Origin of the sequence: Mesorhizobium sp. B2-4-13 (genome assembly GCF_006658535.1) — a bacterium.
Lineage (GTDB): Bacteria > Pseudomonadota > Alphaproteobacteria > Rhizobiales > Rhizobiaceae > Mesorhizobium > Mesorhizobium australicum.
Map to the genome: position 1 here is coordinate 115344 of NZ_VFVB01000013.1, position 55931 is coordinate 171274.

The 55931-nt window shown below is 63.2% G+C and carries 53 protein-coding genes (2 of these 53 cut by a window edge); 32 read left to right on the forward strand and 21 right to left on the reverse strand.

What is annotated here, in order from left to right:
* Positions 1 to 1345, reverse strand: partial view of a choline-sulfatase gene (gene betC, locus FJ936_RS27560; RefSeq protein ID WP_141907224.1) — the 5' portion only. The gene continues 185 nt to the left of window position 1, outside the view; 1345 of the gene's 1530 nt are visible here — the first part of the coding sequence; it begins with the start codon at positions 1343 to 1345; the stop codon falls past the left edge of the window.
* Positions 1342 to 1932, reverse strand: a complete 591-nt coding sequence (betI, locus tag FJ936_RS27565) for a transcriptional regulator BetI (protein WP_015318667.1) — start codon at positions 1930 to 1932, stop codon at positions 1342 to 1344. The genes betC and betI overlap by 4 nt, the downstream gene beginning before the upstream one ends.
* A gap of 194 nt (positions 1933 to 2126) precedes the next feature.
* Between betI and FJ936_RS27570 the strand changes: the two genes are divergently transcribed.
* A complete protein-coding gene (locus FJ936_RS27570) occupies positions 2127 to 3293 on the forward strand; it encodes an acetyl-CoA acetyltransferase (protein WP_141907225.1) in 1167 nt (388 codons plus the stop codon).
* Positions 3294 to 3320: 27 nt separating this feature from the next.
* On the forward strand, positions 3321 to 4325 hold the full coding sequence (locus FJ936_RS27575) for an asparaginase (RefSeq protein ID WP_141907226.1): 1005 nt from the start codon (positions 3321 to 3323) through the stop codon (positions 4323 to 4325).
* 9 nt (positions 4326 to 4334) lie between these two features.
* Here FJ936_RS27575 and FJ936_RS27580 read toward each other — a convergent pair whose 3' ends face one another.
* Positions 4335 to 5711, reverse strand: coding sequence for a TIGR03808 family TAT-translocated repetitive protein (locus tag FJ936_RS27580; protein WP_141907227.1), 1377 nt, complete (start codon positions 5709 to 5711; stop codon positions 4335 to 4337).
* Positions 5712 to 5828: 117 nt separating this feature from the next.
* Here FJ936_RS27580 and greA point away from each other — a divergent pair, with 117 nt between their 5' ends.
* Entirely contained in the window at positions 5829 to 6302 is a 474-nt protein-coding gene (gene greA, locus FJ936_RS27585; RefSeq protein ID WP_015318663.1) for a transcription elongation factor GreA, read from the forward strand.
* Here the strand turns inward: greA and FJ936_RS27590 are convergent.
* The 4 genes from FJ936_RS27590 to FJ936_RS27605 form a co-directional block, all read right to left on the reverse strand.
* Complete coding sequence (locus FJ936_RS27590) at positions 6299 to 6685, reverse strand: type II toxin-antitoxin system death-on-curing family toxin (RefSeq protein ID WP_140618597.1); 387 nt, start codon at positions 6683 to 6685, stop codon at positions 6299 to 6301. The two genes, greA and FJ936_RS27590, sit on opposite strands and share 4 nt — an antisense overlap.
* Entirely contained in the window at positions 6682 to 6912 is a 231-nt protein-coding gene (locus FJ936_RS27595) for an AbrB/MazE/SpoVT family DNA-binding domain-containing protein (RefSeq protein WP_015318661.1), read from the reverse strand. The genes FJ936_RS27590 and FJ936_RS27595 overlap by 4 nt, the downstream gene beginning before the upstream one ends.
* A gap of 74 nt (positions 6913 to 6986) precedes the next feature.
* Positions 6987 to 9107, reverse strand: coding sequence for a methylmalonyl-CoA mutase (gene scpA, locus FJ936_RS27600; protein ID WP_041163493.1), 2121 nt, complete (start codon positions 9105 to 9107; stop codon positions 6987 to 6989).
* Positions 9104 to 10546 carry a methylmalonyl-CoA mutase subunit beta gene (locus tag FJ936_RS27605; RefSeq protein ID WP_015318659.1) on the reverse strand — a complete coding sequence of 481 codons (1443 nt, stop codon included), beginning with the start codon at positions 10544 to 10546 and terminating at the stop codon, positions 9104 to 9106. The genes scpA and FJ936_RS27605 overlap by 4 nt, the downstream gene beginning before the upstream one ends.
* 341 nt (positions 10547 to 10887) lie before the next feature.
* Between FJ936_RS27605 and FJ936_RS27610 the strand changes: the two genes are divergently transcribed.
* Positions 10888 to 12435, forward strand: coding sequence for a helicase HerA-like C-terminal domain-containing protein (locus FJ936_RS27610; protein ID WP_140788196.1), 1548 nt, complete (start codon positions 10888 to 10890; stop codon positions 12433 to 12435).
* 70 nt (positions 12436 to 12505) lie between these two features.
* Here FJ936_RS27610 and FJ936_RS27615 read toward each other — a convergent pair whose 3' ends face one another.
* Both FJ936_RS27615 and FJ936_RS27620 read right to left on the reverse strand, forming a co-directional pair.
* Positions 12506 to 13333: a L,D-transpeptidase gene (locus FJ936_RS27615; protein WP_015318657.1), complete on the reverse strand. Its 828-nt coding sequence runs from the start codon at positions 13331 to 13333 to the stop codon at positions 12506 to 12508.
* A gap of 170 nt (positions 13334 to 13503) precedes the next feature.
* Positions 13504 to 14166: a haloacid dehalogenase type II gene (locus FJ936_RS27620; RefSeq protein ID WP_141907228.1), complete on the reverse strand. Its 663-nt coding sequence runs from the start codon at positions 14164 to 14166 to the stop codon at positions 13504 to 13506.
* A 155-nt stretch (positions 14167 to 14321) separates the two neighbouring features.
* Between FJ936_RS27620 and FJ936_RS27625 the strand changes: the two genes are divergently transcribed.
* The 4 genes from FJ936_RS27625 (at position 14322) to FJ936_RS27640 (ending at position 17529) form a co-directional block, all read left to right on the forward strand.
* A complete protein-coding gene (locus FJ936_RS27625; protein WP_015318655.1) occupies positions 14322 to 15200 on the forward strand; it encodes a branched-chain amino acid aminotransferase in 879 nt (292 codons plus the stop codon).
* Between the two features lie 171 nt (positions 15201 to 15371).
* On the forward strand, positions 15372 to 15974 hold the full coding sequence (locus tag FJ936_RS27630) for a superoxide dismutase (RefSeq protein WP_015318654.1): 603 nt from the start codon (positions 15372 to 15374) through the stop codon (positions 15972 to 15974).
* Positions 15975 to 16131: 157 nt separating this feature from the next.
* Positions 16132 to 16569 carry a cytochrome c gene (locus tag FJ936_RS27635; protein ID WP_141907229.1) on the forward strand — a complete coding sequence of 146 codons (438 nt, stop codon included), beginning with the start codon at positions 16132 to 16134 and terminating at the stop codon, positions 16567 to 16569.
* A gap of 9 nt (positions 16570 to 16578) precedes the next feature.
* Positions 16579 to 17529, forward strand: coding sequence for a cytochrome c (locus FJ936_RS27640; RefSeq protein WP_140788189.1), 951 nt, complete (start codon positions 16579 to 16581; stop codon positions 17527 to 17529).
* On the opposite strand, the gene FJ936_RS27645 is transcribed toward FJ936_RS27640, so the two are convergent.
* The 3 genes from FJ936_RS27645 to FJ936_RS27655 form a co-directional block, all read right to left on the reverse strand.
* On the reverse strand, positions 17526 to 17927 hold the full coding sequence (locus tag FJ936_RS27645) for an SET domain-containing protein-lysine N-methyltransferase (protein ID WP_023771554.1): 402 nt from the start codon (positions 17925 to 17927) through the stop codon (positions 17526 to 17528). The genes FJ936_RS27640 and FJ936_RS27645 overlap by 4 nt on opposite strands.
* A gap of 150 nt (positions 17928 to 18077) precedes the next feature.
* On the reverse strand, positions 18078 to 18704 hold the full coding sequence (locus FJ936_RS27650) for a LysE family translocator (RefSeq protein ID WP_140788187.1): 627 nt from the start codon (positions 18702 to 18704) through the stop codon (positions 18078 to 18080).
* A 19-nt stretch (positions 18705 to 18723) separates the two neighbouring features.
* On the reverse strand, positions 18724 to 20823 hold the full coding sequence (locus FJ936_RS27655; RefSeq protein ID WP_140788186.1) for a S9 family peptidase: 2100 nt from the start codon (positions 20821 to 20823) through the stop codon (positions 18724 to 18726).
* A 113-nt stretch (positions 20824 to 20936) separates the two neighbouring features.
* Here FJ936_RS27655 and FJ936_RS27660 point away from each other — a divergent pair, with 113 nt between their 5' ends.
* Positions 20937 to 21305 carry an SH3 domain-containing protein gene (locus FJ936_RS27660; RefSeq protein WP_140788305.1) on the forward strand — a complete coding sequence of 123 codons (369 nt, stop codon included), beginning with the start codon at positions 20937 to 20939 and terminating at the stop codon, positions 21303 to 21305.
* 450 nt (positions 21306 to 21755) lie between these two features.
* A complete protein-coding gene (locus FJ936_RS27665) occupies positions 21756 to 22184 on the forward strand; it encodes a MucR family transcriptional regulator (protein WP_015318648.1) in 429 nt (142 codons plus the stop codon).
* 87 nt (positions 22185 to 22271) lie between these two features.
* On the opposite strand, the gene FJ936_RS27670 is transcribed toward FJ936_RS27665, so the two are convergent.
* Both FJ936_RS27670 and FJ936_RS27675 read right to left on the reverse strand, forming a co-directional pair.
* A complete protein-coding gene (locus FJ936_RS27670) occupies positions 22272 to 22700 on the reverse strand; it encodes a SufE family protein (protein ID WP_015318647.1) in 429 nt (142 codons plus the stop codon).
* A gap of 100 nt (positions 22701 to 22800) precedes the next feature.
* Positions 22801 to 23148: a DUF5330 domain-containing protein gene (locus FJ936_RS27675; protein WP_140788185.1), complete on the reverse strand. Its 348-nt coding sequence runs from the start codon at positions 23146 to 23148 to the stop codon at positions 22801 to 22803.
* Positions 23149 to 23681: 533 nt separating this feature from the next.
* Here FJ936_RS27675 and FJ936_RS27680 point away from each other — a divergent pair.
* From FJ936_RS27680 to FJ936_RS27690, 3 genes are all read left to right on the forward strand, one after another.
* Positions 23682 to 25433: a HAMP domain-containing sensor histidine kinase gene (locus FJ936_RS27680; RefSeq protein ID WP_140726664.1), complete on the forward strand. Its 1752-nt coding sequence runs from the start codon at positions 23682 to 23684 to the stop codon at positions 25431 to 25433.
* Positions 25408 to 26190: a peptidoglycan-binding protein gene (locus tag FJ936_RS27685; RefSeq protein WP_141907230.1), complete on the forward strand. Its 783-nt coding sequence runs from the start codon at positions 25408 to 25410 to the stop codon at positions 26188 to 26190. The genes FJ936_RS27680 and FJ936_RS27685 overlap by 26 nt, the downstream gene beginning before the upstream one ends.
* 71 nt (positions 26191 to 26261) lie before the next feature.
* Entirely contained in the window at positions 26262 to 26609 is a 348-nt protein-coding gene (locus FJ936_RS27690; protein WP_140726669.1) for a DUF1491 family protein, read from the forward strand.
* Here the strand turns inward: FJ936_RS27690 and FJ936_RS27695 are convergent.
* The 6 genes from FJ936_RS27695 to FJ936_RS27725 all read right to left on the reverse strand — a co-directional run bounded on the left by FJ936_RS27695 (position 26587) and on the right by FJ936_RS27725 (position 34278).
* On the reverse strand, positions 26587 to 27612 hold the full coding sequence (locus tag FJ936_RS27695) for a hypothetical protein (RefSeq protein WP_140726672.1): 1026 nt from the start codon (positions 27610 to 27612) through the stop codon (positions 26587 to 26589). The two genes, FJ936_RS27690 and FJ936_RS27695, sit on opposite strands and share 23 nt — an antisense overlap.
* Positions 27613 to 28084: 472 nt before the next feature.
* On the reverse strand, positions 28085 to 28654 hold the full coding sequence (locus FJ936_RS27705) for a DUF1254 domain-containing protein (RefSeq protein ID WP_140788183.1): 570 nt from the start codon (positions 28652 to 28654) through the stop codon (positions 28085 to 28087).
* A complete protein-coding gene (locus tag FJ936_RS27710) occupies positions 28647 to 29231 on the reverse strand; it encodes a DUF1214 domain-containing protein (protein ID WP_015318639.1) in 585 nt (194 codons plus the stop codon). The genes FJ936_RS27705 and FJ936_RS27710 overlap by 8 nt, the downstream gene beginning before the upstream one ends.
* Before the next feature lie 109 nt (positions 29232 to 29340).
* A complete protein-coding gene (locus FJ936_RS27715) occupies positions 29341 to 31494 on the reverse strand; it encodes a penicillin-binding protein 1A (protein WP_015318638.1) in 2154 nt (717 codons plus the stop codon).
* A 223-nt stretch (positions 31495 to 31717) separates the two neighbouring features.
* Positions 31718 to 32650, reverse strand: a complete 933-nt coding sequence (locus FJ936_RS27720) for a dimethylarginine dimethylaminohydrolase family protein (protein ID WP_015318637.1) — start codon at positions 32648 to 32650, stop codon at positions 31718 to 31720.
* Positions 32651 to 32691: 41 nt separating this feature from the next.
* On the reverse strand, positions 32692 to 34278 hold the full coding sequence (locus FJ936_RS27725; RefSeq protein WP_181171100.1) for an amidohydrolase: 1587 nt from the start codon (positions 34276 to 34278) through the stop codon (positions 32692 to 32694).
* Positions 34279 to 34354: 76 nt separating this feature from the next.
* On the opposite strand from FJ936_RS27725, the gene FJ936_RS27730 reads away from it, so the two are divergent.
* From FJ936_RS27730 to FJ936_RS27750, 5 genes are all read left to right on the forward strand, one after another.
* The gene (locus FJ936_RS27730) at positions 34355 to 35251 is read left to right on the forward strand and encodes a LysR substrate-binding domain-containing protein (protein ID WP_140663161.1); all 897 of its coding nucleotides are present in this window, start codon (positions 34355 to 34357) and stop codon (positions 35249 to 35251) included.
* Positions 35252 to 35373: 122 nt separating this feature from the next.
* Positions 35374 to 36468 carry an ABC transporter ATP-binding protein gene (locus tag FJ936_RS27735; protein WP_140788181.1) on the forward strand — a complete coding sequence of 365 codons (1095 nt, stop codon included), beginning with the start codon at positions 35374 to 35376 and terminating at the stop codon, positions 36466 to 36468.
* A gap of 70 nt (positions 36469 to 36538) precedes the next feature.
* The gene (locus FJ936_RS27740; protein ID WP_140663157.1) at positions 36539 to 37651 is read left to right on the forward strand and encodes an ABC transporter substrate-binding protein; all 1113 of its coding nucleotides are present in this window, start codon (positions 36539 to 36541) and stop codon (positions 37649 to 37651) included.
* A gap of 22 nt (positions 37652 to 37673) precedes the next feature.
* Positions 37674 to 38507 (forward strand): ABC transporter permease, encoded by an 834-nt coding sequence (locus tag FJ936_RS27745; protein ID WP_015318632.1) that lies wholly within the window; start codon positions 37674 to 37676, stop codon positions 38505 to 38507.
* On the forward strand, positions 38507 to 39322 hold the full coding sequence (locus FJ936_RS27750; protein ID WP_140788180.1) for an ABC transporter permease: 816 nt from the start codon (positions 38507 to 38509) through the stop codon (positions 39320 to 39322). Before FJ936_RS27745 ends, FJ936_RS27750 begins: the two co-directional genes overlap by 1 nt.
* Here FJ936_RS27750 and FJ936_RS27755 read toward each other — a convergent pair.
* Positions 39319 to 40107, reverse strand: coding sequence for a fumarylacetoacetate hydrolase family protein (locus tag FJ936_RS27755; protein ID WP_140788179.1), 789 nt, complete (start codon positions 40105 to 40107; stop codon positions 39319 to 39321). The genes FJ936_RS27750 and FJ936_RS27755 overlap by 4 nt on opposite strands.
* A gap of 318 nt (positions 40108 to 40425) precedes the next feature.
* Here FJ936_RS27755 and FJ936_RS27760 point away from each other — a divergent pair, with 318 nt between their 5' ends.
* The 14 genes from FJ936_RS27760 to FJ936_RS27825 form a co-directional block, all read left to right on the forward strand.
* The gene (locus FJ936_RS27760) at positions 40426 to 40833 is read left to right on the forward strand and encodes a DUF3168 domain-containing protein (RefSeq protein ID WP_015318629.1); all 408 of its coding nucleotides are present in this window, start codon (positions 40426 to 40428) and stop codon (positions 40831 to 40833) included.
* Positions 40834 to 41003: 170 nt separating this feature from the next.
* Positions 41004 to 41303, forward strand: coding sequence for a hypothetical protein (locus tag FJ936_RS27765; protein WP_015318628.1), 300 nt, complete (start codon positions 41004 to 41006; stop codon positions 41301 to 41303).
* Between the two features lie 78 nt (positions 41304 to 41381).
* Entirely contained in the window at positions 41382 to 42047 is a 666-nt protein-coding gene (locus FJ936_RS27770) for a response regulator transcription factor (RefSeq protein ID WP_015318627.1), read from the forward strand.
* A 28-nt stretch (positions 42048 to 42075) separates the two neighbouring features.
* A complete protein-coding gene (locus FJ936_RS27775; RefSeq protein ID WP_140788178.1) occupies positions 42076 to 43464 on the forward strand; it encodes an ATP-binding protein in 1389 nt (462 codons plus the stop codon).
* A gap of 186 nt (positions 43465 to 43650) precedes the next feature.
* Positions 43651 to 44091: a hypothetical protein gene (locus tag FJ936_RS27780; RefSeq protein WP_041163489.1), complete on the forward strand. Its 441-nt coding sequence runs from the start codon at positions 43651 to 43653 to the stop codon at positions 44089 to 44091.
* Positions 44092 to 44212: 121 nt separating this feature from the next.
* Positions 44213 to 45349: a c-type cytochrome biogenesis protein CcmI gene (gene ccmI, locus FJ936_RS27785; protein WP_140788177.1), complete on the forward strand. Its 1137-nt coding sequence runs from the start codon at positions 44213 to 44215 to the stop codon at positions 45347 to 45349.
* 8 nt (positions 45350 to 45357) lie between these two features.
* Positions 45358 to 45801: a cytochrome c maturation protein CcmE gene (ccmE, locus tag FJ936_RS27790; protein ID WP_015318623.1), complete on the forward strand. Its 444-nt coding sequence runs from the start codon at positions 45358 to 45360 to the stop codon at positions 45799 to 45801.
* A 32-nt stretch (positions 45802 to 45833) separates the two neighbouring features.
* A complete protein-coding gene (locus tag FJ936_RS27795; RefSeq protein ID WP_140788176.1) occupies positions 45834 to 47819 on the forward strand; it encodes a heme lyase CcmF/NrfE family subunit in 1986 nt (661 codons plus the stop codon).
* A complete protein-coding gene (locus FJ936_RS27800) occupies positions 47816 to 48283 on the forward strand; it encodes a cytochrome c-type biogenesis protein (RefSeq protein ID WP_140618546.1) in 468 nt (155 codons plus the stop codon). Before FJ936_RS27795 ends, FJ936_RS27800 begins: the two co-directional genes overlap by 4 nt.
* Before the next feature lie 132 nt (positions 48284 to 48415).
* Positions 48416 to 49966: a Do family serine endopeptidase gene (locus tag FJ936_RS27805; RefSeq protein WP_141907231.1), complete on the forward strand. Its 1551-nt coding sequence runs from the start codon at positions 48416 to 48418 to the stop codon at positions 49964 to 49966.
* A 354-nt stretch (positions 49967 to 50320) separates the two neighbouring features.
* A complete protein-coding gene (locus tag FJ936_RS27810) occupies positions 50321 to 50995 on the forward strand; it encodes a response regulator transcription factor (protein WP_181171098.1) in 675 nt (224 codons plus the stop codon).
* A gap of 8 nt (positions 50996 to 51003) precedes the next feature.
* Positions 51004 to 52479, forward strand: coding sequence for an ATP-binding protein (locus tag FJ936_RS27815; RefSeq protein ID WP_140618542.1), 1476 nt, complete (start codon positions 51004 to 51006; stop codon positions 52477 to 52479).
* Positions 52479 to 55439: a bifunctional [glutamine synthetase] adenylyltransferase/[glutamine synthetase]-adenylyl-L-tyrosine phosphorylase gene (locus tag FJ936_RS27820; RefSeq protein ID WP_140788173.1), complete on the forward strand. Its 2961-nt coding sequence runs from the start codon at positions 52479 to 52481 to the stop codon at positions 55437 to 55439. Before FJ936_RS27815 ends, FJ936_RS27820 begins: the two co-directional genes overlap by 1 nt.
* A 50-nt stretch (positions 55440 to 55489) precedes the next feature.
* Positions 55490 to 55931 carry the 5' portion of a hypothetical protein gene (locus FJ936_RS27825; RefSeq protein ID WP_140788171.1) on the forward strand. Its footprint extends 23 nt past the window's final position, so the window shows 442 of its 465 coding nt (coding positions 1–442); its start codon is at positions 55490 to 55492; the stop codon falls past the right edge of the window.

Sequence of the window (55931 nt, forward strand, 5' to 3'; positions counted from 1 at the left end):
CCATGTCCCAACGCGCCCGGACCTTTTCCAGGAATGCCGCCCCAAGACCCGCATTGGCGGGGTCGGCGGCCAGATTGTCCCGCTCGAGCGGATCGGCTTCGAGATCGAACAATTGCGGCGGATCGAGTTCGCAATGGACGAATTTGTACCTGCCTTCGCGGATTGCCACCAAGGGCGCATAGGAGCCCTCCGCCGCGTACTCGATCAGCACCGGTGCCGTGCGCTGCCCGCCCTTGGTGAACGGCAGCAGCGACTGGCCGTCGGTCCACGGCGCGATCGCCCCGATGTCGATGCCGGCAAGGTCGCAAAGCGTTGGTGCTACGTCGAGATTGGAGACCGGCGCCTCGATCAGCCCGGCACGAATGCCCTTGCCGGCAATCATCAACGGCACTCGCGCCGAGCCTTCGAAGAAGCTCATCTTGAACCACAGGCCTCGCTCGCCGAGCATGTCGCCGTGATCCGAGCAGAACAGGATGATCGTGTCGTCGAGCATGCGCGTCCGCGTGAGAACGTCGAGGAGCTCGCCGACCTTGTCGTCGACATAGGAGATGTTGGCGAAATAGCCGCGCCGCGAACGACGCACCTCTTCAGGCGTGATCTCGAAAGAGGGATAGTCGCTGGCATGGTACAGCCGCCGAGAATGCGGATCCTGCTCGTCTTCGGCGATGTACCCGGTTTCCGGATCCAGCACCTGGCAATGCTCATAGAGATCCCAATACTGCTTGCGCGCGACATAGGGATCGTGCGGATGCGACAGCGAGACGGTGAGGCACCAGGGCCGATGGCTCGCATCGTCCTGTTCGCGCGAAAGCTGATAGAGCTTCTGAGACGCGAGGAACACGACCTCGTCGTCATACTCCATCTGGTTGGTTGTTTCCGCAACGCCGGCGCCGGTCACCGAACCCAGATTATGATACCACCACTCGATGCGCTCACCGGGTTTGCGGTAGTCCGGCGTCCAGCCGAAATCCGCCGGATAGATGTCGGTGGTCAGCCGTTCCTCGAAACCGTGCAGCTGATCAGGTCCGACGAAATGCATCTTGCCCGACAGGCAGGTGTAGTAGCCGGCCGCACGCAAATGATGGGCGAAGGTCGGGATCGACGAGGCGAACTCGGCGGCATTGTCATAGACCCCGGTGCGCGACGGCAACTGGCCGCTCATGAACGAGGCACGGCCCGGCGCGCAGAGTGGCGAGGCGGTGTAGTTGTTGGCAAAGCGCGCCGAACGCGCCGCCAGTGCCTTCAGATGCGGTGTGTGCAGAAATTCCGCCGGCCCATCCGGGAACAAGGTCCCGTTGAGCTGGTCGACCATGACGATCAGGAAATTGGGTCGCTTCGCTGTCACTGCTTGTGCCGTCCGCCAAGTTTGGTTTCGAGATAATCCTCGACCAGCGCGATCGCGGTCGCGGCGTCAGGCACGCCATCCTTCAGCGCGCGCCTGATGTAGAGCCCGTCGATCATCGCCGCCGTCGCTTCCGCGGCGCGGTCGGCCTCGGTCCTCGGCAGGATGCCGGTCAATCCACTCATCAGGTTGGAATGCAGCCGCCGGGCATAGATTCTAAGCAGCCGGCGCAGCGAAGACGATTGCTGCGCCTCGACATAGAACGCGAGCCATGCGGCAATGGTTTCGGCCTGGAACTGGACATCGGAGAAGTTGACGGCGACCACGGCCGAGACGCGCTCGCGCGCGGTGCCGGCGCACTGCAGGGCGCGGCGCATATCGATGGTCAGTTCGGCCAGGATGTGCCGCATCGTCGCGAACAGCAGCTCGTCCTTGGCGCCGAAATAGTGGTGGGCGAGCGCCGAAGACACACCGGCGCGTCCGGCGATCTCGGACATGGTCACGTCAAGCGAGCCACGCTCGCCGATCGCCGAGATCGTCGCGTCGATGAGCGCCCTGCGGCGCAATGGCTCCATTCCGACTTTTGGCATGCCGTTTCCGATTTTTGCGGGAGATTATTTTTTATTGACGCGTCAATCAATAAAAAATCGACCTCGACGCGACCTGTACCAAGCGATTGTTGCGTTGCGGCCCTTCACGGCCCGGGCGAGAATGTTTATATTTGAACAATAAAGGCGAAGTGCGTCACGAGCCGTGGGCGCTGGCGCCAAGGATGGAGACCGCCATGACCGCATGCATCGTTGGCTGGGCGCATTCGCGCTTCGGCAAGCTTGAGGGCGAGACGCTCGAAAACCTGATCGTCAAGGTCGCGACGGACGCGCTCGACCATGCCGGCATTGGCCCGGACGAGGTCGACGAGATCGTGCTCGGCCATTTCAATGCCGGTTTTTCGGCGCAGGATTTCACGGCAAGCCTGGTTCTCCAGGCGGACGACCGGCTGCGCTTCAAGCCGGCGACACGCGTCGAGAACGCTTGCGCCACCGGTTCGGCGGCGGTCAGGCAAGGTATCCGCGCCATTGATGCAAACGCCGCCCGCATCGTGCTGGTGGTTGGCGCCGAGCAGATGACGACGACGCCCGGGCTCGAAATCGGCAAGAATTTGCTGAAAGCTTCCTATCTGCCCGAGGACGGCGACACGCCAGCCGGCTTCGCCGGCGTCTTCGGCAAGATCGCGCAGGCCTATTTCCAGCGCTATGGCGACCAGTCGGATGCGCTCGCCATGATCGCTGCCAAGAACCACAAGAATGGCGTCGACAATCCCTATGCGCAGATGCGCAAGGATTTCGGCTATGACTTCTGCCGGCAGGAGAGCGAGAAAAACCCGTTCGTCGCAGGACCCTTGAAGCGCACCGACTGCTCGCTGGTCTCCGACGGCGCCGCTGCCCTTGTCCTTGCCGACACGGCAACGGCGCTGAAGATGCGCCGCGCGGTCGCCTTCCGCGCCAACGAGCATGTGCAGGATTTCCTGCCGATGTCGAAGCGCGACATCCTGACCTTCGAAGGCTGCGAACAGGCCTGGACCCGCGCGCTGAAGAACGCAGGCGTAACGCTCGACGATCTCTCCTTCGTCGAAACGCATGACTGCTTCACCATCGCCGAATTGATCGAGTATGAAGCGATGGGACTGGCCAAGCCGGGTGAGGGCGCCAAACTGGCGCTGGATGGCACAACGGCAAAAGACGGCCGTCTGCCGGTCAATCCCTCCGGCGGACTGAAGGCCAAGGGCCATCCGATTGGCGCCACCGGCGTATCCATGCATGTCTTGACCGCCATGCAGCTTGTCGGCGAAGCCGGCGGCATCCAGGTGCCGGGCGCGAAACTCGGCGGCATCTTCAACATGGGCGGTGCGGCGGTCGCCAACTACGTTTCCATTCTCGACCGGATCAGGTAAACCGCCTCGGCATTCGCGGGAGGTAGCATGGTAAATCCGGTTCTGATCGAAGTTTTGCGCGGTGCCATTGTCGAGAGCGCCCATCGCGGCGCCGTTGCCGTCTTCGATGCCGACGGCAAGCCGGTGCTGGAGATCGGCGATGCGTCGAAGCCGGTCTTTCCGCGTTCCGCCGTAAAGGCGATCCAGGCCCTGCCGCTTGTCGAAACGGGTGCCGCGGATGCCTATGGCTTCGGTGACCGCGAACTGGCGCTGGCCTGTGCCTCCCACTCCGGCGAGCCGGCGCATGTCGAACTGGCGCGGTCCATGCTGGCCAGGGCCGGGCTGGACGGGTCGGCGCTCGAATGCGGGGTCCACTGGCCCTCGAACCATGACGCGGAGATTGCGCTCGCGCGTGCGGGCGGCTCACCGAATGCGCTGCACAACAATTGTTCCGGCAAGCACTCCGGTTTCCTCTGTACCTGCGTCCATTCGGGCATCGCGCATCGCGGCTATGTCAGGCCGGATCACGCCCTGCAGGAAATGGTGCGCGACGCCATGCAGGCAGTCACCGGCGCTGTGCACGGCCCCGCCGAACGCGCGATCGACGGCTGCTCGATCCCGACCTACGCGGTGCCGCTCAGGAGTTTCGCGCTCGGCTTTGCCCGCATGGCCACGGCCCAGGGCTTTGGCCCGGAGCGGGCGAAGGCCGCGAAGCGGCTGCTTTCGGCCTGCATGGCGGAGCCGTTCTTCGTCGCCGGCACCGGCCGTGCGGACCTGTTGCTGATGGAAGCCGCTCCGGGGCGAATTTTCGCGAAAGGCGGGGCCGAGGGCGTCCACTGTGCCGCAATTCCGGAACTCGGCCTCGGCATCGCGGTCAAATGCGATGACGGTGCCGGGCGCGCCGGCGATGCAATCGCCGCCGCGGTCCTCGCCAGGCTGCTGCGGGCGGACGAGGCCTTGGCGGCGAAGCTGCTCGAATTGGCGAATGCGCCTATCGAAAGCCGGATTGGCGCCAAGGTCGGGGCGCTGAGGCCGACGCCGGCCCTGAATTGAAGGTGGCAATCAGCTGACGCGGTTGCGCTCGACGGTCAGGTGCGCATAGCCGCTGCGGCTGGTCTGGGTGAGGTCTGATGTCACCGGCTCGGCCCAGCGCTGGCCGACAACCGCTCCGTTCGACGCGCCATCGATGACGTTGTCGGAGATGACGGCCGTGCCGGCACCTTCGACCACACTGACGACGATGCCGGTGCCTGCCTTGCGAATGATGTTGCCGGTGGCCACGACGTTGCGCAGATACGGCCCCCAGCCGATCGACATGCCGTAGAGCGGCGCGTTCTCGATGACATTGTTGGAAGCGACGGTGTCGGCCTCGACGGCGATGCCAACGCCGAAGCCGGGTGGATCCGCGGTGTAGGGGCCTGATGTCGACAGATTGCGCACGATGTTGCCGGAGCAGACACCCATGCGGCCGCCCTCGTTGAAGTTGACGATCGAGATGCCGTTGGCGGCACCGTCGACGATGTTGTTGGAGATGACAGCACCCTCGAACGAGAACTCGGAATAGACCGCGGTCTCGCCCGAGCGTGAGCAGGTGTTGCCCGATATCTGCAGATTGCTGGAACTGTTGGCCCGGATCGCCGAGAAGGCGCAGTCGGAGACCACATTGCCCGAGATGACGACATTGCCGGCGCGGAAGGCATTGATGCCGTTGCCGTTCTGGCCTGTACCGCCGCTGCGCGCGCCAATGCGTTCGACGCGGTTGCCGGTGACCATGGTGCTGTCTTCCGCAGCTTGCCAGCGATGCACCAGGATGCCGCCATTGGCGCAATCGGAGACGGTGTTGCCTGATATCGCCAGTCCTGCGGCCTCCACCGAATAGATGCCGGCGTCCGCCGCCCCCGATATGTCCGAACGCTCGATCCGGCCCGCGGCGTGTTCCAGCGCCAGCCCATTCTTGCCGCTGCCTGTGATCTGGCAGTTGTCCACCACCAGATGCGCCACCCGGCGCAGATCGAGCAGTCCTTGCGCGTAGTCGCCCATCGAGCGGTTCGCGCCGTCGAAAACCAGTCCGCTGAGTTCGATATGGTCGGCGTGTTCGGCCATGAACAAATGGCCGTCGCCGCCATAGACGATCCGCGTCGCGCCCGGCACGCCGGAAAGACGCACGCGACCAGGCAGCGAGAGATTGGACACCACATAGGTGCCGGGCGGCAGGAAGATCGGCATGTCGCGGCCGTTCGCGTCGCGCAGCAGCTTGGCGAAGGCCTTGCTCTGGTCGTCAGACGTACCGGGTTGGACGCCAAGTTCGGTGGCGTTGATCGAGCCGCGCATCGAGGCTTTCTCGATGCCGGTCAGGCTGGCGGCCGCCGCCTTGCCGAGCGTGAGGCCCATGACGGCAAAGCAGGTGGTCTGCGTCAGCAGCGTTCGTCTGTTCAACATCGGCACAGAATCCCAGTGTTCCGCCCCGACACCGCAGGAATCATGCCAGACGTTCAACGCGCCTCTTCTCGGCGGCAATGACTTGTCGTGCAGCCACTCGGCGCCTAAGTTCAGGGGATGAGCAGAGCTTTTACCCGCGAAGAAGACAGCGAAAACGCGATCGCCGGTGTTGGCGAGCGGCCGATCAGCACGCACCGGAACCTGGTGACGGAGCGCGGCCTGGCGCAGATCGACGACAATCTGGCCGATCTGCGCGATATCATGGCGAAAGCGGAGCGGAAAGCCGACCGCGAGCGCATCGCGGTCGTGTCGCGCGATCTGCGCTACTGGACCGCGCGACGCGAGAGTGCCGAGCTTTCCGTGCCGGAGCCCGGCAGCGATGTCGTCCGCTTCGGCATGGGTGTCACGCTGCAAAGTGACGACGGCAGGAAGGTGCACTGGAAGATTGTCGGCGAGGATGAAGCCGATCCGGCCAAGGGCAGCATCTCGCACGTCTCGCCTATGGCGGTCGCGCTGTTCGGCAAGAAGGTTGGCGACGTGGCCAGCGTCAACGGCAAGGAGTGGGAGATCGTCAAGCTCTCGGAGAGTTAGTCTTCAAGCTTGACGACATGGTCGCGGAAGAATGCGGCCGCACCCGCTTCGTCTATCTCGCCGGCAGCGACCATCATCACCAGTTGGATGACCTCCTCCTGTTCGGCTTCGATGCTCAATCCGTTGAAATAGAGAAACAAGTCGGCCGCAGCGAAAGCCGTGCGCTTGTTCCCATCGACGAACGGATGGTTCTTTGCGATGCCGAAGAGATAGGCGGCAGCGAGTTCGCTCAGATCCGGCTCGCCGTATGCTTCTTTCTGTTGCGGACGTGCGAGCGCCGATTCCAACAGGCCTTCATCGCGGATGCCCGACGCGCCGCCGTGAAGACGCAACTGCTCGGCATGCATCGCCTCCACGAACTCTCGCGAATGATGTGCCGTCATTTTGCGAGCGCGCGGTAGGCAACCTCGTATTTCCTCATCCGCTCGCGCGCTACCTTCATCTTGCGCTCGAATTCTTCGGCAGAATCTTCCAATCGGCGCAAGCGAAGCTCTTGACCTTCCTGGACGACGACCACGTTGTCGCCTGTCTTGAGATTCAATCGATCGAGAAGCTCTTTCGGCAGAATCACGCCGTCCGAATTCCCGATCTTGCGAATTGTGGTGTTCATGATGAAACATCCTGTTGCAACGCTAATTATAACGCGGTGCGCCGGGTGTTGCAACAGATATTATAACAGATTCGTCACGAGGATAGCAGCCGATCCAGCAGCCGCTCCGCCGCTTCCGGAATGACCGTGCCCGGCGGGAAGATTTCCGCCGCGCCGGCTTGCAGCACCGCATCATAGTCCTGCGGCGGGATGACGCCGCCGGCCACGATCAGCATGTCGCCGCGGCCGAGCTTCTTCAGCGTGTCGCGCAATTCTGGGATCAGCGTCAGGTGACCCGCTGCCAGCGATGAGGCGCCGATGATGTGGACGTCATTCTGGACAGCCAGTTTCGCGATCTCTTCCGGCGTTTGGAACATGGCGCCGACGGTAACGTCGAAGCCGAGATCGGCGAAGGCCGTGGCGATCACTTTCTGCCCGCGGTCGTGGCCGTCCTGTCCCATCTTGGCCACGAGGATGCGCGGCTTGCCGCCGTTTTTCTTTTCGAAGGCACCGAGCTTGTCCTGCAGGCGGTCGATCACCGGACTGTCGCCAAGCGCCTTGCGGTAGACACCGGAAATGGTCTGCACCGTGGCCACATGGCGGCCATAAGCTCTTTCCAGGGCGAACGAGATTTCGCCGACAGTGGCATTGGCGCGCGCGGCGCGGATGGCGAACTCCAGGAGGTTGTCCTCGCTCTGTGCGGCACGGGTCAGCGCATCGAGCGCGCTTTCGACGGCGGCGACGTCACGCGTGCCCTTCAGCCGTTGCAGCTTCGAGAGTTGCCGGGCCCTGACCTCGGCATTGTCTATCTTCAGCACGTCGACCTCGATATCGGCTCCGGGGCGATGCGCATTGACGCCGACCAGCATCTGCTCGCCGGAATCGATGCGCGCCTGCGTGCGGGCCGCGGCTTCCTCGATGCGCAGCTTGGGTATGCCCTTTTCGATCGCAGCCGCCATGCCGCCGAGAGCCTCGACCTCCTCGATATGGGCGAGCGCACGCGCCGCCAGATCGTGTGTCAGCCGTTCGAGATAGGCCGAACCACCCCACGGATCGATAATGCGCGTGGTGCCGGATTCCTTCTGCAGGACGAGTTGCGTGTTGCGGGCGATGCGCGCCGAATGGTCGGTCGGCAGCGCCATTGCCTCGTCGAACGAGTTGGTGTGCAGCGACTGGGTATGCCCCTGGGTCGCGGCCATCGCCTCGATCATGGTGCGGATGATGTTGTTGTAGGGATCCTGCGCCGTCAGCGACCAGCCGGAGGTCTGGCAATGGGTGCGCAGGGACAGCGACCGCTCGTCCTTTGGCGCGAAGTTCTTTTTCATCAGCGTCGCCCACAACAGGCGTGCGGCCCTGAGCTTGGCCACTTCCATGAAGAAATTCATGCCGATCGCCCAGAAGAACGACAGGCGCGGCGCGAAACGGTCGATGTCGAGCCCCGCCGCGACGCCGGCGCGGGCATATTCGATCCCGTCGGCGATCGTATAGGCGAGCTCCAGGTCGGCGGTCGCGCCGGCCTCCTGCATGTGATAGCCGGAGATCGAAATCGAATTGAACTTCGGCATGTTCTTCGAGGTGTAGGAGAAGATGTCCGAGACGATCCGCATCGAGGGCTTCGGCGGATAGATATAGGTGTTGCGGACCATGAACTCCTTCAGAATGTCGTTCTGAATGGTCCCGGCCAAATCCTTCTGCGCGACGCCTTGCTCTTCCGCCGCCACGATGTAGAGCGCCATGATCGGCAGCACCGCGCCGTTCATCGTCATCGACACGGTCATCTCGCCGAGCGGAATGCCGTCGAACAATTGCCGCATGTCGAGGATGGAATCGATAGCCACACCCGCCATGCCGACATCGCCGGCGACGCGCGGATGGTCCGAATCATAGCCGCGGTGCGTGGCGAGATCGAAGGCAACCGAAAGGCCTTTCTGGCCGGCGGCAAGGTTGCGCCGGTAGAAGGCGTTGGATTCTTCGGCGGTCGAAAAACCGGCATATTGCCGGATGGTCCAGGGTTGCTGGACATACATGGTCGGGTAGGGGCCGCGCACGAAGGGCGGCAGGCCCGGATAGGTGTCGAGATGCGACAATCCCTTGAGGTCGCCCTGACTGTACAGCTGCTTGACGACAAGGCCTTCCGGCGTTGTTCGCTGTCCCTTGACCTCGACAGGCGCGCGGCGCGGCGGCACCCAGCCGATCTGACTGAAATCCGGAATCAAGAAGCGGCCCCGATGGATTGATCGATGCGGACCGGAGACAACGCTTCGCACAGGACGACGCCCTCGGTGAAGGCAGGTCGCTTCTCTGCGTCCAGCGTCTCGACCGGGCGCTCGCTTTTCAACGGATAAAGCGTGGCGCCGACAATGGCCCGCTCGTCTGACTTGAAGGCTATGGCGCGATGGGCGGCGGCGTTGCGGACGCGCTGCTGGATATGTCCGTCCCGAAGGCTGGACAGCACGCCACCCTCAGCCTCGATGGCCTGTAATTCCGCCCACGCGGCTTCGCAAAGGTCTGAGGTGAGCGCTTCGACGGCGCCGGAGCCATGGGCGGGATCGGCGACATGATCGACATGGCTTTCATTGGCCATGATCAGCTGCGCGTTGCGCGCGACGCGGCGGGCAAAGGCCGCCGGCAGGCCGTGCGCGATCGTATGCGGCAGGATTGAGATCGAATCGGCGCCTCCCGCCGCCGCGGCGAAGCAGCCGATCGTCGTGCGCAGGATGTTGGTTTCGGAATCCAATGCCGTCATCATGCGAAATGATGTCTCGGCATGGATGTTGGCCGTGGAATTGGGGATCGAGCAGGCCTCCTGCACCCGTGCCCACAGCCTGCGCAGGGCTCGCACCTTGGCCATCGACAGGAACTGGTCCTGGTCGACGCTGAGCGCGAAGCCGATATGAGGCGCGGCATAGACGAGCGGCTGCCGCGCCTTCTCGAACATTCGCAGATACGAGACCGCCGAGGCCAGCATGATGCCGAGTTCCTGCGCTTCCGTGGCGCCGGCATTGTGGAAGACGCGACCGTCCGCCTCCAGAAGCACACCCGGAACGCCCATCGAGAAGAAATGCGCCAGCGATTGCGGCATGGATTCCTGCAGCGCCTCGATCGACATGCGCAGCCGGCCGGTGCCGGCGAGGATAGCAGCCGGATCGATGCCGAAAGACAGGTTGAGCTTTGCCGGATCGGAGCGGCGCTTGCTCAGGAACGCCACCAGCCAGTCGGCCATGGGGCGGCTCCAGGGGTGGGTGTCGATACGGATCTGGACCCGGTTGAGGGGCACGCCCTCCAGCACCGTCTCGAGCGCCTGCGCCGTCCTCGGCAGGCCGTAGCCAAACGCGTTCGGGGCGCCCTCGAAGACGAGCGACAATCCCGTCGCGCCCTGGGCGACATCTTCCAGGACCTGCCTCTTGGCGCGTTCGACATCGGGGTCGTCGACGCGCTGGCTGACGATCCACGGCGATTGAGGATTGGCGCGCACGATCGGTTCCGTTCCGGTCGCGCGTTCATAGAGCGGCTCGACGCGGATGTTGTCGTCGGTATGCGAGACCAGCTTTTTCTCGAAGGAGGCGCCAGCCAACGCTTTTTCCGCCAGGGTCAGCCATCGCTGACGCTCCGCATTCGTTGGCTCAACATCCCTGGTCAAGGCTCCGGCGCCCATTCATCGTCCTCGTTCTATGTGGCCGCACCAGCCCGGGCAGCCTAATCTACGGTCCCCGGTCAGTTATCGCAATGCACGCCCAGGGCTTGAATTCGACCACCTGATATTCGATCCACCTGATATAGGTCGCTTGCGTGGACGGACCATGGACGATTGCCAAACACCGTCGAAATCCGCAAGTTCCAAAATCCGATTTTGGCGATTGGTCCGATTTGGACGATAGCCCTGATTGAACGATTGGTCCTGCCTTGGACAATTGTCATTGTCGCTGTGCGGCAGCCTCACTATACCATCGGGCAAAGGCTGGCTTTAGACACATCAGTTTTGCGGAGACCCGAGCTATGGCTGACGACACCAGTATTTTTATCGGCGCCAGCCGCAAGCCCGACGACAGCTATCAGCGCGCCGAAAACCTGCTGCTGCAATACGGAAATCGCCATGGCCTGGTGACCGGCGCCACCGGTACGGGCAAGACCGTCACCTTGCAGATCCTGGCCGAGGGATTTTCCAACGCCGGCGTTCCGGTCTTCTGCGCCGACATCAAGGGCGACCTTTCCGGTATCGCCATGATAGGCACCGCCCAGGATTTCCTGGTCAAGCGGGCAGAACAGGTCAAGCTCGACCCTTACGACTTCCAGGAATTTCCCGTCATCTTCTGGGATCTGTTCGGCGAGCAGGGCCACCCCATCCGCGCCACCATTTCGGAAATGGGCCCGCTGCTCCTGTCGCGGCTGATGAACCTGACCGACGCGCAGGAAGGCATCATGAACATTGCCTTCCGCATTGCCGATGAAGAGGGCCTTCTTCTCCTCGACCTCAAGGACCTGCAGGCGCTGCTCGCCAACATCGCGGAGCGCGCCGAGGAAATCAGCGCCCGTTATGGCAACGTCACCAAGCCGTCGGTGGGGGCGATTCAGCGCACGCTGCTGGTACTTGAGCAGCAGGGCGCGGCGAACTTCTTCGGCGAGCCGGCTTTGCGCATTGCCGACATCATGCGCACCACCCGCGATGGTCGCGGCGCCATCAGCGTGCTGGCCGCCGACAAGCTGATGATGAATCCGCGCCTCTACGCGACGTTCCTGCTCTGGCTGATGTCGGAGCTGTTCGAGGAACTGCCGGAGGTTGGCGACCCCGACAAGCCGAAGCTGGTGTTCTTCTTCGACGAGGCGCACCTCTTGTTCGACGAGGCGCCGAAGGTGCTGATCGACCGGGTCGAGCAGGTGGTCCGCCTGATCCGCTCGAAAGGCGTCGGCGTCTATTTCGTCACGCAAAACCCCTTGGATATCCCCGAAAAGGTCCTGGCCCAGCTCGGCAACCGCGTGCAGCACGCGCTGCGCGCCTACACGCCCCGCGAGCAGCAGGCGGTGAGGACGGCGGCCGAAACCTTCCGGCCCAATCCGGATTTCGACTGCGCCACCGCCATCACCCAGCTCGCCACCGGCGAGGCCCTGGTCTCTACCCTGGAGGCCAAGGGCATTCCGTCCATGGTCCAGCGCACGTTGATCCGTCCGCCGTCATCGCGGCTTGGACCCATCACCCCTGCCGAGCGGCAGAAGCTGATCGGGGAAAGCCCGGTCACCGGCCAGTATGACCAGGTTGTCGATCGCGAATCGGCCTTCGAAATGCTGCAGAAGAAGGCAAAGCAGGCGCAGGACGCCGAGGCGCAAGCGCAGCAGACCGGCACCGGCGGCTCGCGCTGGACCATTCCAGGCTTCGGCAATGACGATCCCGCGCCGCAGTCCGGTGGCCGGCGCGCGCCTGCGCCGCGCCCCTCCAATCGCCAGACGGTGGCCGAGGCCGCGATCAAGTCGGTGGTGCGCTCGGTCGGCTCGTCGGTCGGACGTGCCATTGTGCGCGGGATTCTGGGTAGTTTGTCGCGGGGACGGTAGATCAGGGCAGCGGCAACGCTGCTGCCCCCTGAACTCAGAAGCCCCCTGAAACTCAGAAGCCCCGTGAAACTCAGAAGATCGCGTTCGTGACCGCTTTGACTGGGCCGAGCAGCACCGATCCATCCGGCACGCCGGCATCGATCGGGATCGCCTTGTGGTTGGCCGTCGCCACCATCGGCTGGCGAGCGTCGCTGGTCACGATGACCGGCGTCTTCGAGGGCACGCGGTCATAAAGGTCGATAATGTCCTGGTTCATCAGGCGCACGCAGCCCGACGACACCGATTTGCCGATCGAGCGCCATTCCGGCGAGCCGTGCAGGCGATAGAGCGTGTCCACATTGCCCTGGAAGAGATAGAGCGCACGTGCGCCGAGCGGGTTCTTTAGGCCGCCGGGCATGCCGCCATTGTCGGCGCTGTACTGCTTCAATTCCGGCTGGCGGGCGATCATCTCATCCGGCGGCGTCCACTTCGGCCATTTCTGCTTCCACTGGACGACGGCGTCGCCCGACCATTCGAAGCCGGCGCGGCCAAGGCCGACACCATAGCGAATGGCCTGGCCGCCCGGGCGAACCAGATAGAGGAAGTGGCCTGTCGTATCGACGACGATGGTCCCCGGCTTCTGCCCGGTCGGGTCGGGTACGATCTGGCGCAGGAACTGCGGATCGATCCTGTCGACGGGGATGGCCGGCAGATCGAAACCGCCATCGTTGACCGCAGCGTACATCGACGCATAGTCGGCGAGCGGAGGCTCGACATACGTTGGTGGCGGCGGCGGCTCGACTGGTCCCGGTCCGGTGGTGGCGCATGCGGAAACCGCGATCGAGGCGGCGCCCAGGGCTGCGGCGTTGAGGAAGCCGCGACGGCTCAGGCGATAGGATTCGATTTCGGTTATGGACATGGCTGCCTTCTTTAAGACTCAAATCGCAACAAAGCGTCAACACGCGACGTTCGCTGCGGGTGCCTGACAACACCTGAGGCGATAGGCGGTTCCGATTCTGGCTCGAACGTGGACAAACAAAGGCGAAGCTGTGACTGCGCCGCCACTGTGGCGCTGGGGCCACAGGTCAGTTAGGCGCCGGATACGAGTGCCTCCAACGATGGCAGGATCAGGGCCGGTGGCAAGTCCTGGTATTCCTCCGGCTGGTTGGAGCGGTTGATCCAGACCGTGCGGAAGCCGAATTTGGTGGCGCCCGCAATGTCCCAGCGATTGGAGGACTGGAAGGAGACCGCGCCGGGATAGAGGCGCCATCCCGTGGCGACCATGTCGTAGACAACAGGATCGGTCTTGAAGCGACGCACCGCATCGACCGAATAGATGTCGTCCAGGACCTGGTCGAGTGCCGCCGAATTGACCGCTGCCTGCAGCATTTCGGGCGAACCGTTGGAGAGGATCGCCAGCCTGGCGCCCGAAGCCTTGAGCGCTTTCAGCACGGCCGGCACTTCGGGATAACAGTCCAGCCGCCAGTAGGCCTCCAGAAGTTTCGCCTTGAGGCTCGGATCGGCCGAAGGGACCTTGCGCAAGGCGAAGTCCAGCGCCTGTTCGGTCAGCTGCCAGAAATCGGCATAGGCGCCCATCAGCGTGCGAACCCAGGAATACTCGAGCTGTTTGGCGCGCCAGATTTCGGACAGGAGTTGGCCGTCCGGGCCGATCGCGTCCGCATGGCGGCGCACGGCGGCGTGCACGTCGAACAGCGTGCCATAGGCGTCGAACACGTAGGCGGCGTATTGCATGGCAACAGTTTTGAGGCGAGGCGGGACAAGGTGCAAGCCTTGATTGCAGCGCACCCGTCGCTGGCCTCAACAAAACTCCCCGATGCTGGTTGACGGCGGCGGTCAAAGCATCATCCAATGTTGTCACACAAGATTGACCGGAACGGGAAAACGCGATGACACTGGCGGCGGCGGCGCAATCCGCGACATGGACTTTCGTCGATGGCGATTGGTACGAAGGCAATGTCGCCATTCTGGGGCCGCGCAGCCATGCCATGTGGCTCGGCACCAGCGTGTTCGACGGCGCGCGGTGGTTCGAAGGCGTGGCGCCCGATCTCGAACTTCATGCCGCACGCGTCAATGCCTCGGCGATCGCGCTTGGGCTGGCGCCGAACATGACGCCCGAGCAGATCGTCGGGCTGACCTGGGACGGATTGAAGAAATTCGACGGCAAGACGGCGGTCTACATCAGGCCGATGTACTGGGCCGAGCATGGCGGCTACATGGGCGTGCCGGCCGATCCCGCCTCGACCCGTTTCTGCCTCTGCCTCTATGAATCGCCGATGATCTCACCGACCGGCTTTTCGGTGACCGTGTCGCCATTCCGGCGCCCGACTATCGAAACCATGCCGACCAACGCCAAGGCCGGCTGCCTCTATCCCAACAACGGCCGCGCCATCCTCGAGGCCAAGGCGCGCGGCTTCGACAACGCGCTTGTGCTCGACATGCTGGGCAATGTCGCGGAGACCGGAAGCTCGAACATCTTCCTGGTCAAGGACGGCCATGTGCTGACGCCGGCGCCGAACGGAACCTTCCTGTCCGGCATTACCCGCGCGCGCACGATGACGCTGCTTGGTGACTATGGGTTCACGACGACTGAAAAGACGCTGTCGGTGCGGGATTTCCTCGAAGCGGACGAAATCTTCTCGACCGGCAACCACTCCAAGGTGGTGCCGGTCACCCGCATGGAGGGCCGTGATCTGCAACCCGGCCCGGTGGCCAAGAAGGCACGTGAACTCTATTGGGAGTGGGCGCATTCGACCTCGGCTGGCTGAGATAGCCGGCCTTTTTGTCGCCGCGCGGCTGGTCACAGGAAAAGCATGTGACAGTTCCCGGGAACCCGCTTAGAAAGGGACTGGCGCTTCACTTCCGGAGTTGCTCCAGCTCAATCCCGACCTATCTTACTCCGGTATCCACACCGGATTTTCCACGAGGGAGTACTACCCATGGCTTTCGAATTGCCCGCTCTGCCCTACGACTATGAGGCCCTGCAGCCCTATATGTCCAAAGAGACGCTGGAGTATCACCACGACAAGCATCACAAGGCCTATGTCGACAACGGCAACAAGCTCGCCGCCGAAGCCGGCCTTGGCGATCTTTCGGTCGAAGAGGTGGTCAAGCAATCGTTCGGCAAGAATGCCGGTCTCTTCAACAATGCTGCCCAGCACTACAATCACATCCATTTCTGGAAATGGATGAAGAAGGGCGGCGGCGGCAACAAGCTCCCTGGCGCGCTGCAGAAGGCTTTCGACAGCGATCTCGGCGGTTACGACAAGTTCAAGGCTGATTTCATTGCCGCCGGCACAACGCAGTTCGGTTCGGGCTGGGCCTGGGTTTCGGTCAAGGACGGCAAGCTGGCGATATCGAAGACGCCGAACGGCGAGAACCCGCTGGTTCATGGCGCATCGCCGATCCTCGGCGTCGACGTCTGGGAGCACTCCTACTACATCGATTATCGCAACGCCCGGCCGAAATACCTCGAGGCCTTCGTAGATAGCCTGATCAACTGGGATCACGTGCTTGAACTCTACGAAAAGGCGAATGCCTGATCAATCTTCCGAAAGGCCCGGCACCCCCGGGCCTTTTCTTTTCGTCTCGAACCCCACGGCTAGGGTCATGCAATTTCATGCGGGAGAATGGGAATATTCCACCTCCCGCATCCGTTAACGTCCTGTCCTGAAATGCCTTCACCACGGAGCCAAATGAATGAGAAAGCTTGTCATCGCCATCTCCATGCTCGCACTCGCCGCATCGGCGGCCTTTGCCGATCCGATCCTCGACCGGCAGGCTCTGATGAAGGAACGCGGAAAGATCGTCGGCGGCCTGTCGAAAGTGGTCAAGGGCGAGGAGCCCTTTGATGCCGCCGCGGTGCTGACCCAGTTGCAGGCACTGCAGGCAAATGCCGAGAAGTTCGACGTAGAGGCCTTGTTCCCGAAGGGCACCGACACCGGCGACACCACGGCGGCGCCAAAAATCTGGGAAGACATGGCCGGCTTCAAGGCGGCCGAGGACAAGTATCTCGCCGATGTCAAGGCTGCGGTCGCGGCGGCTCCGGCGGACGTCGATGCGCTGAAGACGCAGATCGGCACCATCGGCTCGGACTGTGGTACCTGCCACCAGGGCTACAGGGTCAAAAAGGGCTGATCGCCAGCCATGGCATGGCTGAAGAAGCTCGTCGGCGCGGCCCTCCTCCTGGGCGTCGCCGGCGCGTCGGCGGGGTGGCTGCTGTCGGCACCGGTCACGCTTGATGCGGCGACCCTGGCGCAACTCGGCCCAGGCGATGTTGCCCGGGGCAAGCGTATCTTCTATGCCGGCGGCTGCACCTCCTGCCATGCCAAGCCTGGGTCGCAGGGCGATGCACGGCTTCAACTCGTAGGCGGGCTCGAACTCAAGACGCCATTCGGCACCTTTGTTCCGCCCAATATTTCGCAAGATCCCAAGGACGGCATCGGCGCATGGTCGGTCGGGGATCTCGCTAACGCCATGCTGAAAGGTGTGTCGCCTTCGGGCCAGCACTTCTATCCGGCATTCCCCTATGCCTCCTATGCTCGCATGAAACCGTCAGATGTCGCCGACCTCTACGCTTTCTTGAAGACGCTTCCCGCCGTCGCCGGCAAGGCGCCCGGCAATTCGCTGGCGTTCCCGTTCAGCATCCGGCGCGGCATTGGCCTGTGGAAGCGGCTCTATCTCAGTGAAAAGCCTGTCGTGCCCCTGCCTGATGGCGCGCCAGACCCGGTGATGGCAGGCCGCTACCTGGTCGAAGGACCGGGCCATTGCGGCGAATGCCATACGCCGCGCGACCTCGCTGGCGGAACCAGGAAAAGCGAATGGCTGGCCGGTGCGGTGGCCGCCGAGGGCTCGGGCGTCGTGCCGAATATCACTTCGGGCGAGGGAGGTATCGGCAGCTGGTCCGCGTCCGACATCGCAAACTACCTCGAAACCGGATTCACGCCGGATTTCGATTCCGTCGGCGGCGCCATGGTCGATGTGCAGCGCAACATGGCCGAGCTGACGGCGGACGACCGTGTGGCGATTGCTGCCTATCTGAAGGCGGTGCCGCCGCATCCCAACGGCTATCCGGCGCGCAAGAAAAGTACGAACTAATCCTCGGACTGCAGATGGCGATCGCCGAGGAAATCGAAGCCCGTTTCGAAGAAAAGGTTGTAGTTGCAGGTCATCTCCTCGCCAGGCGCGATGTCGCGCAAGGCGTAGGTCTCCTCGGGCGACGAGACATCGCAATTCGGCTCGTCGTCATGGTTCATGTAGCGGGCGTCGTCGGCTTCGAAGACGATATAGGCGGGATCGCGACGGTCGGGGTAGGAATAGCGGTCGAGGTAGTTCTTCACCGGCCCGGTTTCGCCCTCATAGGTTTCGACGTCGATGATCCGATCGAACCGGGGGTCGAGTTTCCAGACCAGCGTGCCCTTGGCAATATGGTTCTTGGCAAACACACCGATGCCCTGGATCGGCGATTTGTCGAGATAGACGTCGACGAGCAGCATAATGGACCCTTGTGCAAGTGCGGACTTCGCGCCCGGGAAAATCGTGCCTTGGGTAGCGCGCGACCGTCGCAATTGCGAGCGGAAATGAGCCGCGCGGAATTCAAAAAGTGATGATCATCATGCCTGTCGGCCGACGTGGGTCGCCTGGCCTCAGCGCTGTTGCAAGGCGAGGCGGACACCCAGGGCGCAGTAGATGCCGCCGACAACCTTGCCTTGCCATTTCAGCACTGTCGGATTTCGGCGCAGGAAACTGCCGAGCCGCCCTGCGCTCACGGCGAACACGACCGTGCTGAAAAGCCCCAGCATGACGAAGATGATCCCCAATACGGCCAATTGAACCATCACTGATCCGCTTTCGGGCCGCACGAACTGAGGCAGGAACGCCAGGAAGAATAGCGCGGTCTTGGGGTTGAGCACCTCGGTCAAGACAGCCTGTCGAAACGCCTTGCCGGCGGAGATTGCAAGCGCGCCGGCGGTCGGATCGGATGGCGCTTTCTCGATGATGGCCCGAATGCCGAGGTAAACGAGGTAGGCCGCGCCGATATACTTTACGATGCTGAACAGCGTCGCCGATGTGGCGATGATCGCCGAGATCCCGACCATCGCCATGGCGGTATGAAACACATCGCCGGCCGCGATCCCGCCGCCTGTGGCGATCCCGACCCTCGTCCCCGAACTCGTTGCGCGGGCGATCGTCAACAGCGTGGCCGGGCCAGGAATGAAGACAAAGCCGAGCACAACCGCGATGTAGGCTATCGCTGTGGCCGGATCGATCATCGCGGCGTTCCTCCGTGAGCTATGCCTTGTCCGTCACCTTCAGCGTGAAGGCATAAGTATAGGCGATCTCCTCCAGGCGTGAAAACCGGCCGGAGGCACCGGCATGGCCGGAATCCATGTTGATCCTGAACAGTACCGGATTGTCGCCGCTCGTGCGGTCGCGCAGCCGCGCAACCCATTTGGCCGGCTCCCAATAGGTGACGCGCGGATCGGTGAGACCGGCGAGCGCCAGGATCGGCGGATAGTCGAGCGCGGCGACATTGTCGTATGGCGAATAGGCGGCGATCGTCAGGTAATCGTCGGCCGACGCGATCGGATTGCCCCATTCCGGCCATTCCGGCGGGGTCAGCGGCAGCGTTGAGTCGAGCATGGTGGTGAGTACATCGACGAAGGGAACCTCGGCCACGATGCCGCCGAAGCAATCCGGCGCCATGTTGGCGATGGCGCCCATCAGCATACCGCCGGCCGAGCCGCCCTGCGCGACGATGCGGTCATGCGCGGTATAGCGCTCGGCAACGAGGTGGCGGGCGCAGGTGATGAAATCGGTGAAGGTGTTCATCTTGTGCGCCCGCTTGCCGTCGTCGTACCAGCCATATCCCTTGTCCTTGCCGCCGCGCACGTGGGCAATGGCAAACACGAACCCACGGTCCACCAGCGAGAACCAGTTGGTGTTGAAGGCGGCCGGCACGGTGATACCGTAGGAGCCGTAACCGTAGAGCAGGCATGGCGCGGAGCCATCCAGCGGCGTGTCGCGGTGATGCAGAAGCGAGATCGGCACCAGTTCGCCATCGGCCGCCGGCGCCATCAGCCGCCTCGTGACGTAGAGGTGCGGATCGTGGCCGGACGGCACTTCCTGGGTCTTGAGCAGCACACGCTCACGAGTGCGCATGTTGTAGTCGAACATCTGCGACGGTGTCGTCATCGAAGAGTAGGAAAAACGCATCATCTCGGTGTCGTATTCCAGGGACCCTGAAAGGCCGAGCGAGAAGGCTTCCTCGTCGAAGGAAATCAGATGCTCTTCGCCGCTGGCCCGATCCCGCACTACGATGCGCGGCAGGCCTTCCTTGCGCTCGAGCCGCACCATGTGGTCCTTGAAGCCGATCACCGACAGGATCAGCCGGCCCGGTTCATGCGGCACCAGTTCCTGCCAGTTGACGCGGACCGGGTCGCTCGCCGGCGCCGTCATGATCTTGAAGTCCTTGGCACCGTCCGCGTTGGTCAGGACGAAGAAGATATCGCCGCCTTCCTCAAGTTCATATTGAAGGCCGGTCTCGCGCGCCGAAACCAGCTTCGGCTTGGCAAATGGATCGCTGGCGCTCAACAGACGGTATTCCGAAGTCTCGTGATCGTTGATGCCGATCATGATCCATTGGTTGTTGCGAGTCCCGTCGACGTTCATGAAGAAGCCGGGGTCGGTTTCCTCGTAGATCAGCCGGTCGTTTTCAGGGGCCTGCCCCAGTGCGTGGAACAGCACCTTCGACGGCCGGTGGTTTGGGTCGAGACGTGTATAGAAGAACCCGTCATTGCCCGCGTCCCAGACCCCCGAACCGCCGGTGGCCTGTATCTGGTCCGCCAGTTCCTTGCCGTCGGCAAGGTCGCGCACACGCAGCGTGTAGAATTCCGAACCCTTGTCGTCGAACGCCCATAGCAACTTGCTATGATCGGCCGAATGATCGACGCCGCCAAGCCGGAAATAGGCCTTGCCCTCGGCCTCGGCGTCGCCGTCGAGCAGGATCTGCTCGGGTCCGCCGCCGCGCGGCGTTCGGAAATAGCGCGGCTGCTCGCCGCCGAGCTTGAAGGAAGAGCCGTAGGCATAAGGCCCGTCCTTCATGGGAACGGAAGAATCATCTTCCTTGATGCGGCCCTTCATTTCCTTGAAAAGCTGCTTTTGCAGATCTGACGTGTCGGCCATCAGCGTCGACTGATAGGCGTTCTCGGCTTCGAGTTCGGCGCGGATACCTGGATCGAGCAAGGAAGGATCCCTGAACATTTCTTGCCAGTTATCCGCTCGCAGCCAGGCATATTCATCGGTTCGCGTGATGCCGTGATGCGTGTCCGAGACGGGCCTTTTCTCGGGGGCAGGGGCGCTGGCGATTGGAAATCGGGAAGTCCTGGTCATTGCGTCTCGCTCTGGAAATATCTTGAATGACGAATGAACACGCCGATCAGGGCAGGTTCAAGAGCCGTGGCGTAGAGGTGGTGTCGGCCCATGCGACGCCGGGAGGAGAGAAGATGACTATTCGGTCTCGTATTGCTGCGGCTTCCGCCGTCGCTTCGCTAAGTCTGGTCTTTGCCGGCCAGTCTCATGCGACCGTATTTTCGGCTTGGCAAGTGGCCAATGTGCCGTTCGGCGACACGCTCAATGTGCGCAAATATCCGTCGGGAACATCCCAGAAGCAGGTCGCATACCCGAACGGGACCGTCCTGCAGATGACCGGACGATGCACCGGCGGCATAAACCTGCTCGATATCGCCAATCAACCGGCATGGAAACAGCAGCAGACGGTTCGCTATCGCTGGTGCGAAGTCTGGCATGAGCCGGCCAAGAACGGCACCTTCGTGACCGGCTGGGCCTATGGCAGATATATCATCCCGTATTGAACGACCATCGATTTTGGCCCCGACGGGTTCGGCCGGCGGGCATGTCGCCTGGCTGCCTGCCCGACAGAGAGGAGCGGCAACCTGTGGTTTTGAGGACAGATGCGAACAACCAAGTTTGCCGAAGCGACGGCAAAGCAAACGAGAGCATTGAAACCTGATTTGTGAGTTATCGCGAATGTAACGGTGAACTGACGTTACGTCAGGCTTTACCGGTTTGGCGGGCGAAATATCGAAAAATTACATGATGCACGAAAGATTGAAGCTGATCGCGGAATAGTTGATCAAGATTCATAAATATAATGCGCGCAACGAATTGACTTACTTGACCTGCGGCCGCATTGATGTCCCCGTGACACGAATCGCGGCAGCTCTATCTGCGCAAATTCGTGCAATGCCCTGCCTGTAAAAAGGGGCACAGACCGACGTAACTCTTGTTGGGGCCTGAAGACCATGGATATTGTCGAAACACCTTCCAGAAACAATGATGCGCTGATCGAGCTCACCGCCGATGTGGTGGCTGCCTATGTCAGCAACAATCCGGTGCCGGTCGGCGAACTACCGAACCTGATATCCGATGTCCATGCCGCCCTCGGGCGTGTGGGCGGAACCGTCGAACAGGCGCCTGCCGACAAGCAGAAGCCGGCTGTCAACCCGAAGCGCTCCGTTCATGACGACTACATTGTCTGTCTTGAAGACGGCAAGAAGTTCAAGTCGCTCAAGCGTCACCTGATGACCCACTACGATCTGACGCCCGATCAGTATCGTGAAAAGTGGAACCTGGACCCAAGCTATCCGATGGTTGCCCCGAATTACGCGGCGGCTCGCTCGCAGCTTGCCAAGAAGATGGGCCTCGGCCGCAAGCGCAAGGCGGCGCGGTAGTCGCTGCTTGCCAGATTGGATTGAAATCAAACGGCGCCTTCGGGCGCCGTTTTGATTTCAGGGGTGGGCGGAAGATCGACAGGTCGATCAGGCAGTCTGGGCGAGCGCCATCTCGGCATCGCGTTTGATGCGCTTGACCATCGAGCGAAGGCCGTTGGCACGCTGGGGCGACAGGTGCTCGTCGAGGCCGAGTGCCTTCAGCGTCGCTTCCGCATCGATTTTCTGGATTTCGCTGGCCGTCTTTCCGGAAAACAGCGCCAGCATGATCGCAACCAGTCCGCGCACGATATGGGCGTCCGAATCGCCGGTGAAGGTGATGACGGGGTCGGCGCCCGGACCCCGTTCGGTGGTCAGCCAGACCTGGCTGACGCAACCTGGCACCTTGTTGGTGGCGTTGCGCTCCGCATCGGGAAAGGGCGGCAGCGCTTCGCCGAGTTCGATGACGTAACGATAACGATCCTCCCATTCGTCAAGGAACGAGAAGTCGTCGCGGATCGTCTGGATCGTGGTCGTCATGACCCGGATATAGTCACGCGGCGGCGCCGCGTCACGGAAAAAACAAGGACACCGCGGGCGTCGAGAGGGCAGACTGCCCGCGGTGCGCCGTCGAGACGGCTTAATTGTTTATCGGCAGGTTGACCGTTTCAGGCAGGGCGACTTCCGGTACGCTGCCCGTCATTGTCGAGGTATCGGGGCCGGCGGACTTGTCGTCCAGCATGGCCGCCGCGATCTTGGCGGTTTCCTTGGCGCGTGCGGTGATGGTGTGCATCGCCGACTTGCCCGTCTCGCAGACATCGGGCTTGCGTTCGCAGATACCGGCGATGTCGCCGACGGCGTCTCGCGCCGCGAACAGGGCCTGGATCGGCCCGACGCTTTCCTGGCCCGTTTCATCGGACCCGACACCCAGCGGCAGCGCCAGCAGCACCAGTGAAAACCAGAAAGCCATTCTTATCAGGAAGAACATGCCTTGCCTCTCGTCGTGACCGGATCATGCATCATATGGCATGACCTCTTTTATGGGCAGGATGTTGACACACAGGCACAAAGGACGGCTTGCACGATCGCCGAGAATTTTCCTCAAATTTTAGGCAAATTCGAAACGAAGCGTTTTGCTGTCGATTTGTTTCATATCGGAACGATTCTTCTCACCATTCGATAACCATCTATCCCGTTGAATGAATTGTGTCTTCGAGGAAATAAAGCGGCTTCGACGACTTGGCCCGCGGTCCGACGACAGGGCCGCCAGGATAACCCTCCGTTTACTATGGCTGCATTTGACCGGGTTTTCGGCCGCCGTCATCCCGATATTTGCCGCAGGGCGGGCCTTGGTCGGCCCTGCCTTATCCATTCCTTAAACGCTGGATGCGAGTTTCAAAGCCAACCAAGACAATCTGCAAAAGCAGAGCTGTTCACGACGAGTGCGAGTGCGTTGAATTGATGCCGATCGAGGCCAGATACGCTGAATTGCCTGGTGCAATAGCGGCCGGTTGTGAGCGCATGGTTCATCCCAGCGTTCTCGAACGGAGCGACCGCGAGCGCCAGCGCCGTTTCATCGGCGTGATGCTGGCCGCGCCATTTTTTGCAGCGGGTGCCGCGGTCACGCTGGTTACATCGGGGATGGGCGCCGCGGTGACCATGGCCGCCATTTTCGCGGCCTTCGGCCTGTGCTGGTTCGTCGCCCTGCTGGTAGCCGCTACCGGCAAGATGGCTGCCGCGGGGCCGATCGCCCTGGCGATGGCGGCGCTTGCCCTTGCCGGTCTCATCGGTGCCGCCGGCGGATTGAGTTCACCTGTCGCCATGCTTACCCTGGCGCTGCCATTCGAAGCCTGGTGGATCGGCGCGTCACGGCGTGCGGCATTGTGGGGGGGCGCGACAGCCGTCATCGCCATCGCCCTTCAGTCCTTGTCGGCCGCCTTCCTTCCATTGGCGGATGCGCACATCGCCGCCTGGCATTGGCTGGTGCCATTGGCCTGGGCGCTGGCCCTCATCCCGCGGATATCGGCTTTTCGCGGCACCGCCGGCGCGGCCGATACGCTCGATGCCGGTGATCGACTGGAAGACATCATCGACGCGGTGGTCTTGCGGGTCGCCCGCCACGGCGAAGTCGTGGATGCATCCGCCAAGTCGCGTACGCTTCTGAAATTGCCGCCTGAGCTGTTGTCCGGAACGGGCCTCTTCGATCGGGTCCACCTGTCGGATCGTGTCTCCTATCTCAGCGCCCTGGCCGACATGCGTGACGGCGCACGGTCGCGCCGCCTCGAATTGCGCATCAGGCTGCCCCAGAGTGGCAACGGCGCCCACAACGGAAGTGGCTTTGTGGCCGACAATTACCAGCCATTCGCGCTCGAACTGGTGCGTGGCGAGAAACAAGGCGACGTCTTCACGCTTGTCCTGCGCCAGAATGACGAGACCGCGCGACTGCGCGAAGAACTGGCGCAAGCCAATGAGACGGCGGCCGCCGCCGAAGTGGCCAAGGGCCGGTTCCTGGCAGTCGTGAGCCATGAACTGCGCACGCCGTTGAACGCCATCATCGGCTTCTCCGACATGCTGCTGCACGAGATGTTCGGCACCTTCAAGGATCCGCGCCAGAAGGAATATGTCGGTCTGGTGCGGGACTCGGGCCAGCATCTGCTGGCAGTCGTGACATCCATACTCGACGTATCGAGGATCGAATCGGGCGTCTACGCCACCGAGCCGGAGCCGTTCCGGTTCGTGGAAGCCGCAGACATGTGCCAGTCGATGATGCGGCTGCAGGCGCAGGCCAAGAATATCGACCTGCAGACGCAGATCGCCCCTGACGCCGGCGATATCAATGCCGATCGCCGCGCCGTACAGCAGATGCTCATCAACCTCGTTTCCAACGCGATCAAGTTCACCCCCGACGGCGGCGATGTCGTCATCGGCGCCAAGCGGATCGGCTCACGTCTGCATTTCTGGGTGAGGGACACCGGTATCGGCATCGCCGAGGAGGATTTCGCCAATCTCGGCAAACCCTTCACGCAGATCCAGAACGACTATACCCGCCGCTTTGAGGGCACGGGTCTTGGCCTTTCCCTGGTGAAGGGGCTGGTGGCCTTGCATGAAGGGACCATGTCGATCGAAAGCATGCCGGGCGAGGGCACCACGGTCACCATCAGCCTGCCGGTCGGCGGGCCGAAGGGGCGCCCCGCCAACCCGACCGGAGTGCTGACAATGCCGGTGACGAGGGCGAAAGGGGACGGAAATGGCTCGCTCCGCAAAACAGGCTAAGGCGGTCAAACGCCGCGGCAACGCCTTTCAGGACGGCGCCATCGCCGTCGGCGGCATGATTTCGCGCAATCCCGTCCTGGTGGGAGGATCGACCGCATTCCTGGTGACGCTGTTCTATGTCTCGGCGAATGCGCTATGGTATCAGCCTTTCCCGCACGCCGGGGCGTTTTTCGCCACACGCAATTTCCAGGGCGTTCCGCACGCCGCCGCCGACGAGCCCGAGACGACAATCAACATCGTGCGGTCCAATGCCGCGCCCGCCCCGATCAAGGGTGACCCGGTGGTCGAGCAGGTGCAAGGCATATTGAAGGACCTTGATTTCTATTCCGGCACCGTCGACGGCATTTCCGGCCCCAACACGCGCAAGGCCATACAGGCCTATCAACAGAAGGTCGGGCTGAACGCCTCGGGCGAGATCGACGTACTGCTCCTGGATCAACTGGGTGCAACGCCGAAGACGGCTGCCGTGCCGAAACCGCAACCTCGTCCTGACATGCCGCCGGCCGCAGTTCCCGTGTCCTTGCAGACCAACGAGGCACAGGCGAATGCCGCCTTGCAGGGGCCTGACCCCCGCATCGTCAAGATCCAGGCCGGGCTGAAGGCCTTCGGCAATGACGACATGCAACTGGATGGCGTCGTCGGCGCACGCACCAAGGCGGCGATCAAGGAGTTCCAGTCACTGTTCGGCTTGCCGCAGACCGGCGAGCCCGACGAGATCGTCTACGTCAAGATGCGCGAGATCGGCCTCACCAACTGACGGCCGAAAACGACGGCTCGCCCTCCACGGGGAATTTCGGTAGAGAGCCCGCATGTCGTCGGGAGTCTTCCATGCGCGTAACCGCTGATCTGTGGGTCTCGGCCCTGTTGCGCCGGGTTTTCAGCGCCGGCGGATTTGCCGCCGTGGTCAATCGCGGCGCGACGGAGGCCGGGGCCGTGTTCATCCTGGCGCGGGGCAGGCTGGGTGAAACGGCTCTCTACGGGCCGGCACCGCAGACAAGCTACGATTCGGCCAAGCCCGAAGACCGTTTTTTCAGCCTTCTCGCCGCCGGCAACGATGCCGCCGTGCTGGATGCGAGACTGGAGCGCGAGAAAAAATTCGATCCCGACATCTGGGTGGTCGAGATCGAGGCCGGTAGCGTTCCCATCGAGGAACTTATTTCCGTGAAGACGCCCTGAGGCCGGGGGCGTCGGCTTCGTCGCTGTTGGAGGCCCTGCGGCTGTCGCCGTTTGCCGGTGGCTTGCCGCGAACCGTCTTGGACAGGGTTTCGGCCTTCCACTCCCGCACCATATCCAGGGCCGCGTCGCGATGCAGCAGGCGGTAGCGGTCGAGATAGGCGCGGATGGCCTGGGGATGCGGGAACAGGCCGGGATAGACGGCGACAGTGATCAGGAATGCCCGGTCCTCGCTGAAGTCGAGCGAACGCAGCGCCGCAAGCAGCGGCGCATAGTTCTGGTGGGCGGTCAGCGATTGCGCAATCGAAAAATCAATGTCGAGAGCGTCCGCCAGCGCGGTGTGGAAGAACGCGGCGTTTCCCGTCAGTGCCGTCTCGCGCAGTTTGACAAAGGTGTCCGCGCCGGGGAACGCGTCGATCTTCGCCGCCAAGGCTTGGTCGCCGGTGCGCATCATGGAGCGCAGCTTGCGCCGCGCGCTCTCGGCGGCAACGCCGGATGTCTGCTGAGTTTCCGCGCTGTCCGCCGTCGCTTGCGCCTTCACGACAAGGCTCTGCGCCGGGGCTGCTTCCGGATCCCGCGTCCGCACCAGGGTCGGCCTTTCGAGCGCCCTGATCAGATCGGCGATGGTCGGGTTCAGATCCTTGCGCCGCGCTATGGCGCGCGCATGCGGCAGCCCATGCCGGCCAATCAGCGCGATCAGGTCGATGTCGCTGACGGCGCGCGAGCGGATGAGCAGTGGAGCGGCAATGTCGACCGGTTCCTCGCAGAGGCGCCGCACCAGGGCCGCGGGTGCGTATTCGCATTCGGAAAGGGCGGCTGCCACGTAGCGCCGCGATTCGACGGATACATCATCGAACAGAGGCAGCGTCAGGTCTTCGAGTTGGCCGATCTCCCGGCGCGACGGTCGCGTCAGCGAGCAGAACGCGGAAACGGCGGCGCGGAACAGCCTTTCGGCTTTTCCCGATTGCGTCCTTATCGCGATTTGCCTGAAATCCGAAGATGACACGAAGGATACGCCTGACACCAGATACACACTCGACCTCGCGGCACCGGGACTATGTCGGTTTCGCGATTGCCTCGGTCAGAACTCACTGACCCGGGAACAAAGATCAATTTAGCCGCGATCCGTTAGCGCTCCGTTAACCCTCTGCCGGCCTTAATGATATTTGGAGGCGTTGCGTTGTGCTCCGGGGAAACCGAGAGGAATGCGCGAATCATGGGCATGGTACTGTCTTTCGTGCCGCGTGCGGCACCGGCTAATCGAGCCAAGCAAACCACCGAAATACCGGCGGCGGTGATCATATTTCCCGGCATCCGTTATGAACGGTCCAGCACCGGCGAAGCCCGGCCTGCAGGGCCAGACAAGCCGGGATCGCCACGGACGCCAGTCCCCCATCACTGAGCAGTCCCTCACCACTGAGCTTTGCTGAAGCCATGGTGGTCCGTCAGGCTCTCTGCTCCAGATCCGCGATCGAGGCTTAGAAATCCTGCAACTCGCAGGAACTCTGATCGAGAAAGCGGGACACGATCGGCTTCCAGCTCTCGTCGGGTACGAAGCTGCGGATGACGAAGATGCCTTCATCGATCGGCGCCTCGACGAAGATCGCTCCCTGAAGATCCTCGGGCAGGTCCTTGCGCACGTCGATCATCTGTGCCGGCGTCAGCACGACGGCATCCAGCTTGCCGCCCGCCGCCGTGTGGTCGTTGAAGGAATAGATGTTGTGACCGCTGCGGTCATAGACCGACACCGACCAGAACGGGACGTCCCCCGGCGCCTTGATCCGGACCATTCCTTCCTCGAGGTCGAAGCGGCAGGCTGTTGCGTAGAACAGCGGGTCTACTGATTTCACCACCGGTGCGCCGCCCGCTTCGGCATCGAGCCGGTTCATCTTGTAGAGATCCGAAGCCATGGAGAGACGCGACCAGGCGTCGCGTTCCGAAAATTCCGGCACCAGAAGCAGGACGACAATGTGGACGATGCCGGCGCCGACGAGGCCGAGCAGGATGGCATGGAAAAGCCTGCGCAATGCGGCACGCAAACTACGCATCGCAGCCCGCCTTGACGATCCTGGGCAGCGAAACGTCTGACAGGCCGGTGCTGCTGGCGATCGGCGTGTCGTAGAGGGTCAGGACGAAATACATCCGTCCAGAACCGTCGGTCAGCAGCCAGTTGCCCGGCATCGGGTGATGGCCCACGGATATAATCACGGAATTGTCCGGTTGGCGTAGCACCTCGTAGGACTGAAGAGCCGCAAGCCGCGATTTACCGGTCTCGACGACGCCGAGCGACTGATCGGCGGCATAAAGCGTCCAGAACCGCGCTGTCGGAAATCCGCCCTCGATCCTGTAGGTGCATTCCCGCTTGAGCTGGTCGCCGGCGGCATCCTTTTCCGCCACGAAGGACAGGCCCTCGGCGCGACCAAGCGCCAGCACGCCCTCGCGCGCCACGCGGGCCTTGGAATAGGGGTCCGCGGCCGGTGTGCCGATGTCGGGGAAGGCAGTCCACTGGCCGATCCTGATTGCGCCGACACCGTCCTGGATCTTCAGCGCATACCAGACGCTGGCGCCGCCTCCGCCAATGGCTATGGCAAGCGAAATCAGCATCAGGAAGGCGTTCTTGAGCATGAAGGGCCAGGTGCGCGCAGAATTGCCGTTCGGGGATATCGCGGCGCGGGGCCTTGTGGCAAGCAGGCGTGATGGATTTGCCAGTCGGTCTTGTCTCAGCGGGCGGATATCACAGTGCCGACAACGTTTCGGGTGAAGCGGGGGCGTCGAGTTTGGGGGCCGCCTGGAACATCTGGCTCATGTCCCGCAACGTCTGTGTGGTTCGACTGGACAGCACCGGCGGCCGCTCGGCGGCGGCATCGGCCGCGGCCTGCTCCTCGCTCTTCTTCTGTGCCTCGGCGGCCTTTGCTGCGACCTCCTCGTCGACGAAGGGCTTGTCTATCCCCGGGATCGGCTTCAAGTCGATGTTCTGGTGCGCGTAGACCATCAACCGCTGCCACACCATCGCCGGCAGCGAGCCGCCGGTCATGTTCTTGGTCGGGGTGAAATCGTCATTGCCTAGCCACACGGCCGCCGTGTAGTTGCCGGTAAAGCCGACGAACCAGGCATCGCGGTAGGATTGCGTGGTGCCGGTCTTGCCGGCGACGACGATGTTGGGAATTTGCGCCCGCCGCGCCGTGCCCATCACCGGCACGGCCGCCAGCATGGTGTTCATGGATTTCAGGGCCTGCTCGGAGAGGACGCGATGCGGCGGCGGCGCGTCCTTGGTCCAGTCATACACCACGTCGCCGGTGCGGGTTACGAGCTGGGTGATGCCGTGCCGGGAACCGACGAAGCCATTCTGGGCGAACACGCTGTAGCCCGTCGCCTGGTCCATCACGGTCATGCCCGAGGTGCCGAGCACCATCGTCTTGTGCCCTTCGAGCGGCGATTCCACCCCAAACGATTCCGCCAATGCCTTGATCGGCGCGATGCCGAGATGGTCCTTGGCCAGCCGCACCGGCACGGTGTTGATCGACTTGGCCATCGCCATGATCAGCGTGATGTTGCCCGCCGACTCGCCGCTGTAATTGTGCGGCGACCAGTTGCCCCAGCTGATCGGCCCGCCAGAAATGATCGAGTTCGGCGTGAAGCCGTGTTCCATCGCCGTGGCGTAGACATAGGGCTTGAACGATGAGCCGGTCTGGCGCAGTGCCTTGGTGGCGCGGTTGAACTGGCTGGCGCCGTAGTCGCGGCCGCCGACGATCGCCCGCACCGCGCCATTGGTCTCGATCACTACCACGGCCCCTTCGGTGACGTTGTACTCCTTGCCGAACTGGCGCAGGTGGAACTCGACGGACTCCTCCGCCGCCTTCTGGATGTTGGCGTCGAAGGTGGTGTGGGCAACCAGCGAGTGCTGGCCGGGCTTGGCGATCTTCTTGACCTCGTCGAAGGCCCAGTCGAGGTAGTAGTCGGGGCTCTTCTGTTCGCCGCGGTCGACGACGTCGGCCGGATGCAGTCTGGCCTGCAGCACCTGGCCTTCGGTCATGAAGCCGGAATCGACGAGGTTGGACAGCACCACGTTGGCCCGCGCGCGCGCCGCCGGCAGGTTGATATGCGGCGCGTATTTGGTCGGCGCCTTGAACAGGCCGGCCAGCATCGCCGCCTCGGCAAGGTTCAGGTCCTTGACGCTCTTGCCGAAATAGAAGTCCGCCGCCGCCTCGATGCCGAACGTGCCACCGCCCATATAGGCGCGGTCGAGATAGAGCTGCAGGATTTCCTTCTTCGACAGATTGGCCTCCAGCCACAGCGACAGGAACGCCTCCTTGATCTTGCGCTCGAACGTGCGCTCATTGGTCAGGAACAGGTTCTTGGCCAGCTGCTGGGTGATGCTCGAGCCACCCTGGACGACCGAATTCGCCCGCACGTTCTCGAAGATCGCGCGCGACAGGCCGAGCACGTCGATACCGTAATGATCGAAAAACCGGCGGTCCTCGGTGGCGAGCACCGCCTTGATGACATGGTCCGGCATCTCGTCGACCGGCACGGAGTCGCGCTGGATGATGCCACGCTGGCCGATCTCGTTGCCATAGCGGTCCAGGAAGGTGACGGCGAAGTCGCCCTGGGCGCGCCAGTCGCCGGTGGTATCCTGGAAAGCGGGTATCGCCAGCGCCAGCATCACCACCATGCCGCCGGCGCCGAGTGTAAAACCTTCGCTCAAAAGTTCGATGAAGCCGCGCCGCCAGCCCTTCAGGCGGAAGCGCCGCGAGAAGATCGTCGCGGCCTCCCAGAACTGGCGCGCCTTGAACCCGATCTCATAGAGCGAGGAATCAAGCCACGCGTCCAGCGCCAGCAACCAGGCGGCGATCGGACCTCTTCTCTTGCGTGGTTCAGGGCTGACCATTCAAAAAACCCGGCTCGGTTCTGGCGCGACCTGAAAACCGCAAGCGGGCAATTTCAGGGCGGCGCCCTGTGCGACTATTCATCCATTTACGGACACTCACAAGGGCGGCGAGGACACAGGGGCACGGTTTGTTGATGGAAGAGCCAGGTACCCGGCGGCCGGTTCCTCGCCCGCCAGGTACCCGATCCGGCGAGCGGGGGCAGGTTTGCCGTTTTCCCGACTATCAGGCCGCCTCGCGCTTCAGCGCCTGTGCCATGCAATGGATACCGCCGCCGGTCTTGGAGATTTCGCTCATGTCGACGGCCGCGACCTCGAAGCCGCGCGCCTTGAGTTTTTCGATCAGCGTCTTGCTGGACGTCGGCGCGATCACCCGGTCCTTGCCCAGCGACATGAAGTTGCAGCCGAGCGCCATCGTGTCCTGGAAGGGAACGTCGATGATCTCGTGCCCCTTGCCCTTCAGCCAGTCGACGATGCCAGGCTCGGTGCAGGCGAGGCAGACGGCAGTGAGCTTTTCGGCGATCGGCACCACCATCAGGTCGATATGGACGTAATATTCGTCGATGAAGGCAATGCGTGTCTCCCAGCCTTCCTTCTCGAACCAGGCCTGCACCTGCCGGGCGCCTTCCTCCTGCGTGCGGGCGCCGCCGCAGCCGATCAGCACCACGCCGTCCTCGATGACATTGAAGTCGCCGCCCTCGAAAGTGCCGGCTGTCACCATGTCGTAGATCGGGATGCCGAGCTTTTCATAGGTGCGGATGGCGGCGTAGTTCTCGCCGCGCCGCCACCAGTTGGCCATGGCGGTGATAATGGCGCCATAAGGCGTCATGACGCTGGAATCGCGGGAATAGACCTGCATCGGCAGTTCCGGCGTCGGCTCGTGCCAGTGAATGTTGACGCCGAAATGCTCGTAGGCCGCGACAAGATCCTTGTGCTGCGCCTGCGCGATCTGGACGTTGCAGGGGGCTTCACGCAGGTGCTTGCGCGACAGCGAGCTGGTCGACAGGTGGCGCAGGAAATTCGGCGATCCGAGCAGCACGTCGGTCAACACGTCGGTTTCGTTGGCGAAGCCCCAGACGGTCAGTGGCTTGGTACCGCCGGCCGGGTTGCGGCGTTGAAGCGAAAACGGCTCGGCGATGATGCGGTCATGGACGGTCATGCGGGTTCTCCTCGTGGGCTCTTTTTAAAGGGTTGGTCAGGTCATGCGTTGCTTGGGATCCACCAGTCGCGGCCGCGCGCGGTGATGACATATTCCGGCCAGCGAAAGTTGATCGGCGGGTCGTAGTCGCAGAGCGGCGCGATCCAGTTGGAGCCGCCGACGCCACCGCCGGTACGGGTGATGAACTCGTCCATTGCCGCATCGCGGGCGGTCTCGTCCTCGAGCAGGCGCAGCGCCGTCAGCGCGACCGTCTTGGCGGCGCAGATGACCATCGGGTCGATCGTCGCCGGAATGCCACCCAGCGCATTCATCACCCAGGAGGGATAGGCGCTGCCATTCGCCGAGCGGAGCGCTGGGCGGGCGACATAGAAGCGGGCGGTCGGCGCGTGCCAGCTCATGTCGGTGTAGTCGTCGGAGGTCGAGTTCACCTGGGACGGCGGCAGGTCGCGGCGCAGGATCGCCTCAGCCTCTTGTGGCGAAATCAGCCGCTCAAGCTCGTCGATAAAGGGGTTTTCGGTAGCAGTGCCGCCGGCATTGACCTGGATTTCCCGCGCGATCGTTCTGGCGGCCTCGTCCCAGCGTGGCGGCCCGACTGTCGACAGGGCTTCATAGGCAATCCCGGCCATGGCGTGGTTCGCGAGCCCCGGCCGTGACTTCGACACCCAGTGCCGCTCGTAGCGGCAGCCGCTGATCGCGGCCGCGGCCGCGGCGTTGCGGTCGAGCACTGCCGTTACCTGCTCGGCCATGCCGATGGTGGGCACGCGGATCATGTACTGGATCTCGGCCAGTCCCGCCGGCAGATTGTCCGCCGTGGCCTGGCCGGCCGTCAGGATCGCCTCGCTGATCGACCAGCCGCCCTGGTGTGGCAGCATGGAATCGCGCAGCGCCTTGGAGGCCATGTACATGGTCATCAGTGCATCGTTGGCGCCCGGTGCCCTGACCGCCGAATGCGCCTGCGGGATCGGTGCGCCGTCGCTTCCGCGAACCCAATTTTCGGGTTCGTCGCAGACGAAGCGATAGATCATCGCGTAGGCCGCGCCGCAATGCGTGTCCCAGCGCGCGGTATTGCAGAGCGGCAGCATGTAGAAGGGATGGAAGGAGATCATGCCGGCAAGGCCGTCATAGTAGCCTTTTGCCGCATGGATTGGCTTCGAACCGCGCACTTTCTCAGCCGGCTCGCCGGTAAAGCGCAGCGTGCCTTGAATGTCGTGGCGCTGCATGGCGGCTTTGGTGGCGAGCAGGCCGCCGAGACTTGCTATGCCGAGCCCCGAATGCGGGTCGGTATGGCCGCCGGCCTCGGCGCCAAGGCCAGGTCGCGGCTGCCTCACCGTCACGGCGTCCTGGCAATTGCCGGGCACGGCATCATATTCGGCATACATGCCCACTGTCGGTCCGGCACCGTTCGTCCAATGGGCGCAAAAGGCGGTCGGCATGCCGCCCGAGCCTTCCTCGACCGAAAATCCCTCGCGCTTGAGTCGATCGACATACCAGGCGGCCGATTGGTACTCGCGCCAGGCGGTCTCGCCGAAATCGAAAATGGTGCGTGTCCATGCCGACAGCAGGGGCTGGATGCCGTCCAGGCAGGCAAGCGCGGTCTCTTGCGCCGATGTCGTCACCGGTTTCTCCATGCTCTAGAAGAAAGCAGTGAAGTGGCTCGCCAAAAAGTGATATGTTTTCCTGGTTCATGCAAATTCGGTTCACCTCTTGAGAATTCCATCGACACAGGCGCTACGCGCGCTCGACAGTTTCGCCAGGCATGGCAGCGTCTGGCGCGCCGCCGACGAACTGCACCTGACCCGCAGCGCGGTGAGCCACCAGTTGCGGCTCCTCGAGCGCGATCTCGGCTTCGATCTGCTGGAGCGTATCGGCAAGGGTGTGGCGCTCACCCCGCGTGGGCAGCGTTATGCCAGCGACGTTCGCAAGGCGCTGACCGTGCTCGGTGACGCGGTGACGCGCGATGCCGGCACTGGCGTCGGCGGCTCGTTCGCCGTCTCCTGTACGCCGGGTTTCGCCTCGCTGTTCCTGTGCACCCATATCGGCGAGTTCCGGCAGATGTACCCTGATGTCGCGCTGCGCGTCCTGACGCCCCGGCGGCTCGACGATGTCAGCAATGCCGACGCAGACGCCTTCATCGCCTTCGGCGTGGGCAACTGGCCGAACCGCATGGCCGAGCTGTTGTGCGAAATCTCGTTCACGCCGCTCTGCAGCCCGACGCTGCTCAACAAGGTCGGCGGCTTTTCCCGGCCGGCGGACGTGCTGCGCGCCAATCTGCTTCATCTCGACGACACCGAGGATTGGGCACGCTGGCTGGCGCTGTCCAAGGTCGAAAACCCGGACACCGAAGGCGGCATCTTCTTTTCCGACATGAACCTCGTCTTCTCGGCGGCGATTGCCGGGCAGGGGATCGCCATGGGTGACGAACTGACCAGCCGCCGTGCGCTGAGCGAAGGCCGTCTGGTCAGGCCTTTCGACATCGCGATCAAATCGCCGCGCTCCTATTTTCTGGTCTCCGAACACGCAAAGGCCTCGCACCCGGTCCTGGAAGCGTTCGCGGGATGGCTGAGGTCGACTCTCTCCGAGAACCGCATTCAGCCCTATTGAGAGGCAGCGTGGCGCCAGCCCGCCATAGATGAATGAAATTTGCCGATCAGGCGAAAACTATTCGGTTGCGGTGAGCTTCCGCCCTGCCTACGATTTGGCTCAACGGTAAGGATAGAGGCAGGATGCAGCAACCCGGCCGGGCCGCAGAGATCAAGGCAATCGGGATCGGCAAGAGCTTCGGCTCGTTCCGTGCGCTGGACAATCTGACGCTCGACATAGGCCGCGGCGAATTCCTGACGCTGCTTGGGCCCTCCGGCTCCGGCAAGACCACCTTCCTGATGATCCTGGCCGGCTTCGTGCAGCCGAGCGAGGGCAAGCTTTTCAGCGACGGCGCCGATATCACCGACCGCCCGGCCGAGCAGCGTGCAGCCGGCATGGTGTTCCAGGGCTATGCGCTCTTTCCGCATATGAGCGTCGAGGCCAACATCGCCTTCCCGCTCAAGGTCCGCAAGAGATCGGCCGCCGAGATCAAGAAGCGTGTCGGCGAGATGATCGAGCGCGTCGGTCTGGTCGGCCACGAGAGGAAATTGCCCTCGCAGCTTTCCGGTGGCCAGCAGCAGCGCGTCGCGCTTGCCCGCGCGCTGGTGTTCGAGCCGGGCGTGCTCCTGCTCGACGAGCCGTTTTCGGCGCTGGACAAGAGCCTGCGCGGCCAGATGCAGGCAGAGATGAAGCGCCTGCACCAGGAGACCGGCACCACCTTCGTCTTCGTTACCCACGACCAGAGCGAGGCGCTGGCGCTGTCTTCGCGCGTCGCCATCTTCAATCATGGCAAACTGCTGCAGGTCGGCGCGCCGGACGAGGTCTACGACCGGCCGGACAATCGCTTCGTCGCCGAGTTCCTCGGCGAGATCAACATGCTGCCGCTGAAGGGGGTTAAGGCCGTCGACAACGGCTCGACGGGCCTTTGTGAGGACCGCGCGGTCAGCATGCACTGCAAGGCTGAGAAGGTACGTGGCGACGCCATCCTGGCGATCCGGCCCGAACACATGTCGATAGCGCGCGAGGCTGCCGCCGGAGAGAACGGCATTGCCGCGACGGCAATCGCCTCGACCTATCTGGGGGCGGCGACCAAGCTCGACCTCACCACGCGCCAAGGTGCCAAAGTCACCGTCTCGGTGCCCAACGAGGTCGCGGCGGCGGCGCTCAGCAAGGGCAATTCCGTGTGGCTGACATGGCCGGCGGAAAAGGGTTTCCTCCTTCCGGACGGAGGACAATGAGCGCCGGCGCGGCCTGATCAGCCGCACCGGCTTCCGGAATCAAAATCAACGAAAACAAAGGGGAACTGACATGAACGACACCAAGAAACAGGCCATCGAAACGCTGTCCGAAAGGACGAGACGCGGCGAGATCTCGCGTCGGCAGTTCACGCAACTCGCTGCCCTCGTGCTCGCCGGCACGCCGATGCTGCTGCGCTCGACCGGTGCCTTTGCCGCAGCAAAGGAACTTGTGCTGGTCAACTGGGGCGGCGATGCCATCACGGCCTACGACGCGGCCTATGGCCAGGCCTTCACCAAGGACACTGGCATCACCGTCAAGATGGACGGCTCGGGCCCGACCGAAGGCGCGATCGCCGCGCAATCCAAGAGCGGCGCCCCGACCTGGGACCTGGTCGATGTCGACCCGTTCTCGGCCATTACGCTCGGCGCGCAAGGCATGCTCGAGCCGATCGACTACAACATCGTCGACAAAAAGAAGATGCGGCCGGGCTTCGGCTGGGACTATGCCGCCTCGACCTATTTCTTCTCCTATGTCATCGCCTACGATTCCGAGAAATACGGCAAGGATGCACCGACCGGCATGGCCGACTTCTTCGATGTGAAGAAATTCCCGGGCAAGCGTTCGCTCTACAAATGGGGCGTGTCGAGCTGGGAAGCGGCCCTTTTGGCCGACGGCATCGCGCCGGCTTCGCTCTACCCGCTCGACCTAAAACGTGCGCATGACAAGATATCAGCCTTCAAGGAAAACGTCGTCGCCTATTGGGGCGGCGGCGCCGAGAGCCAGAGCGTGCTGCTCAATGGCGAAGCCTCCATGGCGATCGTCTGGTCGACGCGCGCCTCGCTGATCGAGCAGGATTCCGGCGGCAAGATCAAGTTCATCTGGGACCAGGGCTTGATCTCGCCCGGCGCACTGGCCGTGCTCAAGAACAACCCCGGCGGCAAGGATGCGGCGATGAAGTTCATCGCCAGCGCCCAGGATCCGGAAAAGCAGCTCGTCATGTTCGACAAGCTCGGCCAGGGTCCGGCCAATCCGGCGGCCGACGCGCTGATCCCCGCCGACAAGAAGCGCATCAACCCCGTCGATCCCGAGAACATGAAGAAGCAGATCCCGCTCGACATGGACTGGTACGCCAAGAACTATGGGCCGGCGCTCGACGAATACACCAAGATCATCTCCGCCTGACCGGCGGCGATGCTGATCTAACATGAGAGGCGTTCTCTCCGACAGGATGGGCGCGGCGCTGTTGATGGCGCCGCTGCTCCTTTTTCTCGGCCTTGCCTATGCCTGGCCATTTCTCGGCGTGGTGAAATGGAGTTTCACCTTGCCGACGCCCGGGCTTGGCCAGTACGAGGCGTTGCTCACCGACGATCTGGTCCAGTCGGTGTTCATCCGCACGCTGCGCATCGCCGCGATCGTCACTATAGTGTCGGTCGCCGCCGCCTATGCTATTACGGTCGTCTGGGTTCGCGGCAGCCCGGCGCAGCGCCTCATCGCCGAATTCTGCATCCTGGTGCCGTTCTGGATCTCGGTGCTGACACGCGCCTTCGGCTGGGTGGCACTGCTGTCCAATCGCGGCCTGATCAACACCTGGCTGCAGTCGATCGGTTTTATCTCCGAACCGCTGACTTTGGTACGCAACGAATTCGGCGTCATTGTCGGCATGACGCATTTCCTCATTCCTTTCGCCGTCTTTCCGCTGGCTTCGGCCATGCGCAGCCTTGACGAGCGTGTTCTGCTCGCCGCGCGCGGCCTCGGCTCCAGCCGCATGCGCACCTTCTGGACGGTGTTCGTGCCGATGACGCGCTCCGGCATTATCGGCTCCGCGATGATCGTGTTCGTCTTCTCGCTCGGTTTCTTCGTCACGCCGGCGATTCTCGGTGGCGGGCGCAGCGTCATGATCGCCGAACTGATCTATCTCAGGATATTCCAGAGCCCGGACTGGGGGCTGGGGGCTGCGATCAGCGTCGTGCTGGTACTGTTCGTCGGCGCGCTGATGGCGCTCTTGTTTCGTTATGTCAGACCAAAGCAGCTGATCTGATGCCGACTTATCGCCCCGGTCCTGTCTCGCTGGTTATCGCCGCCCTGGTGGCGCTGTTCCTGCTGTTGCCGCTGCTGGCCGTCATTCCCGTGTCGCTGACGCCGAGCCGCATGCTGGCGATGCCGACGGGCGAATTGTCGTTGCGCCACTACCGATCGTTGATCGAGGATCCGCGCTGGCTCCAGTCGATCCTGCTTTCGATCCGCATCGGCATCGTCAGCAGCGCCATTTCAACTGTGCTGGCGCTCTGCTTCAGCCTCGGCGTCTGGATGTTCCAGCCGCGCTTCACCGCGACCCTCGTCGGCTTCGTGCTGTTGCCGATGGTGGTGCCACCGGTGGTTTCGGCGGTCACGCTCTACTTCCTGCTCACCTCGATCTCGGGCGTCAGTTCCTTCTTCGGCTACGATACCTGGCTCGGCGTTGCCATGGCGCATTCGGTGATGACGGTGCCGTTCGCGACGGTGCTGATCCTGGTCTCGCTCAGCCAGCTAGACCGACGCATCGACCTTGCCGCGCGGGGGCTTGGCGCAAGTGTCTGGGAGCGCGCCACGCGCGTCATCATGCCCAACGTCAAGTTCGGCATCGTCACCGCGGCGCTGCTGTCCTTCGTGCTGTCCTGGGAAGAGATCGGCGTCACTTTGTTCATCACCTCGGTCAACGCCATCACGCTGCCGCGCCTGATGTGGATGGGACTACGCGACAACATCGACCCGGCGATCGCCGCACTGTCGGTGATTTTGATCATCATTACCGTGCTGGTTCTGGCGGTGAGGAGCGTCGTGGTCAGGCTGAACCGGGGGAGCAACCCGGTCTAGACGAACCGCACCGACACTTTGCCGAACCTGCCCAAATCGCCAATGACTTCGTCACCGGCGGCGACGCTGATCGGTGTCACGCAAGTTCCGGTGATCACCACTTGTCCCGGCTGGAGCGCTATGCCAAGCCCCGACAGCTCATTGACCAACCATGTCAGGGCGATGCACGGGTCGCCGAGGACAGCCGCGCCCGTTCCGTCGTGCCGCGACTTACCCGAAACGAGACCGGTCACCGGGTACTCCGCGAGGTTCACGTCGCGCCAATCGTCTTCGGCAGGCTGGCCGATGACAAACAGATTGGCGCAGGCATTGTCCGCGATCAGCTGCGGCGCGCCGACAGCGCAGAAATCATCATATCGTGAGTCCGGTATTTCGATCGCCGGATGCAGGGTCGCCACGGCGCCCATCACATCAGCGATTTCATAAGGCCCAGCGCGAGGTGTGATCCGGCGGCCGAAACGGAACGCGAATTCGACCTCGGCGACCCGCATCTTGCTCGTCGCCAGCGAGACGATCCCGCCGACCTCGACCGCTTTTTCGGCGAGCAGACGCCCGGCCATCGGGCCGTCGACGTTGATATGCCTTTGACCGGCCAGGCTGGTTGCCGCGATCTTCCAGCCGAAAAGCGGGGCCGCCGAATGCTCCATGACATGCGACTGGATGGCGTAACCTTCGGTGCGCGTTTTCGGCCGCAGTTCCTCGGGTATGGCGTCGAGATGGGTGCCATTGTCCCAATGGCCTACCAGCAGACGTGACGCGGCCCTGGCCTTTTCTGGATCGAGCATGATCAGCTCCGGAAATCGGGAACATGCCCCTCTGTCCGGCCAAGCCGGCAAGGAACATTCCGTCGTATGGACGAGCCTATATGGGGCAAGATCGCGTGACCAGACAATCGGAGGCAAGCTCATGGTCAATTTGGCTCTACCGCGCCGGCCGACGAGATTGTCGGCAAGTCGCATTTTCGAGATCATCGGCGTTCATGATTCCGATGACGAATCGCCATCGTCTTCGCGTGGCGAACCGCTATATCTGAGAAGGGATGCGGACATGGGCAGGCTTTGGAAAAGCATTGTCGGTGGCGCAACGGCTTGAGGAAATGGACGATGACCGCGCCCGGCGATTTGCAGCAGGCCCTGTTTCTAAGATTGAAAAGCGATGCGTCGCTGTCGGCGCTGCTGGGCGGCGCCGGACTGCTCGAGCGGGCAACCGACAACGTCGCCTTTCCCTATGTGACTTCAGGCCAGACTTCTGCCTTTGACTGGGACACCGGCGCCGAGAACAACGACGACCAGCTGATCACGCTGCATGTCTGGTCGAAGGCGCATGGCGAGGCCGAGACGCGGGCGATCATGGATGCCATCAAGGCGCGGCTTGCCGGAGCGGTGTTGGTTATAGGCCCGCGTGGCCAGACGCGGCTGTCGCTGGAATTCAGCGAGGCGCGTTACGATGAGGAACTCCTTGTCCACCATGGCCTGCTGCGATTCCGTGCGCTGACGCAGGAAAACGCCTGACGCACTTTCAATATCACCGAAACGGAGTCTAGACTGAGCTTTCGCGGGTTTCACTGGGGGGCGGTGAAATCCAAGATGTCTGTCTCGTGTTGCAGGGGTGTGGCGAGCATGGTTTCAGGGCCGTTCACTGTTCATTTCACGTTCAGCACCGATGCGTTACAACGCGGGTCATGAAAACGCTTCGCTCCCATTTCCGAACCGCGACCCTGGCGCTTAGTGCCGCCGGGCTGTTTGCGTCGCAGGCAATGGCGATACCGGTCATCGAGCCCGACCAGGCCAGCCCGATCGTCCTGGCTGCATCCGACTGCTATGCGATCGGTCAGCAGGTGGCTCAGCAGAATGGCGGAACGCTCGCCAAGGCTTCGGCATCGACGCGTGGCGGCCAGCCGGTCTGCGTCATCGTCGTGCTCGTGCCCGGCAAGGACGGACAACGTCCGCGCCGCTCCGAAATCGTCGTTCCGCAGAACTGACCGCTCTTCCCTCCGTTTCCCAGGCCGGCGGAATCGGCCTATATCTGAAATCTTCAATCAACAGGCATTGGTCCCCGTATGCGCGTACTCGTCGTCGAGGATGACAAGGATCTCAACCGGCAGATCTCGGATGCGCTGGTCGATGCCGGCTATGTCGTCGATCGTGCCTTCGACGGCGAGGAGGGCCATTTCCTCGGCGACACAGAGCCTTACGATGCCGTTGTGCTCGACATCGGCCTGCCGCAGATGGACGGCATCAGCGTGGTCGAGCGCTGGCGTCGCGGCGGCCGCAAGATGCCGGTGCTGATCCTGACCGCGCGTGACCGCTGGAGCGACAAGGTCTCCGGCATCGACGCCGGCGCCGACGACTACGTCACCAAGCCGTTCCACATCGAGGAGGTGCTGGCGCGCGTCAGGGCCCTGATCCGCCGCGCGGCCGGCCACGCCTCGTCGGAACTGACCTGCGGGCCGCTGCGTCTCGACACCAAGGCTTCGAAGGCCGATGTCAACGGCGTGCCGCTGAAATTGACCTCGCACGAATTCCGGCTGCTTGCCTATCTGATGCACCACATGGGCGAGGTCGTTTCGCGCACCGAACTGGTTGAGCATCTCTACGACCAGGACTTCGACCGCGATTCCAACACCATCGAGGTCTTTGTCGGACGATTGCGCAAGAAGATGGGCATCGACATGATCGAAACCGTACGCGGCATGGGCTACCGCATGCGCGAGCCGGAGGCGTAAGGCGGAACCGCTCCCCACCAAACCGACCGTGGGCAGACGGCTCTCGTTGCGCGCGTGGCCGCGCTCGCTGACGTTCCGCGTCATCGCCTTCTCCACCGTGTGGGCGATCCTGACCCTGGTCGTCATCTTCACCCTGATCACAACGCTCTACCGTCAGGCCAGCGAGCGGGGCTTCGACAGCCTGTTGTCGGCGCATCTGTTCAACCTGATCGGCTCCATCGGCATCTCCGACAGCGGCGCGTTGACCGGCTCCCCCGATCTTGGCGATCTCCGTTTCTCGGAACCGAATTCGGGCTGGTACTGGTCCGTCGAGCCCGCCTCGGAAGGCGTGCATGGCGATCTTCACTCGTCGTCCATGACCCGGACCATCCCGTCGCCGGACGTGGCGGATGTTCCCTTCAACGCCAATTTCCAGCGCAGCTATGCCGCGCAAGGAATCAATGGCGAGGAGCTGGTCGTATTCGAGAGCGAATTCGTTCTCGACGCGAAGAACCGCGCCGCGCGCTTCCGCGTCATGGGCAACAAGACCGAGTTGGAGCAGGAAATAGGAACGTTCCAGCGCCGCCTGCTGACCTATCTCGGCCTGTTCGGCATCGGCATGATCGCCATCAACGCCATCGCCATCCTGCTCGGGCTGCAGCCGTTGCGCAGGGTCCGGAACGCACTCGCCATGGTGCGCGAGGGCACCGCACAGAGGCTCGACGGCCGCTTCCCGGCCGAGATCGAACCGTTAGCCAACGAAACCAACGCCTTGATAGAAAACAACAAACGCATCGTCGAGCGCTCGCGCACCCAGGTCGGCAACCTCGCCCATTCCCTGAAGACACCGCTTGCCGTTCTGCTCAACGAGGGCCGGGCGCTTGGCGGCGCCAAGGGACAGTTGATCGCCGAGCAGGCCGCCTCCATGCAAAAGCAGATCGACCATTACCTGCAGCGTGCCCGCGTCGCGGCGCAGCGCGACAGCGTCGTCTATCGCACGCCGGTGGCACCGCTGGTGCAGCGCATGGTGCGCGTTTTGCAGAAGCTGAACCCGCGGACCAGCCTGTCGCTGTCGCTGCCGGCCACCGAGATCGTCTTTGCCGGCGAACGCGAGGACCTCGAGGAACTGCTTGGCAATCTTCTCGAAAATGCGGTGAAATGGGCAAGGAGTGCTGTCGCGATCTCGGTCGTGCCCTTCGCCGGCAAGGATGAGAGCCTGTTCGAGATCAGCATCGAGGACGACGGACCGGGTATTCCCGAGGATAGGGCCCGTGAAGCGCTGAAGCGAGGGCGGCGCCTCGATGAGACCAAGCCTGGGACGGGCCTGGGCCTTGCCATTGTCGCCGATCTCGTCAACGAGTATGGAGGCGTCCTGGCACTCGAGCGGTCCGGCATGGGCGGACTGAAGGCGACGGTGCGATTGCGGAGCCTGCAGTAATGCTACCCAGGCCAATCGGCAGCAATGGAAGGCGCATATTGTGGCGGCATATCGATTGACCCCAGAGCAGCCGCCAGTGGCCAAATTTCCGACAAATATCAACACTATGGCCACGCCTACTTCTCCGATGACGCGGCCCCCGGCGCATCCATGGCAGGCTCCAACTCAAGAAAACCGGTTGTTGGCATGAAGATTCGCGTCGCGCTTGTTTCCGCATTGCTGGCCGTGTCGGGCTGCACCACCTTGAGCGGCAAGGGTCCGACCGTGGCGGCGACACCGGCCTCGACGCCTCCGGCCGGCGGCAAGGTCGTTACCAAGTCGATCATCTCCGCCATGGGCGGCGGCCTCATTGGCGGGTCGATCGGCAACGGTCTGAGCGACACGGAGAAGCGCAGCGCGCTCGAGGCCGAATACAAGGCGCTCGAATACAACACCAGCGGCCAGAAGGTGACCTGGAAGGGCGATCAGGCCTCACGCTATGGCGAGGTCGTCCCTGCCCAGCCTTACCGCGTCGGTTCGCAGGATTGCCGCCAATACACGCAGACGGTGTTCACGGGCGGCGCCAGCGTCACGGCGCACGGAACAGCCTGCCGCAATGCCGACGGCAGTTGGACGCCATTGACATAGCCAGCCGGGTCTCGTTGCGATCCGGCCGGTGGATTTCGATCGCGACATTCGGCGCGTGCCGTCAAAGCGTCGCAGGATGCCTGTGTTGGCAGGGCAGGGCTCTGCCGTTATTGGAAGAACCATGCTGTTCTGGGTCATAGCCGCAATTCTCACGCTGGGCGCCAGCCTGGCGGTGCTTTTGCCGTTGGCTGGTGCCTCCAAGGGCGCATCATCGAGCGGCGATCACGATCTGGAAGTCTATCGCGATCAACTGTCCGAACTCGACCGCGATGCCGGGCGCGGTTTGATCGGGCCCGCTGAAGCGGCCGAGGCGCGCACCGAGATCGCCCGCCGCATCCTTCGCCTGGGCAACGCGGATATGGCGGCCAAGGCGTCCGGCAGGTCATCGGGCACCGTACGGCTTGTCGCGACCGTTGCGGTGCTGGCGGTTCCGTTGGTCAGTTGGGGGCTCTACAGTCAGATCGGCTCGCCTGACCTGCCGTCGCAGCCGCTCAGTGAGCGGTTGGCCAAGAACCCCGCCGACAGTACGGTCGATGAGCTGGTGGCGCGCGCCGAGGCCCATCTTGCCGCCAATCCTTCCGACGGCAGGGGCTGGGACGTGCTGGCGCCGGTCTATCTGCGTATGCAGCGCTTTGCCGACGCCGCGGCGGCCTACCGCAACGCCATTCGCCTCGACGGCGACAGCGCTGTCCGTCAGGCCGGTCTCGGCGAGGCGATCGCCGGTGCGGCGGGCGGCATTGTTTCGGCCGATGCCCAGGATGCCTTCGAGGCGGCCTTGAAGCTTGACCCGGCCAATGCGAAAGCCGGTTTCTATCTGGCCATGGCACTGGCGCAGGAGGGTCGTGGCAAGGAAGCGGCCGCGGCCTGGCAGGCTATGCTTGGTACGCTGCCGCCGGATTCGCCGTGGCGCGGCGCTGTCGAACAGGCGCTGGCCAAATCCGGCGGCCCGGAAGTCGCCTCCAGCACGACCGCGAAAGGCCCCGATGCCGCCGATGTCGACGCGGCGTCCTCCATGTCGCAGCAGGACAGGGAAGCCATGATCAACACCATGGTCGCCGGCCTGGACGACAAACTTCGTCAAAATCCGCGCGACCCGGAAGGATGGATGCGGCTGGTCCGTTCCTATGTCGTGCTGGGCAAGGCCGATCAGGCGCGCGATGCGCTGGGCCGCGCCATTGCGGTCTTTGGCGCCGATAGTGACGAAGCCAAGAAATTCACCGCCTTTGCCGCCTCGCTCGGCTTGACGGCGACGGAGTAGAATTGGGTATGACGCGCAAGCAGAAACGATTGTCGGTCATCGCGGGCGGATTGGTTTTTCTGGGTGCCGCCACCGGGCTGACCTTCTATGCGCTTGGCCAGAAGGCATCCTATTTCTACATGCCGGCCGATCTGACCACCGCCAGCGTTCAGCCGGGCCAGCGCATCAGGCTCGGCGGTTTGGTCGAAAAAGGCACCATCCAGCGCGGCCAGGGCGCAACAGTTGCCTTTTCGGTCACCGACACCCACAAATCGGTCAAGGTGACTTATACCGGCATCTTGCCCGACCTTTTCCGCGAAGAGCAGGGTGTCATCACCGAGGGTACCTTCGGCCCTGACGGCGTCTTTGTCGCCGACAGCGTTCTGGCCAAGCACGACGAGCGCTACATGCCCAAGGAAGTAGCCGACGGCCTGAAGGCCAAGGGCGTCTGGCAGGAGAGCAAGAGTGAGTAACTCTGGCGGAAGAGCAAGCGTGAGTCGCGCGAATGGTTGAAACCGGACATTTCGCCCTGGTTCTGGCGTTCGCGCTTTCACTGGTGCAGACGATCGTGCCGCTGTGTGGCGCGCGGCTGAACAACCAGCGCCTGATGGCGGTCGGCGGTCCGGTCGCGGTGACCGGTTTCGCGTTGACGGCGCTGTCCTTCGCGGCCCTTGCGAGCGCCTATGCAAGCTCTGATTTTTCCCTGGCGAACGTCTGGGAGAACTCGCATTCGCTGCAGCCGCTGATCTACAAGATCACTGGAACCTGGGGCAATCACGAAGGTTCGATGCTGCTCTGGGTGCTGATCCTGACCTTCTTCGGCGCGCTTGTCGCCGCTTTCGGCTCCAACTTGCCGGCGACGCTGCGCGCCAATGTGCTCGCCGTGCAGGGCGCTATTGGCGCTGCCTTCTTCCTGTTCATCCTGGTGACCTCCAATCCTTTCATCCGGCTCAATCCGGCGCCCATCGAAGGCCGCGATCTCAACCCGATCCTGCAGGATCTTGGCCTCGCCATTCACCCGCCGATGCTCTATCTCGGTTATGTCGGCTTCTCGATCTGCTTTTCCTTCTCGGTCGCCGCCCTCATCGAGGGTCGCATCGATGCCTCCTGGGCGCGCTGGGTGCGGCCATGGACGCTGGTCGCCTGGATGTTCCTGACCGGCGGCATCGCCATGGGATCGTACTGGGCCTATTACGAACTCGGCTGGGGCGGTTTCTGGTTCTGGGATCCGGTCGAGAACGCTTCCTTCATGCCGTGGCTGGCGGGCACCGCGCTGCTGCATTCGGCCATCGTCATGGAAAAGCGCTCGGCGTTGAAGATCTGGACGCTGCTGCTCGCCATCCTCACCTTCTCGCTGTCGCTGCTCGGCACCTTCCTGGTGCGTTCGGGCGTCCTGACTTCCGTCCATGCCTTTGCCACCGATCCGACGCGCGGCGTCTTTATCCTATGCATCCTGACGCTGTTTATCGGCGGCTCGCTGGCGCTGTTTGCGCTGCGCGCCTCGAAGCTGACGGCAGGCGGCCTCTTCCATCCGGTTTCGCGTGAAGGCGCGCTCGTCCTCAACAATCTATTCCTGACCACGGCGACCGCCACGGTGCTCGTCGGCACGCTCTATCCGCTGGCGGTCGAGGCTTTTTCGCCCGACAAGATTTCGGTCGGAGCGCCGTTCTTCAACCTCACCTTCGCCCCGCTGATGGTGCCGCTGCTGGTGATGGTTCCCTTTGGGCCGCTGCTGGCCTGGAAGCGCGGCGATGTCTTCGGCGTTGCGCAGCGGCTGATGGCCGCGTTCGCAGCCGCACTTCTTGCGACGCTGGTTACTGTCCTGTTCATCGACGGCGCTTCGGTGCTTGCCGCGCTTGGCGTCGGCCTCGGCGTCTGGCTGATCCTCGGCGCGCTGACCGACCTCGCCACCAAGGCGGGGGTCGGCAATGTCGCCGCGCCGACAATGGTCAGGCGTCTGGTTGGTTTGCCACGCTCGGTCTTCGGGACTGCTTTCGCGCATCTTGGCCTCGGCCTGACCGTGCTCGGCATTGTTGGCACGCTCTGCTTCGGGACGGAGAAGATCCTGTCCATGCATGCCGGTGAAACCGTCGAAATCTCCGGCCGCACGGTGCGGTTCGTCGGGCTCTATCCTGCGCAGGGACCGAACTACAGCGAGGATCGCGGGCGTTTCGAGCTGATCGGCGTCAGCGGCAGCCCTGTCGGTGAAGTCAGCTCCGCCAAGCGTTTCTATCCGGTGCGGCAGATGACGACGACGGAGTCCGGCATCAAGACTATTGGCCTTTCCCAGCTCTACATTTCGCTCGGCGACGAGGGCAAGGACGGCTCGGTCGTGGTGCGTCTGTGGTGGAAGCCGCTGGTAACGCTGATCTGGGGCGGCGGCCTGGTGATGATGGCGGGTGCGGCGATGTCGCTGATGGACAGGCGCCTGCGGGTCGGCGCGCCTTCACGCCGTCGCAAGCAGGCGGTGGCGCCGGCGGGCCTGCCATGAGGGCAAGGCTTTCGTTGACGTCGATGGTCTTGTTGCTGGCGTTGTTCTTCGCCGGAACGGCAATGGCGGTGAAGCCTGACGAGATGCTGGCCAACCCGGCACTCGAGGCGCGGGCGCGGGCGCTGTCGGAAGGCCTGCGCTGCATGGTCTGCCAGAACCAGTCGATCGACGAATCCGATGCGGACCTTGCCAGGGACCTGCGTGTGCTGGTGCGACAACGCCTTGTCGCGGGCGATACCGACCGGCAGGTGATGGATTATGTGGTTTCGCGTTACGGCGAGTTCGTACTGCTGAAGCCACGCTTCGATCTGCGCAACGCGCTGCTGTGGGGCACGCCGGTTCTCCTGCTTCTGGCCGGCGGCGTGTTTATAGTGCTCAGTGCGCGGTCGCGCCGGCTTCCGGCAACGGCAGCGCTTTCGGTCGAAGAGCAGGCCGCATTGGACGCGATCCTCCGCCGCGACTGACGGCTGCCGTCGCCCGCCAACATTACCAAAGTTTCATGTGCCGGAAATGGCGTCGTAATGTGCGCTTCCCTAATTCTCGTTCCTTGAGGATGCCGATCAAGGCGCGTCCGCTTGAAAGAGGATAAGAGATCCATGAATATTGCCCCCGATTCATATTTTCGCACACGCAAGCATCTTCTGGCTGCTGCCGCGTCTATCGCGGTCGCCGGTGCGATCGGCGTTGGCGCGCTGACCAGCGGAACCAGCCCCGTTCTCGCTGACGCCGTGCGCGTCGAGGCCCCGCAGGTTCCGAGCTTCGCCGATGTCGTGGAGCGTGTGTCGCCAGCCGTGGTCAGCGTCAAGGTCAAGGCCAAGCTCCAGCCGACCGCCGATGATGGCTCCGACGATCAGGACGGCCTCGACAATCTTCCCAACAATCCGCAGCTGCGTCGTTTCTTTAAGGAATTCCGCGGCTTTGGTGACCAGGGCGGCCAGAACGACGAAGGTCATCGTCGCTTCGGACATCGCGACCGCAACAACGGCGAGCCGCGCCCGGTAGCGCAGGGCTCCGGCTTCTTCATCTCCGAAGACGGTTACCTCGTCACCAACAACCATGTCGTCGAAGAGGGCACCGCCTTCACCGTTGTGACCAATGACGGCAAGGAACTCGACGCCAAGCTGGTCGGCACCGATCCGCGCACCGATCTCGCCGTGCTCAAGGTCGATGGTGGCGGCAAGTTCACCTATGTCGACTTCGCCGACGATTCCAAGGTTCGTGTCGGTGACTGGGTCGTGGCTGTCGGCAATCCGTTCGGTCTCGGCGGCACCGTGACCGCGGGCATCGTCTCGGCGCGCGGCCGCGATATCGGCGCCGGCCCCTATGACGATTTCCTCCAGATCGACGCCTCGGTCAACCGCGGCAATTCAGGCGGCCCGACCTTCAACCTCAACGGCCAGGTGGTCGGCATCAACACCGCCATCTTCTCGCCTTCCGGCGGCAGCGTCGGCATCGCCTTCGACATTCCGGCCTCGACCGCCAAGCAGGTCGTCGGGGACCTGATGAAGAGCGGTGCGGTGCAGCGTGGCTGGCTCGGCGTCGAAATCCAGCCGGTCACCTCCGACATCGCCGAATCGCTCGGCCTGAAGTCCAACAATGGCGCGTTGGTTTCGAGCGCCCAGGACGACGGCCCCGGCAAGAAGGCCGGCATATCAGCCGGCGACGTGATCACCCAGGTCGACGGCAAGGACGTTGCGTCGCCGAAGGAACTCGCCCGCCTGATCGGCGCCTATTCGCCAGGCAAGTCGGTCGATGTCACGGTCTGGCGCGATGGCAAGAGCCAGACGGTCAAGGTCGATCTCGGCAAACTGCCGGCGAGCGACAAGCAGGCCTCGAACGACCAGCAACAGCAGCCTGCCGCTCCGGCAAAGCCTGACAACCTGGCCGATCTCGGCCTCACCGTCACCAAGTCTGAAAACGGCAAGGGTCTGGTGGTGACAGACGTCGACCCCGACAGCGCCGCCGCCGATCGCGGCATCCAGCCGGGCGACGTCATCACCGCGGTCAACTCGGCGGAGGTCAATGGCACCGAAGACGTCACCAAGGCCATGGCCGATGCGGTCAAATCCGGACGCAAGGCGGTGCTGATGCAGATCACCCGTGACGACAACAACCGCTTCGTCGCGGTGCCGGTGGCCAAGGGCTGAGACGACTTTTCCAATGCGGCGGTTTCAACACCCCCGAGTCGCCGCATGGGGAAAGTAAGAAGGAGAGCCCGTTAGTCAGTCATCGCGCTCTCCTTCAGCGGCAGCGGGCTTCCCATCGCCCGCTGCCGCGCCCGTATGTGGCTGCCCACTCAGGCCCTCGTGCCCGATGCCGGTTGGTCCCGGGTTGCAGGTAACGACATGACCGGGAACTGGCATGTTCGGCCTAACGACGCCACGGAACAAAGATTTTATCGCGTACGCTCTCGATCGTCTTGATCGCGATGCGCTTTGGCAAAGGCTAAAATGCAGATGCCGGCTACTCAACCTTCAAGCGAAATCGCGTATAACGGCCCTATGAAGATTCTCGTCATAGAAGACGATCGCGAGGCTGCGGATTATCTGCAGAAAGCCTTCACCGAAGCCGGTCATACCGCGCATGTTGCGGGTGACGGCGAGACTGGCTTTGCGCTTGCCGATGCGGGTGACTACGATGTGATGGTCATCGATCGGATGATGCCGCGCCGCGACGGCCTGTCGGTTATTGCCGCCCTCCGCTCCAGGGGCAACACGACGCCGGTGCTCATCCTTTCGGCGCTGGGCGAAGTCGATGACCGGGTCACCGGCCTGCGCGCCGGCGGTGACGATTACCTGACCAAGCCCTATGCCTTTTCCGAACTTCTGGCTCGTGTCGAGGTGCTCAACCGACGCGCCAGCGCCAAGGAGGCCGAGACCGTCTACCGGGTTGGCGATCTTGAACTCGACAGGCTATCGCATTCTGTCCGCCGGGCGGGCCGTGAGATCACGCTCCAGCCACGCGAATTCCGCCTGCTCGAATATCTCATGCGCCATACCGGCCAGGTTGTGACGCGCACGATGCTGCTCGAAAATGTCTGGGACTATCATTTCGATCCGCAGACCAATGTCATCGACGTCCACGTCTCCCGGCTGCGCGGCAAGATCGAAAAGGGCTTCGACAAGCCGATCCTGCATACCGTTCGCGGCGCCGGCTACATGCTGAAGGGCGGCTAGGCGGCGGCATGGCGCTTTCCGTGCCCGCCATCATGAAGACGACGGCCGCGCGGCTTTCGGCGCTCTATCTCTTGCTCTTCGCGCTCTGCGCGGTGCTGCTCGTCCTCTATATGACTTCGCTCTCGGCGCGCATGCTGACCGGGCAGACGCAGGAGACCATCAACGACGAGGTGCTCGGCCTTGCCCGCGCCTATCAGCGCGGTGGCCTTCCGGTATTGGTCCGCGTGGTCGAGGCCCGCTCGCGGCAGCCCGGCGCCAATCTCTATCTGATCGCCGATGCCAACGGCCAGATCCTGACCGGTAACGTGCAGAGCCTCGAGCCGGGCGTTCTCGAAAACGAAGGCTGGACCACCAGCCCTTTTTCCTATCAGCGCTTTGGCGAGGGAGAACTCGACCGTCTACGCAATTTGCCTGCCGACAAGGGGACCGCACAGCCCGACCAGAGCGACACGCAAGCGCAGGGCGAGAAGGGCCACAACGCCATTGCCCTGGTGCTGCGGCTGCCGAACCAGATGATCATGCTGGTCGGCCGCGATCTCGGGGAACCAGAGCGGTTCCGTGCCGTCATCCGCCGTTCGCTGATGCTGGCGCTCGGCATGATGGCCCTGGGTGGCATCCTGATCTGGTTCTTTGTCGGCCGCGCGGCGCTGAAGCGTATCGATGGCGTATCGGAGGCAAGCCGGCGCATCATGGGCGGGGATCTCTCCGGCCGGCTGCCGGTAACCGGCGCCGGCGACGAGTTCGATCGGCTTTCGGAAAACCTCAACGCCATGCTGGCCAGGATCGCCACGCTCAACGAAGGCCTCAAGCAGGTTTCCGACAACATCGCGCATGACCTCAAGACGCCGCTGACCCGGCTGCGCAACCGGGCCGAAGCGACGCTTTCCGGCAAGCAGAAGACATCGGACTATCGACAGGCGCTGGAAGGCACCATCGCCGAGTCCGACCAGTTGATAAAGACCTTCAACGCCATCCTGATGATCTCCCGCCTGGAGGCGGGCTATTCTTCCGAGCACACCAGCCGCGTCGATCTGGCGGTGGCCGTCCGTGATGTCGTCGAACTCTATGAGCCGGTGGCCGAGGAGGCTGGCGTTTCGCTGGACGCCGAGGTGAATGGTGCTTTTGTCGTCGACGGCAACCGCGAGCTGATCGGCCAGGCGCTCTCCAACATCGTCGACAATGCGATCAAGTACTCGACCGATTCGACGTCCAAGCCGGCGGTCCGTGTAAAGCTCGAACGCACGCATGGCGAGATCAGGCTTTCCGTCACGGACAATGGCCAGGGCATTCCCGACGACGCCGATCGCGCCCGGGCGACGGAGCGCTTCGTGCGGCTGGAGAAGAGCCGTTCGCAGCCTGGTTCCGGCCTTGGCCTCAGTCTCGCCAAGGCGGTCATGACATTCCATTACGGCCGGCTTGACCTGCTGCCTGGCAATCCAGGACTATCCGTGGTCATGAGTTTCCCGGCACGCGAGGATCACTGATGGCGGCCGTTGCCAAGCGGAGCAAGACAGACTGGCTGCTCAGCCTGGAAACCCCGCTTGTCCCGCTCGACGCGGTTCGGGCACGACAGGAGCTGGCCGAAATCGCGGACGCAGCGCGCGAAGAGGGGCTGACACGGGTGGCCAAATTCCTGGCCGGCAAAGGGAAGGCGCAGGATCTCCTCGCCGCTGTCTTCGACCTTTCGCCATTCCTGCGCGACACGGCGCGCCGCCGGCCGCAAATCCTGGACGGGCTGTTCGACCTGCCGATAGAGGCCCGTCTGAAGGCGATCACCGCCGCGATCGACCAGGCGCCGCTGGCCGAAACGGTCTCGGAATCCGGCCTGATGATGGCGCTGCGCCGGCATAAGGCAGAGGCGCATTTCCTGATCGCGCTCGCCGATCTTTCGGGCGAAGCCGAAACCTCGCTGACCGTAAGGCGGTTGAGCGATCTCGCCGACGCCTGCACCCGCGCGGCAGTCGATTTCCTGCTGCGTGACGCGCATGGCCAGGGCAAGCTCAAGCTGCCCGACCTCGACAACCCCTCGCATCGATCGGGCTGGATCCTGCTCGGCATGGGCAAGCTCGGCGCGCATGAGCTGAATTTCTCCTCCGACATCGACCTCGTCGTGTTCTTCGATCCGGAGGCACCCGCCGTGGTCGATCCTCTCGACGCCACCGACCTGTTCTCACGCCTGACGCGCCGGCTGGTTCGCATCCTGCAGGACCGCACCGAGCACGGCTATGTCTTCCGCACCGATCTGAGGTTGCGTCCCGATCCCGGCTCCACCCCGCTGGCTATCCCGGTTGAAGCCGCGCTTCGCTACTACGAAGCGCGCGGCCAGAACTGGGAGCGTGCCGCGATGATCAAGGCCCGCCCGGTGGCCGGCGATCTCGCCGCGGGCGATGCCTTCCTCAAGGAGCTCCAGCCCTATATCTGGCGCAAATACATGGATTACGCGGCGATTGCCGACGTCCATTCGATCAAGCGCCAGATTCATGCCCATAAGGGCCATGGCGAGATCGCGGTGAAGGGGCACAACGTCAAGCTCGGGCGCGGCGGCATCCGCGAGATCGAGTTCTTCGTCCAGACCCAGCAGCTCATCGCCGGCGGCCGCTTTCCGGAGCTGCGCGGCCGCGAAACCGTGCCGATGCTCGGTCAGCTCGCGGCCCGAGGCTGGATCACATCGGACGCAAGAGACGCACTCGCCCTCCAGTACTGGTTCCTGCGCCGGGTCGAACACGCCATCCAGATGGTGGCCGACGAGCAGATGCACACGCTGCCGGAAGACGATGAAGGGCTGGAGCGCATCGCCCGCATGCTGGGCTTCGCCGACGCCGCCGCGTTCGCCGGGGCCTTCCGTGCCTCGCTGCAGCAGGTCGAGCGCCACTATGCGGCGCTGTTCGAAACCGCGCCCGAGCTTTCGGCCGGCATCGGCAACCTGGTCTTCACCGGTGACGTCGACGACCCGGACACGCTGCAGACCCTGCACGGCCTCGGCTTTCAGCGGCCGAGCGATATCTGCCGTGTCATCCGCGGCTGGCATTTCGGCCGCTATCGCGTCACCCAGTCGGCGGAGGCGCGCGAGCGGCTGACGGAACTGACGCCGGCACTGCTCAAGGCCTTTGGCCAGACGCGCCGGGCCGACGAGGCGCTGGTCCGTTTCGACGAGTTCCTCGCCGGCCTGCCGGCCGGCATCCAGCTGTTTTCGCTGCTGCAGTCGAATCCCGCACTGCTCAAGCTGATGGCGACGATCATGGGCGCGGCACCAAGGCTGGCGGCCATCATCACTCGCCGGCCGCATGTCTTCGACGGCTTGCTCGACCCGGCATTGCTGACCGAGCTGCCAGACCGCGCCTATCTCTCGGGGCGGCTTTCCGCCTTCCTCGAGGGCGACAGGGCCTATGAGGACGTGCTCGACCGCTTACGCATATTTGCTTCCGAACAGAAATTCCTCATCGGTGTGCGGCTGCTCGCGGGCTCGATCGACCCGGCCCGCGCCGGCCGCGCTTTCTCCGATCTTGCGGACCTGACCATTGCGGCGGCGTTGCAAGCGGTGATCGCCGAATTCGCGGTGCGCCACGGCACGATCGACGGTGGCGTGGTTTCGCTGCTCGGCATGGGCAAGCTCGGCAGCCGCGAATTGACGGCCGGATCGGATGTCGATCTCATCCTGCTTTACGATCACGATGCGGACGCCGAGGACTCCGATGGTGAAAAGCCGCTGGCGCCGTCGCACTACTACACCCGCATGACGCAGCGGCTGATATCCGCGGTATCGGCGCCGACGGCGGAAGGTGTGCTTTATGAGCTCGACCTGCGTTTGCGGCCGTCCGGCAACAAGGGACCGGTCGCCACCCATATCGATGCCTTCAAGAAATACCAGCGCCAGGAAGCCTGGACCTGGGAACACATGGCGCTGTCGCGGGCGCGGCCGATTGCCGGCGACGCCGGCCTCTGCGCCGAGGTTGAAGCGGAGGTCGCCGCGCTGCTCGGTCAGCCACGCGACGCGGCGAAGGTGAAAACCGAAGCTTCCGACATGCGCACCATGATCGAGCAGGAAAAACCGCCCCGCGACCTGTGGGACATTAAGCTCATACCGGGCGGTCTGATCGATCTCGAATTCATCGCCCAGGTGGCTGTCATCACTGGGCAGGTCGAGGCCGGGCCACGCGCCACCGGTACGGCCGAGATCCTGTCTCGTCTGACGCCCCGTTTCGCCAATGCCGTAATCCGGCAGGACCTTGGCGAGGCTTACGCCCTTTATCTGGCACTGACCCAGATGACGCGGCTGTGCCTTACCGGACCGTTCGAACGTGACGACGTTCCGCCGGGGCTTTCGGATCTGCTTCTGGCGGTCACCGACCTGCCGGATTTCGGTGTGCTGGAAGCACATCTCAAGGAGACGTCGCAAAAGGTCAGGAAGGATTTCGACCTTCTGCTTCGTGCCGGAGGGTCGTGACCAACGACCGTTCGGCCGCATCGGGGGTGACGATGCAACAGGAGAAAACCATGAGAAAGACAACCAAGCTCGCACTTGCCTACATCGCCCTGGCCGGAGCCGTTGGCGGCGCGGCCTATGCCGAGAACCTCGACAGCGCCAACGTGCGTGAGCGCACCATGATGCGGCTCGACAAGGCGATGAAGGACAATGACGGCAAAATCACCTTCGACCAGTTCTCCGATGTCATGGACGCGCGGCTCAAGAAGCTTGTCGCTGACAATGGCGGCAAGCTGACTGTCGCTCAACTCGCCGACGCGCTGGAGAAGGCGCGCTTCGAACGCATGGCCAGGCGCATCATCGCCCGTTACGACAGCAAGGGCGACGGCACGCTGACATCGGATGACATCACCGGCCGCGAAAAGAAGCTTTTCGCAATGCTCGACAAGAACAATGACGGCAAGATCGAGAAGGGCGAACTGCCGAAAGGCTCCGAGGTCGTCGACCGGAGCC

Excerpts from the sequence above, each read along its gene's own strand:
- betI (WP_015318667.1), bottom strand. The coding sequence starts at position 1,932 with ATGCCAAAAGTCGGAATGGAGCCATTGCGCCGCAGGGCGCTCATCGAC.
- FJ936_RS27570 (WP_141907225.1), top strand. The coding sequence starts at position 2,127 with ATGACCGCATGCATCGTTGGCTGGGCGCATTCGCGCTTCGGCAAGCTT.
- FJ936_RS27575 (WP_141907226.1), top strand. The coding sequence starts at position 3,321 with ATGGTAAATCCGGTTCTGATCGAAGTTTTGCGCGGTGCCATTGTCGAG.
- FJ936_RS27580 (WP_141907227.1), bottom strand. The coding sequence starts at position 5,711 with ATGTTGAACAGACGAACGCTGCTGACGCAGACCACCTGCTTTGCCGTC.
- greA (WP_015318663.1), top strand. The coding sequence starts at position 5,829 with ATGAGCAGAGCTTTTACCCGCGAAGAAGACAGCGAAAACGCGATCGCC.
- FJ936_RS27590 (WP_140618597.1), bottom strand. The coding sequence starts at position 6,685 with ATGACGGCACATCATTCGCGAGAGTTCGTGGAGGCGATGCATGCCGAG.
- FJ936_RS27595 (WP_015318661.1), bottom strand. The coding sequence starts at position 6,912 with ATGAACACCACAATTCGCAAGATCGGGAATTCGGACGGCGTGATTCTG.
- FJ936_RS27605 (WP_015318659.1), bottom strand. The coding sequence starts at position 10,546 with ATGGGCGCCGGAGCCTTGACCAGGGATGTTGAGCCAACGAATGCGGAG.
- FJ936_RS27610 (WP_140788196.1), top strand. The coding sequence starts at position 10,888 with ATGGCTGACGACACCAGTATTTTTATCGGCGCCAGCCGCAAGCCCGAC.
- FJ936_RS27615 (WP_015318657.1), bottom strand. The coding sequence starts at position 13,333 with ATGTCCATAACCGAAATCGAATCCTATCGCCTGAGCCGTCGCGGCTTC.
- FJ936_RS27620 (WP_141907228.1), bottom strand. The coding sequence starts at position 14,166 with ATGCAATACGCCGCCTACGTGTTCGACGCCTATGGCACGCTGTTCGAC.
- FJ936_RS27625 (WP_015318655.1), top strand. The coding sequence starts at position 14,322 with ATGACACTGGCGGCGGCGGCGCAATCCGCGACATGGACTTTCGTCGAT.
- FJ936_RS27630 (WP_015318654.1), top strand. The coding sequence starts at position 15,372 with ATGGCTTTCGAATTGCCCGCTCTGCCCTACGACTATGAGGCCCTGCAG.
- FJ936_RS27635 (WP_141907229.1), top strand. The coding sequence starts at position 16,132 with ATGAGAAAGCTTGTCATCGCCATCTCCATGCTCGCACTCGCCGCATCG.
- FJ936_RS27640 (WP_140788189.1), top strand. The coding sequence starts at position 16,579 with ATGGCATGGCTGAAGAAGCTCGTCGGCGCGGCCCTCCTCCTGGGCGTC.
- FJ936_RS27645 (WP_023771554.1), bottom strand. The coding sequence starts at position 17,927 with ATGCTGCTCGTCGACGTCTATCTCGACAAATCGCCGATCCAGGGCATC.
- FJ936_RS27650 (WP_140788187.1), bottom strand. The coding sequence starts at position 18,704 with ATGATCGATCCGGCCACAGCGATAGCCTACATCGCGGTTGTGCTCGGC.
- FJ936_RS27655 (WP_140788186.1), bottom strand. The coding sequence starts at position 20,823 with ATGACCAGGACTTCCCGATTTCCAATCGCCAGCGCCCCTGCCCCCGAG.
- FJ936_RS27660 (WP_140788305.1), top strand. The coding sequence starts at position 20,937 with ATGACTATTCGGTCTCGTATTGCTGCGGCTTCCGCCGTCGCTTCGCTA.
- FJ936_RS27665 (WP_015318648.1), top strand. The coding sequence starts at position 21,756 with ATGGATATTGTCGAAACACCTTCCAGAAACAATGATGCGCTGATCGAG.
- FJ936_RS27670 (WP_015318647.1), bottom strand. The coding sequence starts at position 22,700 with ATGACGACCACGATCCAGACGATCCGCGACGACTTCTCGTTCCTTGAC.
- FJ936_RS27675 (WP_140788185.1), bottom strand. The coding sequence starts at position 23,148 with ATGTTCTTCCTGATAAGAATGGCTTTCTGGTTTTCACTGGTGCTGCTG.
- FJ936_RS27680 (WP_140726664.1), top strand. The coding sequence starts at position 23,682 with ATGGTTCATCCCAGCGTTCTCGAACGGAGCGACCGCGAGCGCCAGCGC.
- FJ936_RS27685 (WP_141907230.1), top strand. The coding sequence starts at position 25,408 with ATGGCTCGCTCCGCAAAACAGGCTAAGGCGGTCAAACGCCGCGGCAAC.
- FJ936_RS27690 (WP_140726669.1), top strand. The coding sequence starts at position 26,262 with ATGCGCGTAACCGCTGATCTGTGGGTCTCGGCCCTGTTGCGCCGGGTT.
- FJ936_RS27705 (WP_140788183.1), bottom strand. The coding sequence starts at position 28,654 with ATGCGTAGTTTGCGTGCCGCATTGCGCAGGCTTTTCCATGCCATCCTG.
- FJ936_RS27710 (WP_015318639.1), bottom strand. The coding sequence starts at position 29,231 with ATGCTCAAGAACGCCTTCCTGATGCTGATTTCGCTTGCCATAGCCATT.
- FJ936_RS27715 (WP_015318638.1), bottom strand. The coding sequence starts at position 31,494 with ATGGTCAGCCCTGAACCACGCAAGAGAAGAGGTCCGATCGCCGCCTGG.
- FJ936_RS27720 (WP_015318637.1), bottom strand. The coding sequence starts at position 32,650 with ATGACCGTCCATGACCGCATCATCGCCGAGCCGTTTTCGCTTCAACGC.
- FJ936_RS27725 (WP_181171100.1), bottom strand. The coding sequence starts at position 34,278 with ATGGAGAAACCGGTGACGACATCGGCGCAAGAGACCGCGCTTGCCTGC.
- FJ936_RS27735 (WP_140788181.1), top strand. The coding sequence starts at position 35,374 with ATGCAGCAACCCGGCCGGGCCGCAGAGATCAAGGCAATCGGGATCGGC.
- FJ936_RS27740 (WP_140663157.1), top strand. The coding sequence starts at position 36,539 with ATGAACGACACCAAGAAACAGGCCATCGAAACGCTGTCCGAAAGGACG.
- FJ936_RS27745 (WP_015318632.1), top strand. The coding sequence starts at position 37,674 with ATGAGAGGCGTTCTCTCCGACAGGATGGGCGCGGCGCTGTTGATGGCG.
- FJ936_RS27750 (WP_140788180.1), top strand. The coding sequence starts at position 38,507 with ATGCCGACTTATCGCCCCGGTCCTGTCTCGCTGGTTATCGCCGCCCTG.
- FJ936_RS27755 (WP_140788179.1), bottom strand. The coding sequence starts at position 40,107 with ATGCTCGATCCAGAAAAGGCCAGGGCCGCGTCACGTCTGCTGGTAGGC.
- FJ936_RS27760 (WP_015318629.1), top strand. The coding sequence starts at position 40,426 with ATGACCGCGCCCGGCGATTTGCAGCAGGCCCTGTTTCTAAGATTGAAA.
- FJ936_RS27765 (WP_015318628.1), top strand. The coding sequence starts at position 41,004 with ATGAAAACGCTTCGCTCCCATTTCCGAACCGCGACCCTGGCGCTTAGT.
- FJ936_RS27770 (WP_015318627.1), top strand. The coding sequence starts at position 41,382 with ATGCGCGTACTCGTCGTCGAGGATGACAAGGATCTCAACCGGCAGATC.
- FJ936_RS27780 (WP_041163489.1), top strand. The coding sequence starts at position 43,651 with ATGAAGATTCGCGTCGCGCTTGTTTCCGCATTGCTGGCCGTGTCGGGC.
- ccmI (WP_140788177.1), top strand. The coding sequence starts at position 44,213 with ATGCTGTTCTGGGTCATAGCCGCAATTCTCACGCTGGGCGCCAGCCTG.
- ccmE (WP_015318623.1), top strand. The coding sequence starts at position 45,358 with ATGACGCGCAAGCAGAAACGATTGTCGGTCATCGCGGGCGGATTGGTT.
- FJ936_RS27795 (WP_140788176.1), top strand. The coding sequence starts at position 45,834 with ATGGTTGAAACCGGACATTTCGCCCTGGTTCTGGCGTTCGCGCTTTCA.
- FJ936_RS27800 (WP_140618546.1), top strand. The coding sequence starts at position 47,816 with ATGAGGGCAAGGCTTTCGTTGACGTCGATGGTCTTGTTGCTGGCGTTG.
- FJ936_RS27805 (WP_141907231.1), top strand. The coding sequence starts at position 48,416 with ATGAATATTGCCCCCGATTCATATTTTCGCACACGCAAGCATCTTCTG.
- FJ936_RS27810 (WP_181171098.1), top strand. The coding sequence starts at position 50,321 with ATGAAGATTCTCGTCATAGAAGACGATCGCGAGGCTGCGGATTATCTG.
- FJ936_RS27815 (WP_140618542.1), top strand. The coding sequence starts at position 51,004 with ATGGCGCTTTCCGTGCCCGCCATCATGAAGACGACGGCCGCGCGGCTT.
- FJ936_RS27820 (WP_140788173.1), top strand. The coding sequence starts at position 52,479 with ATGGCGGCCGTTGCCAAGCGGAGCAAGACAGACTGGCTGCTCAGCCTG.